General features: G+C 69.9%; 50 protein-coding genes (1 of these 50 cut by a window edge). 26 read left to right on the plus strand and 24 right to left on the minus strand.

Annotation, left to right across the window (positions count from 1 at the left end):
• On the minus strand, positions 1-458 hold a 458-nt coding region (locus tag VN378_RS15070; protein WP_325744378.1), incomplete at its 3' end, for an FGGY family carbohydrate kinase.
• 92 nt (positions 459-550) lie between these two features.
• Here VN378_RS15070 and VN378_RS15075 point away from each other — a divergent pair.
• Positions 551-1,531 (plus strand): threonine/serine dehydratase, encoded by a 981-nt coding sequence (locus VN378_RS15075; RefSeq protein ID WP_325744379.1) that lies wholly within the window; start codon positions 551-553, stop codon positions 1,529-1,531.
• A 20-nt stretch (positions 1,532-1,551) separates the two neighbouring features.
• Positions 1,552-2,031, plus strand: coding sequence for a MaoC family dehydratase (locus VN378_RS15080; RefSeq protein WP_325744380.1), 480 nt, complete (start codon positions 1,552-1,554; stop codon positions 2,029-2,031).
• Here VN378_RS15080 and VN378_RS15085 read toward each other — a convergent pair.
• The 3 genes from VN378_RS15085 to VN378_RS15095 are packed head-to-tail and all read right to left on the minus strand — an operon-like array spanning position 2,028 to position 4,712.
• On the minus strand, positions 2,028-2,615 hold the full coding sequence (locus VN378_RS15085; RefSeq protein WP_325744381.1) for a GNAT family protein: 588 nt from the start codon (positions 2,613-2,615) through the stop codon (positions 2,028-2,030). The genes VN378_RS15080 and VN378_RS15085 overlap by 4 nt on opposite strands.
• A complete protein-coding gene (locus tag VN378_RS15090) occupies positions 2,612-3,544 on the minus strand; it encodes a Gfo/Idh/MocA family oxidoreductase (protein WP_325744382.1) in 933 nt (310 codons plus the stop codon). The genes VN378_RS15085 and VN378_RS15090 overlap by 4 nt, the downstream gene beginning before the upstream one ends.
• A gap of 10 nt (positions 3,545-3,554) precedes the next feature.
• Positions 3,555-4,712 (minus strand): DegT/DnrJ/EryC1/StrS aminotransferase family protein, encoded by a 1,158-nt coding sequence (locus VN378_RS15095; protein WP_325744383.1) that lies wholly within the window; start codon positions 4,710-4,712, stop codon positions 3,555-3,557.
• Positions 4,713-4,888: 176 nt separating this feature from the next.
• On the opposite strand from VN378_RS15095, the gene VN378_RS15100 reads away from it, so the two are divergent.
• Both VN378_RS15100 and VN378_RS15105 read left to right on the plus strand, forming a co-directional pair.
• Positions 4,889-5,401 (plus strand): HAD family hydrolase, encoded by a 513-nt coding sequence (locus tag VN378_RS15100; RefSeq protein WP_325744384.1) that lies wholly within the window; start codon positions 4,889-4,891, stop codon positions 5,399-5,401.
• A gap of 70 nt (positions 5,402-5,471) precedes the next feature.
• A complete protein-coding gene (locus VN378_RS15105; protein ID WP_325744385.1) occupies positions 5,472-6,347 on the plus strand; it encodes an alpha/beta hydrolase in 876 nt (291 codons plus the stop codon).
• A 4-nt stretch (positions 6,348-6,351) separates the two neighbouring features.
• Here the strand turns inward: VN378_RS15105 and VN378_RS15110 are convergent, their stop codons facing one another.
• Together VN378_RS15110 and VN378_RS15115 are read right to left on the minus strand one after the other, a co-directional pair.
• Positions 6,352-7,791, minus strand: coding sequence for an amidohydrolase family protein (locus VN378_RS15110; RefSeq protein WP_325744386.1), 1,440 nt, complete (start codon positions 7,789-7,791; stop codon positions 6,352-6,354).
• A 52-nt stretch (positions 7,792-7,843) separates the two neighbouring features.
• Positions 7,844-9,883 carry an NAD(+) synthase gene (locus tag VN378_RS15115; RefSeq protein ID WP_325744387.1) on the minus strand — a complete coding sequence of 680 codons (2,040 nt, stop codon included), beginning with the start codon at positions 9,881-9,883 and terminating at the stop codon, positions 7,844-7,846.
• 98 nt (positions 9,884-9,981) lie between these two features.
• On the opposite strand from VN378_RS15115, the gene ftsY reads away from it, so the two are divergent.
• The 3 genes from ftsY to VN378_RS15130 all read left to right on the plus strand — a co-directional run bounded on the left by ftsY (position 9,982) and on the right by VN378_RS15130 (position 12,277).
• A complete protein-coding gene (ftsY, locus tag VN378_RS15120; RefSeq protein ID WP_325744388.1) occupies positions 9,982-10,917 on the plus strand; it encodes a signal recognition particle-docking protein FtsY in 936 nt (311 codons plus the stop codon).
• A gap of 1 nt (position 10,918) precedes the next feature.
• Entirely contained in the window at positions 10,919-11,566 is a 648-nt protein-coding gene (locus tag VN378_RS15125) for an inner membrane-spanning protein YciB (RefSeq protein WP_325744389.1), read from the plus strand.
• A 90-nt stretch (positions 11,567-11,656) separates the two neighbouring features.
• On the plus strand, positions 11,657-12,277 hold the full coding sequence (locus VN378_RS15130; RefSeq protein ID WP_325744390.1) for a MarR family transcriptional regulator: 621 nt from the start codon (positions 11,657-11,659) through the stop codon (positions 12,275-12,277).
• A gap of 60 nt (positions 12,278-12,337) precedes the next feature.
• Here VN378_RS15130 and VN378_RS15135 read toward each other — a convergent pair whose 3' ends face one another.
• From VN378_RS15135 to VN378_RS15145, 3 genes are all read right to left on the minus strand, one after another.
• Entirely contained in the window at positions 12,338-14,581 is a 2,244-nt protein-coding gene (locus tag VN378_RS15135) for a prolyl oligopeptidase family serine peptidase (RefSeq protein ID WP_325744391.1), read from the minus strand.
• Positions 14,582-14,779: 198 nt separating this feature from the next.
• Positions 14,780-16,957 (minus strand): prolyl oligopeptidase family serine peptidase, encoded by a 2,178-nt coding sequence (locus VN378_RS15140; protein ID WP_325744392.1) that lies wholly within the window; start codon positions 16,955-16,957, stop codon positions 14,780-14,782.
• Positions 16,958-17,164: 207 nt separating this feature from the next.
• Positions 17,165-17,980 (minus strand): potassium channel family protein, encoded by an 816-nt coding sequence (locus VN378_RS15145; RefSeq protein ID WP_325744393.1) that lies wholly within the window; start codon positions 17,978-17,980, stop codon positions 17,165-17,167.
• A 58-nt stretch (positions 17,981-18,038) separates the two neighbouring features.
• Between VN378_RS15145 and dapF the strand changes: the two genes are divergently transcribed.
• From dapF to VN378_RS15195, 10 genes are all read left to right on the plus strand, one after another.
• Complete coding sequence (gene dapF / locus VN378_RS15150) at positions 18,039-18,872, plus strand: diaminopimelate epimerase (RefSeq protein WP_325744394.1); 834 nt, start codon at positions 18,039-18,041, stop codon at positions 18,870-18,872.
• Between the two features lie 93 nt (positions 18,873-18,965).
• Entirely contained in the window at positions 18,966-19,865 is a 900-nt protein-coding gene (locus tag VN378_RS15155; RefSeq protein WP_325744395.1) for a class I SAM-dependent methyltransferase, read from the plus strand.
• Between the two features lie 74 nt (positions 19,866-19,939).
• A complete protein-coding gene (locus VN378_RS15160) occupies positions 19,940-20,629 on the plus strand; it encodes a pseudouridine synthase (RefSeq protein ID WP_325744426.1) in 690 nt (229 codons plus the stop codon).
• A 200-nt stretch (positions 20,630-20,829) separates the two neighbouring features.
• The gene (locus VN378_RS15165; RefSeq protein ID WP_325744396.1) at positions 20,830-22,044 is read left to right on the plus strand and encodes an FAD-binding oxidoreductase; all 1,215 of its coding nucleotides are present in this window, start codon (positions 20,830-20,832) and stop codon (positions 22,042-22,044) included.
• 31 nt (positions 22,045-22,075) lie between these two features.
• The gene (locus tag VN378_RS15170; RefSeq protein ID WP_325744397.1) at positions 22,076-22,717 is read left to right on the plus strand and encodes a phosphoribosylanthranilate isomerase; all 642 of its coding nucleotides are present in this window, start codon (positions 22,076-22,078) and stop codon (positions 22,715-22,717) included.
• Positions 22,718-22,750: 33 nt separating this feature from the next.
• Positions 22,751-23,965, plus strand: a complete 1,215-nt coding sequence (gene trpB / locus VN378_RS15175; protein WP_325744398.1) for a tryptophan synthase subunit beta — start codon at positions 22,751-22,753, stop codon at positions 23,963-23,965.
• A gap of 1 nt (position 23,966) precedes the next feature.
• Positions 23,967-24,422 (plus strand): hypothetical protein, encoded by a 456-nt coding sequence (locus VN378_RS15180; protein WP_325744399.1) that lies wholly within the window; start codon positions 23,967-23,969, stop codon positions 24,420-24,422.
• Entirely contained in the window at positions 24,419-25,249 is an 831-nt protein-coding gene (gene trpA, locus VN378_RS15185; RefSeq protein WP_325744400.1) for a tryptophan synthase subunit alpha, read from the plus strand. The genes VN378_RS15180 and trpA overlap by 4 nt, the downstream gene beginning before the upstream one ends.
• Positions 25,250-25,258: 9 nt before the next feature.
• Positions 25,259-26,152 (plus strand): acetyl-CoA carboxylase, carboxyltransferase subunit beta, encoded by an 894-nt coding sequence (gene accD / locus VN378_RS15190; protein WP_325744401.1) that lies wholly within the window; start codon positions 25,259-25,261, stop codon positions 26,150-26,152.
• Between the two features lie 4 nt (positions 26,153-26,156).
• Entirely contained in the window at positions 26,157-27,431 is a 1,275-nt protein-coding gene (locus VN378_RS15195; protein WP_325744402.1) for a folylpolyglutamate synthase/dihydrofolate synthase family protein, read from the plus strand.
• A gap of 23 nt (positions 27,432-27,454) precedes the next feature.
• Here VN378_RS15195 and trxA read toward each other — a convergent pair whose 3' ends face one another.
• The 7 genes from trxA to VN378_RS15230 form a co-directional block, all read right to left on the minus strand.
• A complete protein-coding gene (trxA, locus tag VN378_RS15200; protein WP_325744403.1) occupies positions 27,455-27,796 on the minus strand; it encodes a thioredoxin in 342 nt (113 codons plus the stop codon).
• A 147-nt stretch (positions 27,797-27,943) separates the two neighbouring features.
• Positions 27,944-31,435, minus strand: coding sequence for a double-strand break repair helicase AddA (gene addA / locus VN378_RS15205; RefSeq protein WP_325744404.1), 3,492 nt, complete (start codon positions 31,433-31,435; stop codon positions 27,944-27,946).
• Positions 31,432-34,518 (minus strand): double-strand break repair protein AddB, encoded by a 3,087-nt coding sequence (addB, locus tag VN378_RS15210; RefSeq protein WP_325744405.1) that lies wholly within the window; start codon positions 34,516-34,518, stop codon positions 31,432-31,434. Before addB ends, addA begins: the two co-directional genes overlap by 4 nt.
• A complete protein-coding gene (murU, locus tag VN378_RS15215; RefSeq protein WP_325744406.1) occupies positions 34,515-35,231 on the minus strand; it encodes an N-acetylmuramate alpha-1-phosphate uridylyltransferase MurU in 717 nt (238 codons plus the stop codon). Before murU ends, addB begins: the two co-directional genes overlap by 4 nt.
• A complete protein-coding gene (amgK, locus tag VN378_RS15220; RefSeq protein ID WP_325744407.1) occupies positions 35,228-36,316 on the minus strand; it encodes an N-acetylmuramate/N-acetylglucosamine kinase AmgK in 1,089 nt (362 codons plus the stop codon). Before amgK ends, murU begins: the two co-directional genes overlap by 4 nt.
• Positions 36,309-36,761 (minus strand): tRNA (adenosine(37)-N6)-threonylcarbamoyltransferase complex ATPase subunit type 1 TsaE, encoded by a 453-nt coding sequence (gene tsaE, locus VN378_RS15225; protein ID WP_325744408.1) that lies wholly within the window; start codon positions 36,759-36,761, stop codon positions 36,309-36,311. The genes amgK and tsaE overlap by 8 nt, the downstream gene beginning before the upstream one ends.
• 10 nt (positions 36,762-36,771) lie before the next feature.
• Positions 36,772-37,635 carry a GNAT family N-acetyltransferase gene (locus tag VN378_RS15230; protein ID WP_325744409.1) on the minus strand — a complete coding sequence of 288 codons (864 nt, stop codon included), beginning with the start codon at positions 37,633-37,635 and terminating at the stop codon, positions 36,772-36,774.
• 137 nt (positions 37,636-37,772) lie between these two features.
• Between VN378_RS15230 and VN378_RS15235 the strand changes: the two genes are divergently transcribed.
• The 4 genes from VN378_RS15235 (at position 37,773) to VN378_RS15250 (ending at position 44,518) form a co-directional block, all read left to right on the plus strand.
• Entirely contained in the window at positions 37,773-39,893 is a 2,121-nt protein-coding gene (locus VN378_RS15235) for a S9 family peptidase (RefSeq protein ID WP_325744410.1), read from the plus strand.
• A 70-nt stretch (positions 39,894-39,963) separates the two neighbouring features.
• Positions 39,964-42,006: an AsmA family protein gene (locus VN378_RS15240; protein WP_325744411.1), complete on the plus strand. Its 2,043-nt coding sequence runs from the start codon at positions 39,964-39,966 to the stop codon at positions 42,004-42,006.
• A 73-nt stretch (positions 42,007-42,079) separates the two neighbouring features.
• On the plus strand, positions 42,080-42,937 hold the full coding sequence (locus tag VN378_RS15245; RefSeq protein WP_325744412.1) for an alpha/beta hydrolase: 858 nt from the start codon (positions 42,080-42,082) through the stop codon (positions 42,935-42,937).
• A 135-nt stretch (positions 42,938-43,072) separates the two neighbouring features.
• A complete protein-coding gene (locus VN378_RS15250) occupies positions 43,073-44,518 on the plus strand; it encodes an AMP nucleosidase (protein WP_325744413.1) in 1,446 nt (481 codons plus the stop codon).
• A gap of 1 nt (position 44,519) precedes the next feature.
• On the opposite strand, the gene VN378_RS15255 is transcribed toward VN378_RS15250, so the two are convergent.
• The 6 genes from VN378_RS15255 to VN378_RS15280 form a co-directional block, all read right to left on the minus strand.
• Positions 44,520-44,672, minus strand: a complete 153-nt coding sequence (locus VN378_RS15255; protein WP_325744414.1) for a hypothetical protein — start codon at positions 44,670-44,672, stop codon at positions 44,520-44,522.
• A 55-nt stretch (positions 44,673-44,727) separates the two neighbouring features.
• Positions 44,728-45,231, minus strand: coding sequence for a phasin (locus VN378_RS15260; protein ID WP_325744415.1), 504 nt, complete (start codon positions 45,229-45,231; stop codon positions 44,728-44,730).
• Between the two features lie 21 nt (positions 45,232-45,252).
• Complete coding sequence (locus VN378_RS15265) at positions 45,253-46,008, minus strand: creatininase family protein (RefSeq protein WP_325744416.1); 756 nt, start codon at positions 46,006-46,008, stop codon at positions 45,253-45,255.
• Positions 46,009-46,069: 61 nt separating this feature from the next.
• Entirely contained in the window at positions 46,070-46,663 is a 594-nt protein-coding gene (locus VN378_RS15270) for a TetR/AcrR family transcriptional regulator (protein WP_325744417.1), read from the minus strand.
• Complete coding sequence (locus VN378_RS15275; RefSeq protein WP_325744418.1) at positions 46,663-48,249, minus strand: DHA2 family efflux MFS transporter permease subunit; 1,587 nt, start codon at positions 48,247-48,249, stop codon at positions 46,663-46,665. The genes VN378_RS15270 and VN378_RS15275 overlap by 1 nt, the downstream gene beginning before the upstream one ends.
• Complete coding sequence (locus VN378_RS15280) at positions 48,246-49,358, minus strand: HlyD family secretion protein (RefSeq protein WP_325744419.1); 1,113 nt, start codon at positions 49,356-49,358, stop codon at positions 48,246-48,248. Before VN378_RS15280 ends, VN378_RS15275 begins: the two co-directional genes overlap by 4 nt.
• A gap of 122 nt (positions 49,359-49,480) precedes the next feature.
• Between VN378_RS15280 and VN378_RS15285 the strand changes: the two genes are divergently transcribed.
• Genes VN378_RS15285 through VN378_RS15300 form a run of 4 tightly spaced genes read left to right on the plus strand, consistent with a single transcriptional unit; the run spans position 49,481 to position 54,942 of the window.
• Complete coding sequence (locus tag VN378_RS15285; protein WP_325744420.1) at positions 49,481-50,749, plus strand: flavin monoamine oxidase family protein; 1,269 nt, start codon at positions 49,481-49,483, stop codon at positions 50,747-50,749.
• 39 nt (positions 50,750-50,788) lie between these two features.
• A complete protein-coding gene (locus tag VN378_RS15290; RefSeq protein ID WP_325744421.1) occupies positions 50,789-53,665 on the plus strand; it encodes an insulinase family protein in 2,877 nt (958 codons plus the stop codon).
• Between the two features lie 37 nt (positions 53,666-53,702).
• The gene (gene nth / locus VN378_RS15295; protein WP_414642262.1) at positions 53,703-54,434 is read left to right on the plus strand and encodes an endonuclease III; all 732 of its coding nucleotides are present in this window, start codon (positions 53,703-53,705) and stop codon (positions 54,432-54,434) included.
• 28 nt (positions 54,435-54,462) lie between these two features.
• Positions 54,463-54,942: a hypothetical protein gene (locus VN378_RS15300; protein WP_325744422.1), complete on the plus strand. Its 480-nt coding sequence runs from the start codon at positions 54,463-54,465 to the stop codon at positions 54,940-54,942.
• A gap of 23 nt (positions 54,943-54,965) precedes the next feature.
• Here the strand turns inward: VN378_RS15300 and VN378_RS15305 are convergent, their stop codons facing one another.
• Entirely contained in the window at positions 54,966-55,835 is an 870-nt protein-coding gene (locus VN378_RS15305) for a transporter (RefSeq protein ID WP_325744423.1), read from the minus strand.
• A gap of 93 nt (positions 55,836-55,928) precedes the next feature.
• On the opposite strand from VN378_RS15305, the gene VN378_RS15310 reads away from it, so the two are divergent.
• Complete coding sequence (locus VN378_RS15310; RefSeq protein WP_325744424.1) at positions 55,929-56,957, plus strand: adenosine kinase; 1,029 nt, start codon at positions 55,929-55,931, stop codon at positions 56,955-56,957.
• On the opposite strand, the gene VN378_RS15315 is transcribed toward VN378_RS15310, so the two are convergent.
• The coding region annotated (locus VN378_RS15315) for a Smr/MutS family protein (RefSeq protein WP_325744425.1) crosses the window boundary (this coding region is incomplete at its 5' end): on the minus strand, positions 56,944-57,118 show 175 of its 345 nt. The annotated region continues 170 nt past the right edge of the window. The genes VN378_RS15310 and VN378_RS15315 overlap by 14 nt on opposite strands.

Here is a 57,118-nt window from a genome sequence, read left to right on the forward strand (position 1 = left end):
CCCGGAACCGCGTCCAGCAGCCAGGCGAATTTCGAGGCCGAGAAATAGGGATCGAGGATCAGCCCTGTCGCCGCCTGCACCATCGGCTCATGTCCGGCGGCGGCCAGTTCGCCCGTCGCCGCGGCGGTGCGCCTGTCCTGCCAGACGATAGCGCGATGCAGGGGCTCGCCCGTCGCCGCATCCCAAAGCACCGAAGTCTCGCGCTGGTTGGTGATGCCCACGGCGGCGAACCGGCCGACGCCTCCGGCCTTGCGGATGACCTCGCGGCAGGTCTGCAGGGTCGCCGTCCATATTTCGGCGGCGTCGTGCTCGACCCAGCCGGATCGGGGGAAATGCTGTTCCAGCTCGATCTGGCTGACGGCGACGGGCCGCAACCCGCCCTCGGGCGCCGTTTCGAAGGCGATGGCCCGGGTGGAGGTCGTGCCTTGGTCAATGGCGAGGATGAGTGACTTCATCATCGAAGGTTAGCCCGCCATCGCTCGTACCAAAACCCGCTCATCCCCGCGAAGGGAGTCTTACGCAAGCGCCAGCTATGCGGTTAAGTGGGCGAATGCACACCGCGTCCTTCGAAGGCGTCCGCGACGCCGCCCGACAGCTGCTCGGCCACGCCGTCCGCACCCCCCTGATCGAAAGCCCGGCGCTGAACGAGCGCGTCGGGGGCCGCGTGCTGATGAAGGCCGAGACCCTGCAGCGCGCCGGGGCCTTCAAATTCCGCGGGGCCTGGAACCGCATCAGCCGGCTGACGCCCGAGGAGCTGAAGCGCGGCGTCGTCGCCTATTCCTCCGGCAACCACGCCCAGGCCGTGGCCTGCGCCGCGCGGATGATGGGGACCAGCGCCGTCATCGTCATGCCCGCCGACAGTCCGAAGGTGAAGGTCGACGGGGTCATCGGCTTCGGCGGCGAGGTGCGGATGTACGACCGCTATACCGAAAGCCGCGAGGACATCGGCGAGGAGATCGCCCGCACCCGCGGCTCCATCCTGGTCCGCCCGTTCGACGATCCCTTCGTCATCGAGGGCCAGGGCACCATCGGGCTGGAGATCATGGAACAGGCCGACGCGCCCTTGGACCAGCTGGTCTGCGGCGCCTCGGGCGGCGGCATGATCGCCGGGATCAACCTGTCGATGGCCGCCCTGTCGCCCGACACGCCGGTGATCGCGGTCGAGCCGCGCGACTACAACGACATGCAGCTGTCGATCGCCGCCGGCGAACGGCTGACCCACGCCCCGGCCAAGGGCACCATCTGCGACGCCCTGATGACCGACCGGCCGGGCGAGCTGACCTTCCCCATCAACCGCCGCGTCGACCGGGTCGAGACCGTCTCCGACGCCGAGGTGGCCGAGGCCGTCCGCTATGCCTTCCACACGCTGAAACTGGTGGTCGAACCCGGCGGCGCCGTGTCGCTGGCGGCGGTCCTGGCCGGCAAGGTCGAGGCGAAGGACCGGACCACCGCCGTCATCCTGTCGGGCGGCAATGTCGACCCGGCCCTGTTCGCGGCCATCATCGAAGATCGTTTCACGCCCGCCGCCTGACCTTACGGAGCCCGACGCCCATGAGCCGCACCGAACGCAAGGGTACGCCGACCCCCGTCGCCGACCTGCCCGGCCTGATCGGCCAGGAGATCGGCGTCAGCCGCTGGATCACGGTCGATCAGGCCCGCATCGACGCCTTCGCCGAGATCACCGAGGACCGGCAGTTCATCCACATCGACCCCGAGGCGGCGAAGGCCACCCCGTTCGGCGGAACCATCGCCCACGGCTTCCTGACGCTCAGCCTGCTCTCCGCCATGACCTATGACTCCGTCCCGCCGCTGGAAGGGGTGGTGATGGGGGTCAACTACGGCTTCGACAAACTGCGCTTCCTCGCCCCCGTGCGGGCCGGTTCGAACGTCCGCGGGCGGTTCAAACTGCTGTCCGCCGAGGACAAGGGCGGCGGCCGATGGCTGCTCAAGCACGAGGTCACGGTCGAGATCGAAGGCGCGGAGAAGCCGGCGCTGATCGCGGAATGGCTGGGGATGCAGGTGGTGGGCTAGGCGGTCGCCACGGCCAGCCGCGCGTCCAGCCCCGCCCGCACCGCAGGCCATTCCTCCGTGAGAATGGAAAAGATCACCGAGCTGCGCACCCGCCCGGTCCAGGTGATCTTGTCGTTGCGCAGCGTGCCCTCCTCGACCGCGCCCAGCTTGCGCATGGCGGCGCGGCTGCGGGCGTTGATCGCATCGACCTGGAAGGAAACCCGGCCCGCGCCGCAGGCGAAGGCGTGTTCCAGCATCAGCCGCTTCGTCGCCGGATTGACCACGCCGCCCCGGGCTTCGGGCCGGTAGTAGGTCGTACCGATCTCGACCGCGGCGTTCTTCGCATCCGGCGCGATGAAGGTGCTCAGTCCCACGCATGCGCCGTCATGAATGATCGCGAACGGAATGCGCCAGCCCTTCGCCTGCTGTGCCCGCATGGCGTCCCAGCCGCCGTCGAATTCCTCACCCCCCAGCGAGTTGTAATAGAGGGCGGACCACAGATCGGGATCGGCGTCGCAGGCGAGGCGCAGCGGCTCCCTGTGACGATCCTCGAACGGCTCCAGCCGGACGAACCGGTTCTCCAGCACCGCAGGGACCAGCTTCATTCGCCGAGACACCTCAGCGCCACTTCCAGGTTCCGCAGGCCGTCCTCGCCCGTCACCGCCGGCGGCTCGCCCGTGCGGATGGCGTGCGCGAAGGCTTCCAGCTCCTTCTTCAGCGGCTCGGCCGGCCAGCTGTTGACGGCGCGGGTCTGGTAGGAGCCGTCGGCCTGCTGGCCGAAATACTCCGTGACCTGACGGGTGATCAGATCGGCGACCACGAAGCGGTTCATGGTGGCGACCTGAAGGGTGCGCACCTTGTAGGGCGTGACCCAGTTGGTCGTGATGTGGGCGATGGTCCCGTTGGCCAGCCGAAACTGGAGCAGGGCCGTGTCCTCGCGCTCGGCGCGGGTGCGGGCCAGCTGGGGCTGGACCTCGATGATCTCGGAGTCCGTCAGGTGACGGATGATGTCGATGTCGTGCACCGCCAGATCGATGACCACCCCGACCTCGCCCATGCGCGGCGGGAAGGGGCCGACGCGGGTGATCTGGATGGAGATGACGTCGTCGCCCTCGATGGCGCGCTTGACCGCCTCGACCGCCGGGTTGAAGCGCTCGACCTGGCCGACCATCAGCACCCGGTTGTTCGCCTTCGCGGCGTCGATCATCCTCCGGGCGTCGGCGACGGTGGCGGCGATCGGCTTTTCCACCAGGACGTGGACGCCTTTCTCCAGCAGGGCGACGCCCAGGTCTGCGTGATGGCGGTTGGGCGTGGCGACCACGGCGGCGTCGAGCCCGGCGGCGACGAAGTCCGCGGCCGTGGTGAAGGCCGTCGCGTCATACAGGCCCGCGACGCCGTCGGCGGTCGCGGCGTCGGGATCGAAGACGGCGGTCAGGTCGAAGTCGCGGATGTCCGACAGCACACGGGCGTGGTTGCGCCCCATGACGCCGACGCCGGCGACGCCGACCTTCAGGGGAGGGAGATGCTGGGTCATGCGACCAACCTTACCGGAAGCCGGCGACCGCCGCGATGATCCTGTCCTGCGTCGCCTCGTCGAGGTCGGCGTGCATGGGCAGGCTGATGACGCGGTCCTTGAGCCGCTCGGTCACCGGCAGACCCTGCGGCCCGCGCGGATACATGTCATAGGCCGGCTGCAGGTGCAGCGGGATCGGATAATAGACCGCCGTCGGCACGCCCTGTTCCTTCAGATGCACGGCCAGACCCTCCCGGTCCCCGTACTCGATGGTGTATTGCGCCCAGTTGGAGACATTGCCCGCCGGCACGTCCGGCACGGCGGCCACATGCGGACGCAGGCCCTCGTTGTAGCGGGCCGCGATGCGGTTGCGCCATTCGATCTCCTGACCGAACACCTTGAGCTTCTCGATCAGGACGGCGGCCTGGATGGTGTCCAGACGGCTGTTCAGGCCGATGCGCATGTTCAGATATTTGGGGTCGTGGTCGAAAGTCTTGCCTTCCAGATCGCGCGCAACCGCCTTGCCGTGCACGCGGATGGAGTCGATCAGCTGGGCCAGGTCGTCGTCATTGGTCAGCACCGCCCCCCCGTCGCCGTAGCAGCCCAGCGGCTTGGCCGGGAAGAAGCTGGTGGTGGTGATGTCTGCCCATTTCAGCGGATGTTCTCCGTCGATGGTGCAGCCGAAGCCCTGGGCCGAGTCGCTGATCAGCTTCAGGCCGTGCCTGTCGCAGATCGCCTTGATGGCCGGATAGTCGGCGGGCTGGCCGAACAGGTCGACGGCGATGACCACCCGCGGCTTCAGCCGGCCTTCCTTGATCGTCGCCTCGATGGCGGCCTCGAGGTGGCCGGGATCCATGTTGTAGGTCCTGGCGTCCACGTCGATGAAGACCGGCTCGGCGTCGAACCACGGCACGATCTCGGCCGTTGCCGCGAACGTGAACGAAGGCACGAAGACGGCGTCGCCGCGACCGACGCCCCAGGCCATCAGGGGCAGGGCCAAGGCGTCGGTGCCGTTGGCGCAACCTAGGGCATGCTTCGCCTGGCCGAAGGTGGCCAGATCGGCCTCGAACTGCCGCACCTGCGGTCCCATGACCCAGGCCCCGCCGACGACGGCGGCCTGCACGGCGGCCTCGATCTTGCCGTCCAGGCGAAGGCGCTGGGCCTGCAGGTCGATGAAGGGAATGGTCATGTCGGAACGGTCTCCGGTCGCGCGCGGCGCAAGCGGCGTCAGCCCCGAAGGGAGACGCGGTGTGGGCGCCTCCTACCAAATCGGACGCCGTCACGCCAAACCCCCGCCCGGGTTCCGCCCGTCACTTCGCGTGACGGGTTGCAACGAGGGTGTACGGCGGCGTATGCGCAACGGCCATGACCAACGGCGTTCCCGCCGTGTTTCTCGACCGCGACGGCGTGCTGATCGAGGACACTGGCTATCCCCACCTGGAAGCGCATCTGCGCCTGACGCCCGGCGCGGCCGAGGCCGTACGGCGGCTGAACCAGCTGGGCTATCTGTGCGTCATCGTCACCAACCAGTCCGGCGTGGCGCGCGGCCTGTTCACCGAAGACCAGATGAAGGCGTTCAACGCCCTGATCGTACGGCGGCTGGCGGCGAGGGGCGCGATCATCGGCGCCGTCTACGCCTGCCCCTTCCATTCCGACGGCCGGATCGAGGCCTACATCCACCCCGACCACCCCGACCGCAAACCCAATCCCGGCATGATCCTGCGCGCCATCGCTGATCATCGCATCGATCCGGCGAAGAGCTTCATGATCGGCGACCAGCCCTCCGACATGGAGGCGGCCCGTCGCGCCGGGGTGCCCGGCTTCCTGTTCGAGGGCGGCGATCTGGACGCCTTCGTCCGCGACCTGCTCGGGCATTAGGGCGCACCCTCGCCTGTGGGATTTCGCCGCCTGATGAAATAGGCTGGGTTTCGACCGCCCGGAGCCTTGCATGACCCAGACCTTCGCCGACCGCCGCTGGACCAGCGCCGACGGCCTCAGCCTCTACGCCCGCGACTATGCGGCGGCGTCGGGTCCAGCCCGGCTGCCGGTCGTCGCCATCCACGGCCTGACGCGCAATTCGGCCGATTTCGGCGCCATCGCCCCCCTGATCGCCCAGAGCGGCCGCCGGGTTCTGGCCGTCGATATCCGTGGCAGGGGGCGGTCCGACCGCGCGCCGGATCCCATGACCTACCAGCCGGCGACCTACGCCCGGGACGTGCTGGCCCTGCTGAACCAGTCGGGGATCGAGCGCGCCGTCTTCCTGGGCACCTCCATGGGTGGCCTGATCACCATGGCCGTGACCGCCATCCGTTCGAAAGTCGTCGCCGGAGCCATCCTCAACGACATCGGGCCCGAGGTGGCGAAGGAGGGGCTGATGCGAATAGCCGCCTACTCCGGCCAGCCCGTCGACACCCCCGGATGGCCCGAGGCCGCCGCCTATGTGAAGCTGCACAACGCCGTCGCCTTCCCCCACTATACGGACGCCGACTGGGACGCCTTCGCCCGCCGCGTCTTCAGGATCGGGACCGAGGGCGCGCCGGTGCTGGACTATGATCCCGACATCGCCGTGCCCATCCGCGCCGCAGGAGCCAAGGCGCTGGTCCCCAACCTGTGGCCCATGTTCACCCGCCTGACGAAGGGCCGGCCCGTCCTGCTGGTGCGCGGCGAGACGTCGGACCTTCTGAGCCCGAAGATCGCGGCGAAGATGCGAAAACGCGCTCCGAACATGGACTATATCGAAGCTCCGGGGATCGGCCACGCCCCCATGCTGGACGAGCCCGAGGTCAAGGCGGCGATCTTCCCGTTCCTGTCGGAACTGCCCTGACGGCTCAGTTCAGGCCCACCGTCGCCTGCAGGCTGTTGAAGATGACGTTGGTGTCGTAGCCGACGCCGTTCTTGAACACGATCGGCATGTCGTCCAGCGCCGCCGGGTCGACGTTCGGGTCACCGCGCACCAGGATCAGGTCGGCGCGCTTGCCGGCCTCGATCGAGCCGATCTCGGCCTCGCGTCCGAGAAAGCGCGCGCCTTCCAGGGTGGCGATGCGCAGAGCCTCGGGGAAGCTGAACCCCGCCTCGACCATCAGCTGCAGCTGACGCCTGGACGACCAGCCCGGGATGACCCCGCCGAAGCCGGTAGGATCGGTGCCCGCGACCAGCCGCCCCCCCATCCCGGCGTAGCGCCGCTCCATCCGCATCATCCGCGGGAACAGCTCGGTCTGGATCTGCATGGCCGGCGCGCTCTGCACGGCGGTCCAGCTGGCCTCGTATTGCTGACGGATCTGCGGGATGAGCAGGCGCAGGGCGGCCTCGGGCGCCTTGGGCCGGCCCGGCGTCTGGGTCTCGAACACCGTCAGCGTCGAGGTCAGGACCACATCGTGGTCGATCAGATATCGCATCAGCGCCCCGACCTCCGGCCCGTCGGGATCGAGGGCCGCCAACGAGGCGACCACATCCGCGCGCGAGGGACAGACGTCGGGCGCCTTGGTCGCCACGAAGTCCGAAGCGGTGAAAAAGCCGTGCTCCAGATTGTCGATGCCCGCGTCGGCGGCCTCGCGGTAGGTGACTGAGCACAGGTGGCCGGTGACCTTCTGGTCCCGGGCGTGGGCCAGTTCGGCGATACGGGCCAGCTCGGCCCGGGTGATGTGCATATAGGCCTTGTAGGAGGTCGCTCCCTCCTCGGCCCAGTAGGTCACCATCCGCTCGGCGTCGGCGACGTCGCCCAGGGCGTTGACCTTCAGGATCGGCAGGCCCGGCCCGTTCAGATAGGGGGCGGTCACGTCGATGTCGGGCCCCGGAATCCGTCCCGCGGCGATCTCGTCGCGCAGGTTCAGATCGGCATAGGGCGCCATCGTCCCGGCCGTGCGCAGGGTGGTGACCCCGCCGGCCAGATAGAGGCGCGGGAAGCTGAAGACCATCTCGGTGTAGTTGGCCCGGCCCGTCGGGTAGAACATGTGTTCGTGCATCAGCACCAGGCCGGGCAGCAGGGTCATGCCCGCCCCCTCGACCACCGTCGCGCCCTCGACCTCGCCCATCTCGTCGGCCGCCGCCACCCGGGCGATGCGGCCGTGTTCGATCAACAGGCTGACATGCTCGCGCGGCGGCGCGCCGGTGCCGTCCACCAGTCGGACGTCATGGATCAGGATGCGGTCCTGATCCCAGGCCACATACGGCGGTCGCGCCGGGGCCGGAGCGGGTGTCTGGGCCGCGGCGGGCAGGGCCGGCGACAGCAGGGCGAGGGCGGCGAGGAGGCGCAGGGCGATACGGGTCATGACCGCAGCCTGTACCGTTTTCGCCGTCCGTCCAACCCTGCCCCACTCGAGGTCAGGGAACGTTGGCGTCCAGCTCATCCAGCCACACCCGCGCCGTGGCGTCGGACGGCGCGCGCCAGTCGCCGCGCGGGGACAGCGAGCCGCCGGTGACCACCTTGGGTCCGTTGGGCAGGGCCGAGCGCTTGAACTGGCTGGTCTGGAAGAAACGGATCAGGAATTTCCGCAGCCATGCCTTGATGACCGGCAGGTCGTAGGCGACGCGCTCTTCCTCGGGCATGGCGCTCGGCCAGTGGCCGGTCGCCGCGTCCTTCCACGCCTGATGCGCCAGAAACGCCACCTTCGATGGCTTCAGCCCGAAGCGGGTCACGTAGAACAGGAAGAAGTCGTTCAGCGCATAGGGGCCGACCGTCCCCTCGGTGGACTGGATTTTCCCGTCGGCGCCGGCGGGGACCAGTTCGGGCGAAATCTCCGTGTCCAGAATCGCGTTCAGCACCGCCGCCGCCTCGCCCGCATGCTCCTTCGCCGCCACCCAGCGGATCAGGTGCCGGATCAGCGTCTTCGCTACCCCGCCGTTGACGTTGTAGTGGCTCATATGGTCGCCGACGCCATAGGTGGCCCAGCCCAGCGCCAGTTCCGAGAGATCGCCGGTGCCCAGCACGAAGGCCCTGTGCTGGTTGGCCAGCCGGAACAGATAGTCCGTCCTCAGACCGGCCTGGACGTTCTCGAAGGTGATGTCGTGCACCGGCTGGCCCATGGCGAAGGCATGGCCGATGTCGTTCAGCATCTGGGTCGCGGCCGGACGGATGTCGATCTCGGACCCCGTGATCCCCAGGACCTTCATCAGCGTCCAGGCGTTCGACTTCGTCCCTTCCGAGGTCGCGAACCCCGGCAGGGTGAAGCCGAGGATGTTCGAGCGCGGCAGCTTCAGCCGGTCGAAGGCCCGGCACGCGACCAGCAGGGCCTGGGTCGAATCCAGCCCGCCCGACACCCCGATGACGATGCGCTCGCCATTGGTCGCCTTCATTCGGCGCATCAGCCCCTGGACCTGGATGTTGAAGGCCTCGTAGCAGTCCTGGTCCAGCCGCGCCGGGTCATCGGGCACGAAGGGGAAACGGTCGAGAGGGCGGATCAGATCGCCCGGCGCGTCCGTCTCATAAGCCTCGAACGGCACGACGGTCGCGGGCTCCCCCTCGATCCGGGCGCAGTCGGCGAAGGTGCCGTTGCGCAGCCGGTCCAGACCGATCCGTTCGACGTCGATGTCGGCGATGGTCAGATGGCTCTCCAGGGAAAACCGCTCGCCTTCGGCCAGTTTCGCGCCCAGCTCGTGGATCGTCGCCTGACCGTCCCATGCCAGATCCGTGGTGCTTTCGCCCCAGCCCGAGGCGGTGAAGACATAGGCCGACAGGGTCCGCGTCGACTGGCTGGCGCATAACAGGGCGCGCTCTCCGGCCTTGCCGATGACGATATTCGAAGCCGACAGGTTCAGCAGGATGCGCGCCCCGGCCAGGGCCGCGCGCGTCGACGGCGGCTGAGGAGCCCAGAAGTCCTCGCAGATCTCGGCGGCGAAGACGAAGCCCGGACGATTGGCCGCCTCGAAAATGAGGCCCGGGGCGAAATCGACCGTCTCGCCGTTCAGGACCACCGAATCCTCGGACCGGCTGGCTGCTGGCGCGAACCAGCGCTTCTCATAGTATTCGCGATAGTTCGGCAGATAGGTCTTGGGCACGACGCCCAGCACCGCGCCTGAACCCAGCACCACCGCGCAGTTGAACAGGGCGTCGCCGCTGCGGACCGGCGCGCCGACAACGGCCACGACGCCAGCTTCGTCCGCCGCTTCAGCCAGTTCGGCGATGCGCCGCTCGACCTCGGCCAGCAGGGCGTCCTGCATCAGCAGATCGTCGATGGCGTAGCCGCTCAGAGACAGCTCGGGAAAGACGATCAGGTCCACGCCCTTTTCGCCGGCCTGACGGATCAGGGCGGCGTGCTCTTCCGCGTTCGCGGCCGGATCGGCGATGTGCACGACCGGCGTTGCGGCGGCCACGCGGACGAAGCCGTGGGTGCGGGACGAATGGAACGGGTGGGGCTGGGCCAAGCGACGGTTCCTGCGGTTCAATGCTCATTTAGAGGCAAAGGCCGGCTCGCGCCACGATTGCCCGTGACCTGTCTCAACGCGCCAGCTAAAGCCAAGGCATGAACGATACGCCGAAAAAGGGCTGGCTCTCGCGGCTGAGCGAGGGGCTTTCCCGCTCCTCGAAACAGATGACCGAGCAGGTCGTCGCCGCCTTCGTCAAGGAACCGCTCAGCGAAGCCGCGCTCGACCAGCTGGAAGAACACCTGCTGGAAAGCGATCTGGGCCCCGCCGCGACTGACCGCATCGTCGCCCGTTTCCGCGAGTTGCGTTTCGGCGCCGGATCGAACGAACGCGAGGTCAAGGAAGCCCTGGCCGAGGCCGTCGCCGCCGAACTGGTCAATCATGAGGCCCGCTACGAGCCCCTCAACGGCCCCCGCCCCTTCGTCACCCTGTTCGTCGGCGTCAACGGATCGGGCAAGACCACGACCCTGGGCAAGATCGCCGCCGAACTGACCGGACAGGGCGCCAAGGTCATGATCGTGGCCTGCGACACCTTCCGCGCAGCCGCCCGCGAACAGCTGAAAATCTGGTCCGAGCGCGCCGGCGCGACCTTCGAAAGCCGCCGCGACGGCGCCGACCCCGCCGGCCTGGCCTTTGACGCCTACACCCGGGCGAAGGCGGAAGGGTACGACGTCGTGCTGATCGACACCGCCGGCCGGTTGCAGAACAAGTCCGCCCTGATGGACGAACTGCTCAAGATCGTGCGCGTGCTGAAGAAGATCGATCCGGAGGCCCCGCATGAAACCCTGCTCGTGCTGGACGCCACCGTCGGGCGCAACGCCCTGGCCCAGGAGCAGATCTTCGGACGCACCGCCTATGTCTCGGGCCTGGTCATGACCAAGCTGGACGGCACGGCGCGCGGCGGCGTCCTTGTCCCCGTCGCCCAGGCCTCGGACGCCCCGATCAAGCTGATCGGCGTCGGCGAAGGCATAGACGACCTGCAACCCTTCGACGCGCGGGCCTTTTCAAGATCGCTGGTGGGGCTCGAGGACTGACATGACCGATACGCCGACCCCCGAAACGCCCCCCGGGACGCCCACGAAGAACCGGCAATGGATCCGCCAGGCCGTCGACTTCGGCGCCCTGGTCGCCTTCGCCGCCGCCTATGTCCTGCTGCGCGCCCGCGGCCTCGACGGGCGCGAAGCCATCGTTCAGGCGACCTGGGTGCTGGTGGTGGCCTCGGCCATCGCCCTGGCCGTCGGCTATGCGGTCGAGCGCCGCCTGGCGCCTCTGCCCCTGCTGGCCGGCGGTTTCGCCCTGATCTTCGGCGGCCTGACCCTGTTCTTCCACGACCCGGCCCTGCTGAAGATCAAGCTCAGCATACAGAACGGCCTGCTGGCCGCCGTGCTCCTGGGGTCGCTGCCGCTGGGCAAATATCCGTTCAAATATCTGCTCGGCGACTCCATCAAGGTGACCGATCACGCCTGGCGCGGGCTGACCCTGCGTTACGGTCTGTATTTCGCGACCGTCGCCGTCGCCAACGAGATCGTCTGGCGCACGCAGACGGACGACACATGGGTGGCCTTCCGCGGCTTCATCTGGATCGCCGCCAGCGTGTTCGGCCTGCTGCAGATTCCCTACATCCTCAAACACCTGATCAAGGACGAAGAGCCGGGCCCGGTGTCTCCCGATCCGGGTCTTTAGCCGCGGCCTTGCGGCGTTCACGTATCGTCCGTCGTCAAACCGTAAAATGCGCCTGCTAGCAGTGACGCTGCGTTCAAGGGGATACGGTCCATGGTCAAGTCCGGGAACAAGGCGAAACGCGGCGGCCTGGCCGCGTCGCCCAGCCACCTGATGCATCGCGTCTTGCAGCTGGCGCTGGACATCTATTCCGAAGAGACGGGCGCGGACGGTCTGACCCAGCGTCAGTTCGCCGTGCTGGAGGCGGTCAGCCAGAAGTCCGGCCTGACCCAGACCGATCTGGTCCGGGCCACCGGCATCGACCGCTCGACCCTGGCCGATCTGGTTTCGCGCATGACCACAAAGGGTCTGCTGGACCGCGAAAAGTCGGTCGTTGACGCGCGCGCCAAGGCCGTGCGCCTGTCAGCGGCAGGTCAGGCGGCCCTCGATGCGGCCCGCCCGAAGGTCGAGGCGGCCGACAAGCGAATCCTGGCCCTGCTGCCCAAGGGCAAGCGCGACGGCTTCCTCGACCTGCTGGCCGAACTGGCCGGCGAGGCCGACGCCGCCCCCGCCAAGGCCAAGGCCGAGGCCCGCGCCGCCAAGAAGGCCGCGCGCGAGGCGAAGAAGGCCGAAAAGCTGGCGAAGAAGGCGGAGAAGCCCGCCAAGGCTGCGAAGGTCGAAAAACCGGCCAAGGCGCCCAAGCCCAAGAAGGCCAAGGCCCTCGAACCGGCCTAGGCTTCTACCAGACCCATTGTCATCCCGGACGCCGCGAGGCGGCGATCCGGGATGACAAGCTCAATCCATCAGTTGCTGGCTCAGATAGACATAGTGCCGGGCCCAGCGGCGGGCGTTGGCGACCGGGTCGGCGTCGTTGGAATGGCCGCCTGACGTCTCCTCGTAATACAGATGGTCGTGGCCCTGCTCGCCCAGCCGCGCGGCGAATTTGCGCGCATGGCCCGGATGGACCCGGTCGTCCCGCGTGTTGGTGGTGATGTAGACGCGCGGATACTCCGTTTCCGGACGAAGCTGCTGATAGGCCGAATACCGCGCGATATACGCCGCCTCCTCCGGGATGCGTGGATCGCCGTATTCGCCGATCCACGACGCCCCGGCCGGCAGTTCGTGATAGCGCAGCATGTCGATCAGCGGGCTTTCGATCACCGCCGCATTGATCAGCTCCGGATGCTGGGTGACGGCCACCGAGGTCAGCACCCCCCCGTTCGACCGGCCATAGATGCCTGTCCGGCGCGGCGAGGTGATGCCGCGTTGATGCAGATCCCGCGCGACCGCCGCATAGTCGTCGAAGGCGAGCTGCCGGTGCTCCTTCAGCACGCTCTGGTGCCAGGCCGGTCCGAACTCGCCGCCGCCGCGGATGTTGGCGTTGACGTAGACGCCGCCGTTCTCGAGCCACAGCTTGCCCATCTCGGGGATGTAGATCGGCGGCTTGGACACCTGGAAGCCGCCGTAGCCGTAGATGATCGTCGGCGCATGGCCGTCCATGACCAGGTCCTTCGGCCTGACCACGAAATAGGGAATCTTCGTCCCGTCCGACGACGTCGCCTCGAACTGCTCGACCACATGGGTCGAGGCGTCGAACCGGGCCGGGGCCTGACGCAGTTCGGTGATCGTCGCGGCGGTCGTATCGGCAAGGCTCAACGTCTGTGGCGTCAGGAAGCCCTGGGTCGAGATGAACACCTCGCCCCGCGACTTGGAGGAATCGCCCAGGCCGACGTCGCTGTTGGTGGCGACGGGGATGTCAGTTGCCTGCCAGGCCCTATTGCGGCCCACCAGCTGTCGCTGGAAACGCGCAAGTCGGCCGACGACGTTGTCTGAAATGGCGACGAGCACGCCGTCGCTCATCACCCGGACGCCTTGAAGCGACTCGCGCGGACCCGGCGAGAATATCTCCGGACGGGAGCAATGCGGGCAAACCACCACCTCGCCGTCGTCCTCGCCGCTTCTCCTTTCAAGAAAACCCAGGGGCAGTGCGATCAGCGATCCGGGCTTGATATCCATGCCCCCCCAGCGCCAGCCCTCGTCATTTGAAAAGACCAGCTCTTCGCCCTGAGCGCCGTAGATCGACACCCGTTCCGGCAGGTGCAGTTTGATCGGTGCGCCATCGAGGAGCCGCCAGGTCTCCGAGCGGAAGGTGTCCAGCGGCCGGCTGATCAGCACGGCCAGGACCGCGCCATCCTTGTCCCGATACACACTCGGGCTCACCCCATACCCGCCGTCGCCGATGTCGCCGCGATAGACCTCGGTCGCCTGCGCCAGCGTCTGGCCGCGCTTCAGCGACTTGACGATGAAGGGATAGCCCGACTCCGTCAGCGTGTTCGGCCCGAAGTCCGTCGCCACCAGAAGCGTGTCGCGGTCCAGCCATTCCAGCCGGTGCTTGCCCTCGGGCAGGATGAAGCCGTCCTCGACCCACAGGCCGGTAGCGGTGTCGAACTCGCGCACCACCACCGCGTCCTTGCCGCCGTCCGACAGCGAAACCAGACAGCGCGTCTCGTCCGGCGCCAGGCAGTCCGCGCCCTTCCAGACCCAGTCCTTGCCCTCGGCCCGCGACAGGGCGTCGATGTCCAGCATCGTCTCCCAGACCGGCGCCCCCGAGCGATAGCTGTCCAGCGTCGTCCGCCGCCAGAGGCCCTTCGGATTGGCCGCGTCCTGCCAGAAATTGCCGATCCCCTCGCCCAGGAAGCTTGGGCTGGGGATGCGGTCCGTGGCCGACAGGATGTCGAACGCCTGCCGGCGGAAGGTCTCATAGCGCCGGTCCCCCTCCAGCGACGCCAGCGCCCTGGTGTTGGACCCGGCCACGAAGGCCATGGCCTCGGCGCCATTCACTTCTTCCAGCGCCAGGTGATCGTCGGCGGCGCGCACCCCGGCGGGGGTCAGGTCGGCCGGCAGGTGCGGCGGCGGGGTCTGCAGCGGGCGAGGGACGTCGGCCGCGTCCAGGGTACGAACCGGGATCGGCGCCGGGCCGCCCGCGCAGGCTGCGAGCAGAAGCGCCGGGATGGCGGCGGACAGGATCAGTCTGTTCATCTCATTCCTCAAGCCGCGGCGCCGGACCGGCGGGCGGCGATCTGGCAGGGTTTTGCGAAAATCGGGGCGCCAACCCTGCCAAACCCTGCCAAGTTGCGAACTGGTCGCACACGCTGCCCTTCCCCCTCCGCCGCCGAATGCAGGCTCAACAGCATGGACTCCGTGTGCGTCAGAATCGGTCGTAGCGACCGGGCGGCCCTATTCCTGCGCCGGCTGATCCATCAGCCGGCGGCTCAGATAGGTGTACTCCAGCGCCAGACGCCGGGCCGTCTCCCGCAGGTTCGCGCCCGCCGCATGGCCCCCGTCGGTGTTCTCGTAGAACAGCACCGGATAGCCCAGCTCTTCAAGCCGCGCCGCCGCCTTGCGGGCGTGGCCCGGATGGACGCGGTCGTCCTTGGTCGAGGTGTGGATGAAGACCTCGGGATAGGGCTGGCCGGTGCGCAGGTTCTGATAGGGCGAATAGCGCTGGATCCAGGCCCGTTCCGCCGGCACGTCGGGGTTGCCGTATTCGGCCATCCACGAGGCCCCGGCCAGCAGCTTGTGGAATCGCAGCATGTCGAACAGCGGCACCTGGATGACGGCGGCGTTGATCAGGTCCGGGCGCTGGGTCAGCATCGCCCCCATGAACAGCCCGCCCTGGGAGCCGCCCATGACGCCCAGTCGCGGCTGCGAGGTGATGTCGCGCGCGATCAGGTCCAGGGCCACGGCCTGATAGTCCTCGTGCGCCCGCTGGCGGTTCTCCTGCAACGCCGCCTGGTGCCAGCGCGGCCCGAACTCGCCGCCGCCGCGCGTATTGGCGATGACATAGACCCCGCCCCGCTCGAGCCACAGCTTGCCGACCGTGGCCGAATAGCCGGGCAGCAGCGAGTTCTGGAAGCCGCCATAGCCATACAGCAGCGTCGGATTCGACCCGTCCATGGCCATGTCGCCCCTGTGGACGACGAAATAGGGGATCATCGTCCCGTCGGCCGAGCGGGCCTCGAACTGGTCGACCGTCATCCCCGTAGCGTCGAACTTGGCCGGGAGGGATTTGGTCACAGCGGCCGCGCCCGTCGCGGCGTCGGCCAGATACAGGCTGGACGGGTTCAGATAGCCGCTGACGCTGACGAAGACCTGATCGTCGCGCTCGCTGGCCGAACCCACCCCGACCGACACATTCTGCGGCAGGTTCAGCCGCGTCCGCGCCCACTCGCCCGACGGGTTCGGCTCATAAACATAGACCCCGCCGCGCACGTTCTCGTACAGGGCCACGACCAGCTTGTTGCGGGTCGCGGTGATGCCCTCGATGGCCTCGCGCTCGGTCGGACGGATGACCAGCTGCGCCGGCGTCGCCGGATCGGCCAGCCAGCGGTTCAGGTCCCAGGCGATGACGTCCCCGGTTTTGAACGCCTGGCCCGACGGGGCGGTCCAGTCCTGATCGGTCGTCACCACCAGCTGGCCGCGCACCAGGGCGTTGATGTTGGACTTGGCCGGCAGCTCCAGCTTCGTGGTCGTGCCGTCGGCGTTCAGCCGGTGCGTTTCGCCCTCGTAGAAGTTGACGCCCCGGTTGATCAGCGTCGCCTGCACCACGCCGTCGGCGTCGCGCAGCGTATAGCCCGAGACAGAAACGTCGGTCGGCTGGCCGGTGAAGACCGTGCGCGCCTGATCGATCGTCTGGCCGCGCGTCAGCACCTTGACGATCATCGGATAGCCCGAGCTGGTCAGGGTGCCCGGGCCGAAATCGCGCGAGATCAGCAGGGTGTTCTCGTCCACCCACGACGCCCCGCCCTTGGACTCGGGCAGGACGAAGCCGTTCTCGACGAAGGTCTTCGTGGCGCGGTCGAACTCGCGCACCGTCACGGCGTCCTTGCCGCCGTCCGACAGGGAGATCAGGCAGCGCGTCTCCTCGGGCGGCAGGCAGGTCGCCCCCTTGTAGACCCAGTTCTTGCCCTCGGCCGCCGCCAAGGCGTCGAAGTCCAGGATCGTCTCCCACTGCGGCGCCCCGCTGCGATAGCTGTCCAGCGTCGTGGTGCGCCAGACGCCGCGCACATGCTCCGCGTCCTGCCAGAAATTGTCGATCGTGCCGTCGTGGTTGAAGCCGGGCGACGGGATGCGGTCGCGCGACTGGACGATCTCCAGCGCCTGCTGGTGCAGGGTCTCGAAGCGCGGATCGCCGCGCAGCACGCCCAGCGAGCGCTCGTTGTGTTCCTCGACCCAGGCCATGGCGCGCTCGCCCTCGACCTCTTCCAGCCACAGATACGGATCGGTCGCGTCCGTGGTCGCGAAGCCCCCCGAGCTCTCGGCGGCGGCCGGGGCGGGAACGGAGGTCTGGGCCATGGCGGCGCTCGAAAGGGCGGTGGAAGCGAGAAGCGCGGCGAGCGCGGCGGTGCGGATCATGTTGGTTGTCCCCGACTGAAGTCGGGCGGCACCTTACCGGGCGGCGGGTCAGCCACAAGCCGGGCCGGATAGAGGTTACGGCTTTGTCATCTTCGGGGGAGCAGGCAGCAGGCAGCAGGCAGCAGGGATTAGCGAGATCACGGACATCAGACGCCAGCGCCCTGGCCTGCTGCCTGCTCCCCAAGCCCTACTCCCTGAACCCTCCCCTCACGCCCCCTCATCCGGAATGCACAACACCACCCCGCACGCCTTGCAGTGCACCGCATCGGGATCGTGCTTCTGCAGGCCGCAGGTGGGACAGGGAAACCTGATCTTGTGCGGCCTGAAGATGGTCTGGGCCAGCCGCAGGAACAGGGTGATGCCCGTCAGCATGACCACGATCGACAGCACCCGCCCCCAGTTGCCCGGCAGGGTGATGTCTCCGAACCCGGTCGTCGTCAGGGTCGCGACGGTGAAATACAGGGCGTCCAGATAGCCGCTGATGCCGGGATGGCTGCCGCGGAAGGTGGCGTAGACGAACCCGGTCACCACGAAGATGAAGGTCACCAGCGAGGCCAGGGCCTTGGTGACCTCCTCGACCCGGGTGTCGTCGTACTTGTGGCCCACGGTGCGCCAGAAGAAGTCCGAGTGCAGCAGGGTCCATAGCCGCAGCAAGCGCAGGAAGCCGAAGTTGAACAGCCAGGCCGGGAACAGCAGGGTGGCCAGCACGAACAGATCGACCCAGGTCGCCGGCTTTTTCAGCCAGTCTTTCCAGTCGGTGTGGGCGTAGGCCCGGGCGGCCAGATCGGCCGCCAGAACGGCGGCGATGACATAGTCCACGACATAGAAGACGAGCCCGGCCTCGTGCAGGATCGGCGCGGCGAGAAAGAAGCCGATGATGGCGAAGTCGATGACGATGACCGCCAGCCGGAACCGCACCGCCAGCGGCGAGGAGCCGTGGTAGAGGTAGCGCAGCCGGGCCCGCAGACGCAGGCCCTCGGCCTTGTCGGGAACGGACTTCGGCGCGGCTTTGGCTCGACTCATGGCCCAGCTTAACGCGGTTCCCTCGCCTAAGGTCCAGTGCGTCTCTATATCGGGTCCAATGACCCGTCCCTTCGTCAAGATGAACGGCGCCGGCAACGACTTCGTCGTCGTCAATGCGCTGGAGACGCCGTTCGCGCCGACGGCCGATCAGGCGCGGGCCATCGCCGACCGCGAAACCGGCGAGGGCTGCGACCAGCTGATCGCCATCGAACCGTCCGCGACCGGCGACGCCTTCATGCGGGTGTGGAACGCCGACGGCGGCCAGGTCGAAACCTGCGGCAACGCCCTGCGGTGCGTCGGCTGGATGCTGATGGAATCGACCGGCAGGGACAGCGTCGTCATCGACACCCTGGGGGGAGCCGCAACGGCGCGGCGCGCCGCCGACGGCCGGATCACCGTCGACATGGGCGCGCCGCGGCTGGACTGGGAGCAGATACCGCTGGACGAGGCCATGGACACGCGCGGCATCGAGCTTCAGGTCGGGCCGATCGATGATCCGGTGCTGCATACGCCCGGCGCCGTCTCCATGGGCAATCCCCACGTCGTCTTCTTCATGGACCATACGCCGAACGACGCCTTCGTACGCGGCACGGGTTCGCTGATCGAACATCACCCGCGCTTCCCCGAGGGGGTCAATGTCGGCTTCGCCCATGTCACCGCGCCCGACCACATCCGCCTGCGTGTCTGGGAGCGCGGGGCCGGCCTGACGAAGGCCTGCGGCACCGGCGCCTGCGCCGCCCTCGTCGCGGCGGCGCGGCGCGGCCTGACCGGCCGGTCTGCGACAGTGGACGTCGACGGCGGCGAACTGTCCATCGCCTGGGACGAGGCAACGGACCACGTGCTGATGACGGGTCCGGTGGTGGTCGAGCGGACCGGGACGCTGTCGGTCTAGCGCCCGACAACCCGGCGGGTTGGCGCGGCAGGATTGCGCCTCGTACGCCCGGCCGGGTTCGCGCCGCGTCCCAATCCCGCTATAGGCCGCGCCATGACCACCCTCCTGTATGGCCGCCCACCGGCGGTATTCGACCCCCCCGGCGCGGCGACGCAGGTTTCGCCGCTGATTCCCGGCTCGACTCCGCTCGAGGACGCAGCCGAAGGCTCGGTCGACGAGATCATGATCTACGCCCCGCCCGGCGTGCTGGAGCGGCGCCATACGCTGGCGCTGGCGCTGAAGGCGTTGAAGCCGGGCGGTCGACTGGACGTCATGGCGGCCAAGGACAAGGGCGGGTCGCGGCTGAAGAAGGAGCTGGAAGGCTTCGGCGTCGAGGTCGGGGAGAGCGCCAGGGCGCACCACCGCCGCTGCGTCGTCATACGGCCGGAGACCCTGACCGGGATCGACGAGGCCATCGCCGAAGGGGCGCCGCGTCTGGTCGAGGGACTGGAAGCCTGGTCGCAGCCGGGGATCTTCGCCTGGGACCGGATCGACGCCGGTTCGCTTCTGCTGGCGCAGACCGCGCCGGCGCTGAAGGGGGCGGGAGCCGATCTCGGCTGCGGCTACGGCGCCCTGGCGACGGTGGTGCTGCGCTCGCCCGCGGTGACCTCGTTGCGGCTGGTCGATCTGGACCGGCGCGCCATCGCGGCGGCGCGGAAGAACGTCGTGGATCCGCGCGCCCGCTTCGAATGGGCGGATGTCCGCACCCTAGAAACGCCCGGCGATCTCGACTTTGTGGTCACCAATCCGCCTTTCCACGACGGCGGAGCCGAGGACAAGCGGCTGGGTCAGGCCTTCATCCGTCAGGCCGCGGCCATGCTGGGCAAGGGCGGGGTGCTTTGGCTCGTGGCCAACCGGCACCTGCCCTATGAGGCCGAACTGAACGCCGCCTTCAAGCGCGTGCGGATGGCCGCCGACGCGGGCGGGTACAAGGTGTTCGAGGCGGTGAAGTGAAGACGGCGACGGGCTCAAGCAGCGCGAAGCGCGGTAGCCCGCCAACAAGCCGCATCGACAAGCTGCTGGGGTCGATGGGCTATGGCTCGCGGACCGAGATGGCGCGGCTGGGCAAGGCGGGCGGGATCGTGCTGGACGGAGTCGACCTGACCGACGTGTCGAAACGGATCGCGGTGACGCCGGACCTGCCGGCGCGGATGGAGATCGACGGCGAGCCGCTGGATCCGCCGCCGGGTCTGGTGATGATGCTGAACAAGCCGCTGGGCATGACCTGTTCGCGCAAGGAGGACGGGGCCTTGGTCTATGACGTCCTGCCGCCGCGCTGGCGGCGACGCGATCCGGCCATCTCGACCATCGGCCGGCTGGACAAGCAGACCACGGGCCTGCTGCTGCTGACCGACGATGGCGACCTGCTGCACCGGGTGATTTCGCCCAAGCGCCATGTGGCCAAGGTTTACCGCGCGACGCTGGCGCGGCCGCTGGACGGGACCGAGGGTGGAGTTTTCGCCGCCGGGGGTCTGGTGCTGGAGGGGGAGGACAAGCCGCTGTCGCCGGCGGTGCTGGAGGTGCTGTCGCCCACCGAGGCCCGGCTGACCGTGACCGAGGGCCGCTATCACATGGTGCGGCGGATGTTCGCGGCGGTGGGCAATCACGTCGAGGGGCTGCACCGCGAACGCGTCGGCGGGCTGACCCTGCCGGACGATCTGGCGACGGGGGAGTGGCGGCTGCTGGACGCGGCGGAGATTGATCTGATCTTCCAGTGATCCCCTGATCCGATCATCCCGGCGAAAGCCGGGACCCAGTTCTTTGGGAGCTTCGGCGGGGCCGGTTCGCGCGTCCGCCAATCCCGCGCAGCCTGCCTCGCGAAAGCACTGGATCCCGGCTTTCGCCGGGATGCACGGATGAAGGCGCGGGAACCCGGGTCCATCTCGGGCTCTAAAGCTCCGCTTCCAGCGGAGACGGCATGACCGGGGCGACGATCAAGAGGGACCTGCGCACCGGGCGATCGCTGTGGGCGGACAGCCATGGTCTGGGCGTGCCCGTGCGGCCGCTGAAAGCGGCGATATCGGTCGATGTGGCCATCGTCGGGGCGGGGATCAGCGGCGCCTTCATGGCCCATGAATTGAGCCGCGACCACACGGTGGCGGTGCTGGACCGGCGACCGCCGCTGATGGGGTCGACGATCGCCTCCACGGCCCTGCTGCAGTGGGAGATCGACCTGCCGCTGACGGCGCTGGCCGACCGCATCGGCATGGCGAGGGCGAAGCGGGCCTGGCTGCGATCGCGCCAGGCGGTGGACGATCTGAAACGGATCATCGCCGACGAGGGGATCGTCTGCGGCTGTCACGGCAAGGACACCCTCTATCTGGCTGGCGACGCATACGGCCATCGCGCGCTGGAGGCCGAGGCTGTGGCGCGGGCGGCGATCGGGCTGGAGAGCCGGTACGTCGGACCGGAGGTGCTGCGCGAGCGGTTCGGCATCGAGCGGACCGGCGCCATCGTCAGCGGGGGCTCGGCCAGCGGCGATCCGGCGCGGCTGGCGGCGGGGTTGCTGCGACGGGCGCAGAAGGCGGGAGCGAAGGTGTATTCCCGCGTCGAGGTGATGCAGGCCGTCAGCGATCCGGACGGGGTCACCCTGCTGACCGACGCGGGCCATGCGGTGCGGGCCAGGGCGGTGGTGTTCTGCTGCGGCTATGAGTTCCCCCGCGGCGTGCCGACGCCGGGGGCGAAGGTGATCTCGACCTGGGCCCTGGCCTCGAAGCCGCGCCAGCGCTGTCCGGCGTGGTTGAGGGAGACACTGGTCTGGGAGGCGTCGGATCCGTACCTGTATCTCCGCATGGGCGGGGACGGGCGGCTGATCGTCGGCGGGGAGGACGAGGCGTCACCGGACGCCCATGCCGACCCGGCGAAGCGGACACGCAAATGCGAGACCATCGCCGCCAGGCTGAAGACCCTGTTGCCCCAGGTCGAATTCGAGATCGACTACAGCTGGGCCGGGGCGTTCGGCGAGAGCTCGACCGGCCTGCCGTCGATCGTCCCCGTTCCGGACATGGACCACGCCTGGGCCGTGATGGGGTTCGGCGGCAACGGCATCACCTATTCGGTCATCGCCTCGCAGGTGGTTTCGGCGGCGCTGCGCGGCGGGGCGGACCCGGACGCGGACCTGTACCGGCCTTGACCCCGCCGGGCGCCGGGAGCACCTGCGAGCGATGAGCGCCCACGCCAAGATCTGCGGACTGACCACGCCGGATGCGCTGGACGCGGCGCTCGCGGGCGGCGCGGCCTTCGTCGGCGCGGTGATGTTTCCGAAGAGCCCGCGCCACATCGAGCCGCTGCATGCCGCGACCCTGTTCGAGCGGGCCCGGGGCCGGGCCCGGATCGTGGCGGTGACGGTGGACGCCGACGACGCCCTGCTGACCGAGATCGCCCTGATCCTGAAGCCGGACCTGATCCAGCTGCACGGGTCGGAGACGCGTGAGCGGGCGGAGCGGGTCCGGTTGCTGACCGGGGCGGGCATCATCAAGGTGCTGCCTGTCCGCACGCATGAGGATTTCGCCGAGGCGGAGGCCTGGGAGCCGTTCGCCGATCATCTGATGTTCGACGCTAAGCCGCCCGAGGGCGCGGCCCTGCCGGGCGGGGTGGGCGCGCGGTTCGACTGGGTGCTGCTGGCCGACCGGGCCTTCCGTCATCCGTGGTTCGTCGCCGGGGGGCTGACGCCGGACAATGTCGGCGAGGCGATCCGGATTTCCGGCGCCCCGCTGGTGGACGTGTCCTCTGGCGTGGAAAGCGCGCCAGGTGTTAAGGACCCCGCGCTGGTCACGGCGTTCCTGGAGGCGGTGCGGTCGGCCTGAATTCCGCCGTCCCCTCGCGTGAAAGCTCCTTCCGTGAACGCCATCATCCCCAACAGCTACGCCCTGCCCGACGCCGAGGGCCGTTTCGGCCCCTATGGCGGGCGGTTCGTGGCCGAGACCCTGATGCCGCTGGTTCACGAGCTGAACGCGGCTTATGAGGCGGCCAAGGCGGATTCGACGTTCCAGGCCGAGCTGGACGGCTTCCTGACCGACTATGTCGGCCGGCCCAGCCCGCTGTATCTGGCCGAGCGGCTGACGGCCCACTACGGGGCCGCCGACATCTGGTTCAAGCGCGACGAGCTGAACCACACGGGCGCGCACAAGATCAACAACTGCATGGGCCAGATCCTGCTGGCCATGCGGATGGGCAAGACGCGGATCATCGCCGAGACCGGCGCCGGCCAGCACGGGGTGGCGACGGCGACCGTCTGCGCCCGCTTCGGCCTGAAATGCGTGGTCTACATGGGCGCCACCGACGTCGAGCGGCAGTCGCCCAACGTCTTCCGCATGAAGCTGCTCGGTGCGGAAGTCGTACCGGTCACCACGGGCCGGGCGACCCTCAAGGACGCCATGAACGAGGCGATGCGGGACTGGGTGACCAATGTCGAGGACACCTATTATCTGATCGGCACCGCCGCCGGGCCGCATCCCTATCCGGCCATGGTGCGCGACTTCCAGTCGGTGATCGGCAAGGAGACGCGGATCCAGATGCTGGCGCGCAAGGAGAAGCTGCCTGACGCCTGCGTGGCGGCCATCGGCGGCGGCTCCAACGCCATCGGCCTGTTCCATCCCTTCATCGAGGACGCCGGCGTGCGCCTGATCGGGGTCGAGGCGGCCGGGCGCGGGCTGGACGGGCCGGACCACGCAGCGAGCCTGCAGGGTGGACGGCCGGGCGTGCTGCACGGCAACCGGACCTATCTGCTGCAGGACGACGACGGTCAGATTCTGGAGGGCCATTCGATCTCGGCCGGCCTGGACTATCCCGGCATCGGGCCCGAGCACGCCTGGCTGAAAGACATCGGCCGCGCCGAATACCGCGCTGCGACCGACGCCGAGGCGCTGGAAGCCTTCCAGCTGTGCTCGAAGCTGGAAGGGATCATCCCGGCGCTGGAGCCCAGCCATGCGCTCGCCCGGGTCGGCGAGATCGCGAAGGAAGTGGGCAAGGGCGGCGACGTGGTGCTGAACATGTGCGGCCGGGGCGACAAGGACATTTTCGCCGTGGCGAAACATCTGGGCGTGGAGTTGTAGGATGAAGATCGCAGTGATGGCCGCCGCGGCGGCCCTTCTGGCCGCGCCGTCGTGGGCGCAGGAGCCGGCGCCCCCGGCGGCGGCGGCGGCGACGCCGGAGGCCCTGGTGCTGCCGGGCGCGACCCTGGCGCCGGATTGCGGCAATCTGTACGGCCTGGCCGGCCGGGCCTTCTGCGTCAGCGCGCCGCTGGCGGGGATCAGCGCCCTGGCCGACGCCTATGTCGCCGACTTCCGGGCCAAGGGCTGGATTCCGGCGGGCGGAGACGACAACCGCGTGGTGTTCGTGCGCCGGCGCGACGCCGGGGGCTGCGACGGGCTGCAGATGCAGGCCTTCTACGACACCTCGCGGCCCGCCGGTCCCGAAGCCATCGGCTATCTCGGCTTCGGCCCGATCCCGGGCGATGTCTGCGCGGCCCAACCCGCGGCCCCGGCCCCGACGGTCCCGCCCGCGCAATGACTACGGCCCGCATAGACGCCCGCTTCGAGGCGCTCAAGGCCGAGGGCCGGGCCGGGTTCGTGGCCTATGTCATGGCCGGGGATCCGACGCGGGAGCAGGCGCTGGAGATCCTGCGCGGCCTGCCGGGCGCGGGGGCCGACATCATCGAACTGGGTTTCCCCTTCTCGGACCCGATGGCCGAGGGACCGCCGATCCAGCGCGCCGCCCTGCGCGGACTGAAGGCGGGGCTGACGCTGAAGGGCACGCTGGCGCTGGCGGCGGCGTTCCGCGCCGGCGACGCCGACACGCCGGTCATTCTGATGGGCTATCTCAATCCGATCGAGACCTATGGCCATGCGGCCTTCGCACGCGATGCAGCGGCCAGCGGCGTGGACGGCCTCATCGTCGTCGACTGCCCGCCGGAAGAGGCCGGGCCGCTGTCGGACGCCCTGGACGCGGCCCAGGTGTCGCTGATCCGGCTGGCCACGCCGACCTCGGACGACGCGCGGCTGAAGATCATCGCCGAGCGGACCTCGGGCTTCGTCTACTATGTCTCGGTCGCGGGCGTGACCGGGGTCAAGGAGGCCCAGGCCCTGTCGGTGGCTCCGGCGGTCGAGCGGGTCCGCAAGGCCTCGGGCCTGCCGGTCGCGGTCGGCTTCGGGGTCAGGACGCCGGAACGGGCGGCCGAGATCGCCCGCGTGGCCGATGCGGTGGTGGCCGGCTCGGTTCTGGTCGATGAAGTCGCCGCCGCACTGGAAGCGAACGAACCCGCCGCGCCGCGCGTTCTGGCGAAGGTGCGGTCCCTCGCCGATGCGGTCCGGGGTGCGCGCGTGACAGAAAGCGTCTAAAGCGCCGCCATGGTCGACAAGAACAAACCTCCCCAGGAAAAACGCGGCGGCTGGCTCAGCCGCTTCGCTCCCGGCGTCCGCAAGATCGTCAGCCGGCGCGATACGCCGGACAATCTGTGGGTCAAGGACCCCGATACGGGCGAGATGCTGTACCGGCCGGATCTGGAGAATGCGCTCTGGGTGACCCCGTCGGGCCGCCATATGCGTATCAACGCCGATCAGCGGCTGCGCTACACCTTCGACGACGGCGCGTTCGAGGCCATCGACTCGCCTGACGTGCCCGAGGACCCGCTGAAATTCTCGGACGGCAAGCCCTACAAGGACCGCCTGATCGCAGCCCGCAAGGCCGCGGGCCGCAAGGATACGATGGCGATCGGCTTCGGCGAGCTGGACGGCACGCCGGCGGTGGTGATCGTCCAGGACTTCAGCTTCATGGGCGGATCGCTGGGCATGGCGGCGGGCGAGGCCTTCATCGCCGCAGCCAGGGCCGCAGTGGAGCGGGGCGTTCCGCTGGTCTGCTACACCGCCGCCGGCGGGGCCCGGATGCAGGAGGGCGCGCTCAGCCTGATGCAGATGGCGCGCACCACCCTGGCCATCCAGGAGCTGAAGGCGGCGCAGCTGCCCTTCGTCGTGGTGCTGACCGACCCGACCACCGGCGGGGTCACCGCCAGCTACGCCATGCTGGGCGACGTGCATCTGGCCGAGCCGGGCGCCCTGATCGGCTTCGCCGGTCCGCGCGTCATCGAGGCGACCATCCGCGAGAAACTGCCCCCGGGCTTCCAGCGCGCCGAATATCTGCAGGAAAAGGGCATGGTCGACCGCGTGGTCGCCCGCGAGGACCTGCCGAAGGTGCTGGGCCAGATCCTGTCGATGCTGATGGGCGGGCGGCGTCGGGCGGCCTGAGCCCTTGGACCCGATCTCCGAACGCCTGAGAGCGCGCCACCCGCAACGGATCGACCTGTCGCTGGACCGCATGCGGGTGCTGTGCGCCGCCCTGGGCGATCCCCAGCACCGGTTGCCGCCCGTGGTCCATGTGGCGGGGACCAACGGCAAGGGCTCGACCGTCGCCTTCATCCGCGCCATCGCCGAGGCGGCGGGCCTGCGGGTCCACGCCTACACCTCGCCGCATCTGGTGCGGTTCAATGAGCGCATCCGGCTGACGGGCCGGTTGATCGGGGATGAAGCGCTGAACGACATTCTCGATCGCATTGAGGCGGTCGGAAGCGAGGCGACGGTGTTTGAAAGCGCCACCGCCGCCGCCTTCGTCGCCATGAGCGAGACGCCCGCCGATCTGGCCGTGGTCGAGGTCGGTCTGGGCGGGGTGCTGGACGCCACAAACGTGATCGAACGGCCGCTGCTGAGCGTCATCGCCCCGGTCGATCTGGATCATGCGGAGTTCCTGGGAACCTCCCTGCCCGGGGTGGCGGCGGAGAAGGCGGGCATACTGAAGCCGGGCGCGCGCGGCCTGATCGCGCGCCAGTCGGAAGAGGCGATGGCGGCGATCGAGGCGGCGGCCCGGGCCGTGCACGCGCCCCTGACCGTCATGGGCGTGGATTTCGACGCCTGGGCCGAGCGGGGCGGCATGGCCTTCCAGGATCAGGAACGATTCCTCGACCTGCCCGCGCCGGCGCTGGTCGGGCCGCACCAGATCGCCAACGCCGGCCTGGCCGTCGCGGTGGCGCTGGAACTGGATCTTCCCGAGGCGGCGATCGCTGAAGGCCTGCGCGCCGTGCGCTGGCCCGCCCGCCTGCAGCGGCTGGCGGCGGGCCCCTTTGGCGAGACGGCGCGGGCGGCGGACGCGGAGCTGTGGCTGGACGGAGGGCATAATCCGCATGCGGCCCGGGCCCTCGCAGAGGCGCTGGCCGAGCGTCAGGCGAAGGCGCCCCGGCCGCTGGCCCTGATCGTCGGCATGCTGGCCAACAAGGACGCGGGCGGCTTCTTCGAGGCCCTGAAGGATTCAGGCGCGGCCGTCTTCACCGTACCGTTCGCGGGGCCGGCCGCGGACCCCGAAGCCCTGGCCGCCGTGGCGCGCGGACATGGCCTGGGCGCTACCTCCTGCGGCTCGGTCGAGGAGGCGCTGGAACGGGCGCTGCGCCTGGGCGCAGGCCGGGTGGCCATCTGCGGCTCGCTGTATCTGGCCGGAGAGGTGCTGGCCGCCGCCCGGGAAACCTGGCCGGACTGAACCCGCGAAGGCGGCTCGGCCGATCAGGCGGCGGAGGCCGTCCCGATTCCCGACTCGGCCAACCATTCGAGAATCTTGCCCTTGGGCATGGCGCCGACCTTCATCGAGGCCATCTGGCCGTCCTTGAACAGCATCAACGTCGGAATCCCTTTCACGCCCAGTCTGGACGGGACCATGGGGCTGTCGTCGATATTGACCTTTGCGATCACGACCTGACCCGCCAGATCGTCGGCGATCTGTTCGAGGGCCGGGCCGATCTGTTTGCACGGGCCGCACCATTCGGCCCAGAAGTCGACCAGCACGGGCCGGGACGCCTTCAGAACGTCGGCGTCGAAGCTGTCGTCGGTGACCTTGAGGGTGGCCATGGGAGAATCCTGTCTGTGGCCGCCGTCGCCGTACGGCGCGGAAGCGCGAAATGATCGGCCGGTCAGACTAGGCTGATTCCGGCCCGTTGCCGACGATGTGGGATGTCCGGGACCTCAAATCAACGCGGGCCCCGGCGACGACGCCGCTCAGGCGGCCAGCGCCGCCTCCATCAGGGCCGCGGGGACCGGCATGAGACGCGGTCCGTCGGTCCACACCAGCGCCGCCTCCACGGTCCGGTCCGGATAGAGCCGCGCCAGCACCGAGGCGTACACCGCCATCTGCAGCACATAGGCCGGGTCTGCGTCCTCGATGCGGTCGGGGGCCGGGCGGTTGGTCTTGTAGTCGACGACCAGCACCCGGTCGGGCGTGACCACGAGACGATCCATGCGTCCCGAGATCGGGACATCCCTGACGGATCCCGTCAGGGCGACCTCCGCACGCGAGCCGGGGCCAAACACGGGGGCGAAGCGTGCGTCGTCGAGGACGGCGAAGGCGGCGGCGATCATCTCTCCCCTCAGGGCGTCGTCGAGGTCCCGTTCACGGGACAGAATGCGCCGCGCGGCCTCCGGCCGTCCGGCCGGGGCGATGTCGGGCAGCCGCTCAAGCAGGCGATGGATCAGATCGCCGCGCCTGAACCGGCCCAATGAGACGCCGGGCCCGGCTGTCGCCAGCGGCGAGGGGGCGGGCGTGCGAATCAGTTCGTCCATTTTCGACGGGGAGGCGAAGCGGGCCGCCTTGTCCGGAGCAGGCGAGGACCGCGCCCAGGAGGGAACGGTTACCGTCGCCGGACGGGCGACGGCCCCGGCGGAGAGAGTTTCCGGGTCGGTCCCGAACCGCAGCACGCCGTCGCCGATGTCGCGCACGTTCAACGGGTCGTCGTCGCCGAGCCGCTGGAAGGTTTCGGCGACGACGTTCCACCAGCTGCCGGTCTCGAACCCCTCCTCGGGCCGCCGAAGCGCCCGCCCCATGACGACCAGCCGGTCGCGGGCGCGGGTCAGGGCGACGTAGAGCAGACGCAGGGATTCGGCGTCGGTGCGGGCGGCGCGGGCCTCGCGCGCGGCTTTCGAGGCGGGGCAGTCGTCCCTGGCCGAGCCGGGGCACATCAGCCAGCCCTCGCCCTCCTCGCCGTCCCCGTTCGTCGCGGGCATCAGGGTCGGGCCCTGCGGTTTGGCGCGCGAGGTCGTGTCGGGCAGGATGACGATCGGCGCCTCCAGCCCCTTGGCCCCGTGCACGGTCATGACGCGGACCTCGTTGCGGGCGCCCTCCATCTCGCGCTTGACCTCGACGTCGGCGGCTTCCAGCAGGGCGACGCAGGTTTCCAGATCGACGCCGCCCCGGTCCTCGGCGGACAGGACCTGGGCGAGGGTTTCGTCGATCGCCTCCTCGGCCTCGCGGCCCAGCCGGGCGAGGATGCGGGCGCGGCCCGAGACGCCGGTCTCGTCGACCCGGTTCAGCAGGCTGGAGAAGAAGGCGAAAGGGTCGCGGTCGCGGGCGTCGAGCGCGGCCTGGACGAAGTCGCGGGCGCGACGCCATTGCGGCTGCTCCTCGGCCCGGAGGCGCAGTTCGCGCCACAGGGAGCGACCCGCGCGGCCCTCCTTGTCGGCCAGCGGATAAAGGCTGTGCGGATCGCCGAAATCGGTCACGTCGCAGAACGGGCTGCGCAGGACCTCGGCCAGGCTGAGGTCGTCGTCGGGATAGAGGGCGAAGCGGGCGACGGCGATCAGGTCGTCGAAGACGATGTGCTCCTTCAGCTTGAGCCGGTCGGCCCCGGCGACGGGCACGGCCTCGGCCTTGAGGGCGCGGATGATCTCCTCGAACAGGGCGTCGCGCCGGCGGACCAGGACGAGGAAGTCGCCCCAGCGCGCCGGGCGTATCCCGTCGAGCGCGCGATGGTCGTGGACGGCGGTCCCGGTTTCGACCTGTTTGCGGATGTCTCGGGCAAGGGCCTGGGCCAGCTGTTTGCGGCCGCTGCGGGCGTCTTCCTTGTCGACCGGAGCGTTCCAGGCCTCGCGGTCCGGCGTTACGGGATCGCGGAAAAGGGGCCAGAGGTCGATCGAGCCGTGCTGGTCGACCCGAGCGGGATGGTGGGTCGGGATGTCGCCCGAGACGCCGACCAGGGCGCGGGTCCGCTCCGGTCCCTCGAAGGCGGCGTCGACGAAGGCCAGCACCTCTTCCGTGGACCGGAACGAGGTGTCCAGAGGCACCTCCTCGAACGGGCGTCCGGCGCCGCGGACCAGCGCCTCATAGGCCTGGGCCTCCTGCCGCAACCTTTCGGGCCGCGCGCCCTGGAAGGAGTAGATGGACTGTTTCTCGTCGCCGACGGCGAAGACGGTGCGGGGTATGCGGGCTCCGTCGGCGCGGCGCGCGGCGCCCTCGCCGGAGAAGAACTCCTCGGTCAGAGCCTTGAAGATGGCCCATTGGTCGGGCGCTGTGTCCTGGGCCTCGTCGATCAGGACATGCTCTATCCCGCCGTCCAGCTTGAACAGGACCCAGGCGGCGGTGGCGCGCGCGGTCAGAAGATCGACCGTGCGGACGACGAGGTCGGAGAAGTCGAGCGCGCCCTGCCGCGCCTTGGCGGCCTCGTAGAAGGCGGCATGGGCGGCGGCGAGGGTCAGGGCCTTGACCGTGTCGTCGGCCACCTTCGCCGCCCGCATGCGGTCGAGCACGGCGCAGTATTTGAGCGAGACGGAGTCGAGATACGCAGCCGCCGCGGGCGGGGCGCTCTTCGTGCCGAATTTCGTGCGCGCCTCGCCCCTGGAGTCGATGAACAGGGCCTTCATGGCGGCGAGGCTGGAGTGCGGCGGCGCGGCCTCGCGCATCAGCGCCGCGATCTTCTGGTCGTTGGCCGAGCCCATGGCGAAGCCGTCGGCAGCGGCGCGCCAGGCGGCCGGGTCGAGCCAGTTGAGAAAGCCGGTTTCGATCGCGGCGGGGGCGTCCTCCGCGCTGACCCCGGCCAGAACATGAGGCCCCGGTGCGGCGCCCGAGGCGATCCGTTCGACCCAGACGATCAGCTTGCTTCGCTCGGACTCGATCATGGCCAGCAGGGCGTGGAAGGATTTCCAGTCCAGCTCGACGGCGAAATGGGAATAGGCGGCCCCCACGGGCCCGTCGGGGTCCTTCAGCGCCTCGCGGGCCAGGTCCTCGCGGGCCTGATGCGACAGGGCGACGGCGGCCTCGTTCTCCAGCACCCTGAAGGCGGGCGAGACCCCGGCCTCGATCGGGAAGCGGCGCAGCAGCTTTTCGCAGAAGGCGTGGATCGTCTGGATCTTCAGCCCGCCCGGCGTCTCCAGGGCGCGGGCGAACAGGCGGCGGGCGTCGGACAGGTCGGCGGCGGTCAGGCTGGACGGGTCGCGCCCGTCCAGTTTGGCGAGATCGACGCTCAGCCTCCCGTCGTTCATCACCGCCCATTCGCCCAGCTTGTCGAACAGCCGGGCCTGCATCTCGGCGGCGGCGGCCCTGGTGTAGGTGACGCACAGGATCTCGCCGGGCGGAACCTTCCGCAGCAACAGCCGGGCGACGCGGTCGACGAGGGTGGTGGTCTTGCCCGAGCCGGCGTTGGCGGTGACGAAGACCGACCGGCCCGGATCGGCGGCGGCGGCCTGATGGGCGCGGGCCTGTTCGAGGAAGGACAGGGTCATTCTGGGGCCTCGTCCTCGCCGCCGACGACGTGCCACTCCCAGACCCGGGCGAGATGGTCGTAGTTGCCGCCGAAATTGCCCATGAACTGGGGCGCGGCCCAGGACACATAGGGCCGGGCCTCATCGTCGAAGGCGGCGACGCCGTCGACCAGCCGGGCCAGTTCGCGCTCGGCCAGTTCGGCGGCGGTCAGGGGCTGGCTGCGGGTGACCTTGCCGACGTCGACGGCCTCGCCCGGCGTCTTGCGGCCCGTGACCTTGACGTAGAGCAGCTCGGTCGCCGGCGTCGGCGGGGCGTCGGCGAAGCCGCCGGCCGCCAGGATGGCGGCGGTCAGGGTCAGCTGGGGGGCGAAGCCCTGGGCGACCTGTCTGGCGCTGGGGGTGGAGCCGGTCTTGAAGTCGATGACGGCCGCGCCGTCGGCGTCCAGTTCGATACGGTCCGCCTTCGCCGTCAGCGTGAAGGGGCCGAAGGGCGCGCCGAAGGTCATCTGGCCGGTCTGTTCGATCAGCAGGGTCGCGCCGCGCGCCCGGCGCTCGCGCTCCCATCCCGCGAGCCAGACGGCGCAGTTGCGGGCCAGGGGGGTCTCGCGGGCCATGGCGTGGTCCTCGAAGCCGGCGTCGTCGAGGGCCTCGCGCAGGAAACCCTCGATCTGGTCGGCGCAATCCTCGGGCAGGGCGTCGGGCCAGGTGACGACGACGCGTTCGATGGCCCGGTGCACGGCGTTGCCGCGCGCCATGGCCTCGGCCGAGGCGCCGGGGCGTTCGAGCTTCTGCAGGCCGAGGATGCGCTGGGCATAGACGGCGTAGGGGTCGCGCACCCAGCGCTCGATCCCGGTGACCGGCAGTTTCCGGGGCCGTCTGGAAACCGGGGGGGTCGTGGCCGGGCGGCGCTCGTACCGGGGCGGTCCCGGCAGCGGGACATCCAGCGCGCGAGCGGCATCCACGGCCGCGGAGGGGCGTTCGAGGACGACAGGGGTGGAAGGGGCGTCGGCCCCGCGGGTCAGCATCTCCAGCCGCCACAGCCAGCGCGACTTGACCGCGGGCTGACCGCCCCGGCGCTCGGAATGGACCAGTATGGCCTCTTCGGCGCAGGCCGCCTGGACGAAGTCCTGGGCGGTCTGGCCGAGGCGGCGCTCGGGCGGCGGCAGGCCGAGGGTCTGTCGCATGGGCCGCGACAGGAAGGGATCGGTCGGGGCGGCGTTGGGCCAGACCCCCTCCTCCAGCCCGGCCAGGATCATGCGGTCGGCCCGCACCAGCCGGGCCTCGATGGCGCCGAGGATGCGCAGGCGCGGCTGGGTGGCGCCGCCGGTGCGCACCGTCTCCTCGGCCAGCAGGCCGCGGATCAGGTCGGAGAACTCGGCGCGCGAGACGGCGCCCAGGGACGCCCCGCCCTCGATCAGACCGGACAGCAGGGCGGCGGCGGCCTCGCCGTCGGGACCGGCCCAGGCGTCCTGACCGGCGAGGGCCTCGATCAGTCCGGTCAGGGCGCGGGCGGCGGCGTCCAGCGGGGCGTCGGGCGTGAAGGGGGCGAGGGCGGCGGCGGACAGGGCCTCCAGCCGGTCGACCAGGGCCGTGGCGGCGGTCAGGCGGGCGCGGGTTCCCTCGGACGGGGCCTTGCCGTCGTCGCGGGGTTCGCCGGCCTTGAGCAGGGCGCGGCGCAGGCGGGCCCAATCGCGATGGCGGGGACCGCGCAGGGCGTGGTGTTCGAGGGCGCGCAGGGCGACGACGGCGTCGGTCTCGCCGAGATCGACCCGGGTCAGCGGGTGTTTCAGCAGACCCAGCAGGGCGTGGGGGTCGAGCGGCTTGTCGACGAAGCGGACGGCCAGGTCGATCAGCCGGCCGGCGCTCATGCGCGACAGGGGCTGGCCGGAGGAGACGTCGGCGGCGACGCCCCAGCGCTCCAGCCGCGCGGCGACGCGGCGGCCGAGGGCGAGGTCGGGGGTGACGAGGGCGCAGGTCTTTCCCGGGGTCTCCAGCGTCTCGCGCATCATCAGGGCGAGGGCGGCGGCGGCGTCCTCCTCGGCCCGGACGGTGACGACCGACAGGCCTTCGAGGCCCCGGGCGATGGGGTCGGCGGACTGTTCGCGGAAGGCGTCGGCGCGCAGGGCGGCGATGACGGCGCGCCAGTCGTCGGTGGCGTCGGCGGGGCGCAGGGCTTCGTTGATCAGCCTCTGGCGGGCGCGGCCGCGGGCCTCGGCGACGAGGTCTTCGGGGGGCTGGAACCAGGGACGGACGGCGTCGCGTTCGGCGCGGCCGTCCAGCAGCCGCCAAAGCGCGTTCTGCGGGTGCTGTTCGTTGTCGCCCAGGGTGGCCCAGACGGCCGGATCCAGCTCGCGGTCGAGGCCGGGCAGGACGACGCAGCCGCGCGGGGCTGCGGCGACGGCGGCCAGCACATCGGCGGCGGCGGGGGCGGTGCCGGTCGAGCCGGCGGCGATGACGGTCTGGCTCGGCGGCCGCTCGGTCCAGGCGGTGGCCAGCAGGCGCAGCAGCCGGGCGCGGCGCCAGGCGGGGTCGACCAGCCCCATGGTCTCAAGGCGCTTCGGCCAGGCCTCGACGGCGAGGGCGAGGAATTCGGCGGATTCGCGCCAGTGCTCGGCCAGATCGCCCTCGACCAGGGTCGCGACGCGGTGCAGGTCCCCGATCTCCTCCAGCTGGCAGGAATCGAGGAAGCCGCCCAGCGCATCGGCCATTTCCAGCGCGCGGGGGGGCGACAGGCCGGGACGGAAGTCCTCGACGATCATCCGCGCCATTTCGAAGCGGCGCGTCAGGGGGGCGATGGCCGGGGGCAGGTCGAGGCCCAGTTCGCCGGGCGCGAAGGGCGGCTCGTCCTCCTCCAGATCGCCGAGCGGGCGAACCTGCGGCAGCAGCAGGGGGCGGCCGCCGGCCTGTTTCGACAGGGCGGCGGTGAAGGCCCGGGCGGCGCGCCGGTTGGGCAGCAGGATGACGGCGTCGGACAGGGCCTCGGGCGGATGATCGCCCAGCCAGTCCAGCACCCCGGCGGCGAGGTCCTCGAGGAAGGGCCGGCGCGCCTCGATGGCGTACCAACGGGGGCCCGCGGGCAGGAATGGATCGAAGCGCGTGGTCATTCCCGCGCCAGTTTCGCCTCGGCCTCGTCGCGGGCCTGCGGATCGCCGACGTGCATCCAGTCGCCGTCCAGCACGCAGCCGTACAGGCGGCCCGCGGCGGCGGACCGGCGCCAGAAGCCGCTCAACGAGAAGGGACCCTCGGGGCCGTCGGCGACATAGTCGGGGCGGCAGATGTGGACGCCCATATAGGCGAAGGGCGCGGAGGGCGCGTCGCCGCGGAAGGTCAGCCTTCCATCCCCGGCGAGGAAGAAATCGCCGTCGCCTTCGAAGCCGATCGATCCTTCGCGTGTCGCGAGAAGAAGAGCGGCGTCCATGATTGATGGATTCCACAACCGGGCGAGTTGATTCAGCGCGTCGCCGTTCGGGTCGGTCCAGACGCTGTCGATGTTGGCGACGAAGACGGGATCGGGACCCAGCAGGCCGGCGGCCTTCCTCAGTCCGCCGCCGGTTTCCAGCAGTTCGGCGCGTTCGTCGGAGATGACGATCTCCGGCCCGCGGCTCCGGGCGGCCAGATGGCTTTCAAGGCGGTCGGCGAACCAGTGGACGTTCACCACGGCGCGCTCGACGCCCGCGTCGGCCAGCCGGTCCAGCACATGGTCGATCAGGGCGCGCCCGCCGACCTCGACCAGGGCCTTGGGCCGGTCGTCGGTGAGGGGGCGCATGCGCGTGCCGAGGCCCGCGGCCAGCACCATGGCGGATCCGGGCGCAGTCATAGTCGTCTCGTCTCCGGGACATGGGCGTCGAACCAGCGGGCGACGGGCTCGAGCCCGGGCGTCTTCAGATTGGTGTTCAGATGGGCCCACACACGCGGCATGAAGGCGCGGTAGCGGGGCTTGCCGTCGCGCACGATCAGCCGGGCGAATACGCCGAGGATGCGCGCCTCGTTCAAGGCCGCCAGACCGGCGTAGTCGCGCAGGAAGGCCTCGCGGTCCGTCGCCGGCCGCAGGGCGAAATAATGATCCAGCGCCCGCGCCTCCAGCGCCGCCGGAACGTCGCGGCGGGCGTCCTGCAGCAGGGAATGCAGGTCCCAGCACGGGTGGGCGCGCACGGCGTCCTGAAAGTCGATCAGGCCGACGCCGGCGGCGCCAGCCCGGCCCGGAAGGCGGATCAGATTCTCGGCGTGATAGTCGCGGTGCGCCATGACCGTAGCCCCGGCCGCGCCGCGCGCGATCACCGGCGCCCAGGCCGCGCGCCATTCGTCGATCGCGGCGGCGTCGAAAACGAGGCCGGGGTCCAGTCTCGGCATCCACTCCACGAACAGGTCGGCTCCGCCCTGCAGCGCGGTCTCGTCATAGGTCAGCAACGGCCAGTCGCCGGCGGCTCCGGTCAGGACGGCGGGCGCGGGGGCGTCGTGCAGGGTCGCCAAGGCCTCGACGGCGGCGAGATAGAGCGGCTCCTCCGGCGCGCCGGCTTCGATGACGCGGGCGAACAGGTCATCGCCGAAATCCTCCAGCACGGCCAGGCCCGAGGCGGCGTCGACGGCGACAATCTCCGGGGCGGACAGGCCGAGGCCTTTCAGATGGGCGGCGACCGCGGCGAAGGCTTCGATGCGGCCGGCTGACAGGCGGGCGACGGCGTTCCAGCCCTCCGCCTTGCGGCGCCCGGGCGACCAGGACGGATCGGCGGGCGAGCTCTCGGCGGCGGGCGGCTGGTCCATCAGGATCAGCGAGGCGCCCGAGGCGGTGGTCAGCCGCTCGTAGCGGCGCGTCGAGGCGTCGCCGGTCAAGGGCGCGCGCGCCGCCCCGGCCAGGCCGACGGCGTTCAGGAAATCGAGACGCTGCTGCTCGCGGTCAGACATGAAGGTCCTTCAGTTTCGTCTCCCATGCGCCTGCGCCGGAAACGGTCGCAACCCGGCCTTCTCCCATTTCCGCAAGGGTGATGGTCAGGATGTCGGGGCCCAGCCAGCGCACCGGGTCCTCGCCCAGCCGCTCGGGCCATTCGATGACGACGCAGCCGTCGTCCAGCGCCTCGTCCAGACCGATCTCGGACGCCTCTTCGGGCCGCGTCAGGCGGTAGAGGTCGAAATGGGCGACGGGCGGATCGCTGTCGTAGAATTGCACCAGGGTGAAGGTGGGAGACGGCACGTCCTCGTCGGGCCGCGTCAGGGCGCGGATGAGGCCGCGCGCCAGGGTCGACTTGCCCATGCCCAGCGGGCCGTACAGCAACACCGCCTCGCCCGGCGCGAGGCGGAGCGCGATGGAGGCTCCGAGACGGGCGGTGGCGTCGGCGTCGGGCAGCGTCAAGGCGTCCGTCTCAGGCAAAGTCGGCGTCCGGCTGGCTCGGAAGGACGCGCTCGGTGAAGGCCTTGAGCCCGTAGGTCGCCTTGACGGCGTCGATGTCGAGGCGCGTCGGCGGGATCGTCTTGCCCACCTTGAGCTGGAAGGCCTTGCGGCGTTTGTTCAGCAGCTCGTGGAAGAGGGTGATGTCTCGCAGTTCGGGCGAGATGCGGTCGAAGAAATGGAACAGGCGCGAAGTCGGGCCGGCGACATGGATCGGCACGATGGGGGCGCTGTATTTGCGCGCCAGCGAGGCGGCGGTCGGAGCCCATTCCGGATCGGTGACCGAGCCGTCGCGGGCCACCCGGGCCAGCCGTCCGGCCGGGAACATGACGACGCAGCGTTCGGCCTCAAAGGCCTGTTTCGCGGCGTACAGGGTGGCGCGGGTCTTTTCGCGGGTGCGTTTCTCGACCACCCACTCGACCGGAATGACAATCTCGCCCAGCCGGGGCGAAACGCGCAGGGCGTCGGCGTTGGCGAAAAAGACGGCGTCGGAGCGACGGGCGCGGATGGCGTCGAATACCGCGATGCCGTCGGCGATGCCGGTCGGGTGATTGGCCACAACAATGCAGCGGCCCATGGCCGGAATCCGCTCGGGGTTCATGACCGCGACCTTCAGGTCCAGCAGGTCGCTCATATGGTCCAGCGCCCCGGCGCCCGGGAGCGGCCCGACGGCGTCGGCCATGCGCACGGCGGCGCGGTAGTTGAGCAGCCTGTAGAGAAAGGGCCGGACCAGCGGCCAGGCGACGGAACCGGTCAGTCGCGGCGCGCGCTCGGCGATCAGCACGTCGCAGACGTGCGGTTCCCGGCGGGTCGGCGTGAGGGCGGCGATCTCGGTCATTCCACGCCGGTTGTCGCCGCTCGTGGCGCGCACGGCAAGCGGCTTGGCGGCCTGGGCGGGCGCGGGCGCTTCCGCCCTTTGCCGCGCGGTGCTACGCCAGCGCCGAGACTGACGACAAAGTCACGAGGAAACCGCTCATGCGTCACCGTTCCATGCTCGCGGGGGCCAGCGCCGCGCTCGCCCTGTTCGCCGCCGTTCCCGCCCTGGCCGAAACGCCCGCCGACGTCGCGGCCGCCCCGCCCGCGGCGGCGGTCCAGGCGTCCGACGCCTTCGACTATCGCGACATGATCTCGGCAAACCGGTTGGCCGACCCGCAGGTGTCGCCGGACGGGCGCCGGGTCGTCTACGCCGTGACCGCCACGGACGTCGCGACCAACAAGCGCGCCGGCGCGCTCTACATCATGGATCTGCGCGACGGCGGCGAAGGCCGCAAACTGGCGATCAGCGAGGGCGGAGCCAACACCGCGCGCTGGGGGTCGGACGGAAGGCTGTATTTCCTCTCGGGCCGCTCGGGCTCCAGCCAGGTGTGGCGCGCCGACGCCGATGGGACCAATCCCGTGCAGGTCACGGACCTGGCGCTGGACGTCAACGCCTACCGGCTGAGCCCCGGCGCGGACCGGGTGGCGGTGTCGCTGGCCGTCTTCCCCGAATGCGGCGACATCGCCTGCACGGTGGACCGGACCAGGGCCGTGGCCGACGATCCCTCGACCGGCCAGGTCTATGACCGCATGTTCGTCCGCCACTGGGACACCTGGAACGACGGGACCCAGAACCACCTCTTCGTCCAGTCGATCGGCGCCGACGGCCGCGCCACGGGTCAGCCCGTCCATGTGACCAGGGGCTTCGACGGCGACACCCCCTCCAAGCCGTTCGGCGACGAGAGCGAATTCACCTTCGCCCCGGACGGCCGGTCGATCGTCTTCTCGGCCCGCCTTGCCGGCCCGAGCGAGCCGTGGAGCACCAATTTCGACCTCTGGCGCACCAACGGCCTGACCGGAGACGGCGCGTTCGAGAACCTGACCGACGACAACGACGCCTGGGACACGGGTCCGGTCTTCTCGCCCGACGGCCGGACGATGGCCTATCGCGCCATGGCCCGCCCGGGCTTCGAGGCCGACAAATACGCCATCTTCCTGCGCGACGTGGCGACGGGCCGGACGCGCCAGATCGCGGCGGACTGGGACCGTTCAGCGGACAGCCTGCAATGGTCGGCTGACGGAAACACCGTCTATGTGACCGCCGGCGACGTCGGCCAGACCCGCATCTTCGCCATCGACACGCGCAACGGCGCGGTCGTTCCGGTCACGGGGCCAGGACATGTCTCGGCCTTCGCCCAGACCCCGTCGGGCTTCGTCTTCGCCCAGGACTCCCTGACGCGCCCGAGCGAGCTCTATGTGAAGACCTTCCGCGGCCGCGAAATGCCGCGCCGGATCACCAATGTGAATCCGCAGCTGGACGGCCAGGTGTTCGGCGAGCCCGAGCAATTCAGCTTCGCCGGCTGGAACGGCGAGACCGTCCACGGTTACGTCATCAAGCCTGCCGGCTATGTCGAAGGTCGGAAATATCCGGTCGCCTTCCTCATCCACGGCGGACCGCAGGGATCGTTCGGGAACAGCTGGTCGTACCGCTGGAATCCCGAGACCTACGCCGGCGCCGGCTATGCGGTGGTGATGATCGATTTCCACGGCTCGACCGGCTACGGCCAGGCCTTCACGGATTCGATCAGCCAGCACTGGGGCGACCGCCCGTTCGAGGATCTGCAGAAGGGCTGGGCCGCGGCGCAGGAACGCTACGGCTTCCTCGATGGCGACAACGCCTGCGCCCTGGGCGCCTCGTATGGCGGCTATATGGTCAACTGGATCGCCGGCGCCTGGCCGGGCGAGTTCAAATGCCTGGTCAATCACGACGGCGTCTTCGACACCTTCGGCATGGGCTATTCGACCGAGGAGCTGTGGTTCACCGAATGGGAGAACGGCGGCACGCCCTGGGACAATCCGCGCGCCTACCAGGAATTCAACCCGGCCAACCATGTTCGAAACTGGCGCGACCCGATGCTGGTGATCCAGGGCGACCTGGACTACCGCATCCCCACGGCTCAGGGCCTGTCGACCTTCACGGCCCTGCAGCGCCGGGGCGTCGACAGCCGCCTGGTCTTCTTCCCCAACGAGAACCACTGGGTGCTGAAGCCGGCCAACAGCCTGCAATGGCACACTGAGGTGTTCGGCTGGCTGGACAAGTATCTGAAGCCCGCGCCGTAGCATCCAGCGGAACCCCGTCTGAGCCTTCCGCCGCTTCGCGCGTTGTGGAGGGTTCGACGGAGTTCCGCATTTGCCCAACCCCTTGAAAGACCATCCGAACTGGCTGGCCGTGCGCGACCGCGCCCTGGTCCCGGCGGGGGCGTGGGCGCGGGACCGGCGCGACTGGGTCAGGGCCAACGACCCTGTCTACACCAGCTTCCGGCGGCCCGGCCGGCCCGAACAGATCGCCGCCGGCGCCACCCTGGCGCTGATCGCCCTGGTGATCGTCTTCCTGATGCTGTTCGACTGGAACTGGCTCAGGGGCCCGATCGGCGGATGGGCTTCGGCCCGCTACGACCGCGAGATCGAGCTGCGGGGCGATCTGGACGTGAAGCTGTTCAGCTGGACTCCCTCCGCCCACATCCGCGACGTCCGCGTCGGCGGGCCGGACTGGGCGAAGGAGAAGGACACCCTGGTCGTCGAGGACGCCCTGGCCTCGGTGCGGTTCCTGCCACTGCTGTCGGGGCGGGTGGAGATGCCTCTGGTCCAGATCACCCGGCCCGAGGTCGTGCTGATCGCCACGGAAGACGGCCGCAAGAGCTGGGTGCTCAACCCCGACAGGCCGGATACGGGGCCCACAAGGTTGCCGCCCATCAACCGGCTGACCATCCGCGACGGCCGCGTCTCGCTCGACGAGCAGGGGCGCAAAATCCGTCTGAACGCAACGGTCAATGCGCGCGAGGGATCGGACGGAAACGCGGGCTTCCATCTGGACGGCCGCGGAACGATCAACGGCACGCCCCTGACGCTGATGGTGCGCGGCGGGCCCTTCATCAACATCAAACGCGACCGGCCCTATGGCTTCAAGGCCGAGCTGTCCGGCGTGGGAACGACCCTGACAGCCGACGGTTCGATCACCCGTCCGTTCGATCTCGGCCAGTTCAGGGCGACCCTGAGTCTGCGCGGACGCGACCTGGCCGACATCTATCTGCTGACAGGCATCACCGCACCCAATACGCCGCCCTACCGGCTCAGCGGCACGTTGACCCGCGACGACACCGTCTTCACCTTCAACGATTTCAGCGGCCGCGTCGGCTCGTCCGACCTGTCCGGCGACCTGAAGGTCTACAAGGCCGGCGACCGGCGCCGGGTCGAAGCGGACCTGTATTCGCGCCTGCTGGATATCGACGACCTGGCGGCGGTTCTGGGGGGCACGCCGAGGGTCACCGCCTCGGGTGATACGGTGATGACCTCAGGCGCGCCGGGCAAGCTGTTGCCCGTCGCGCCGCTGAACGTGGAGCGCCTGCGGGTCATGGACGGGACGCTGCGCTATCGCGCGACCCAGGTGAAGCGCAATGAACTGGACGTGCGTCGTGTCAATCTGGGGGCCGAACTGAAGGCCGGCATCCTGAATCTCGATCCGGTCGCCTTCGATTTCAATCGGGGCGAACTGGACGGAACGGCGCGCATCGACGCCAACCGCAAGGTCCCGTATTCGACGGCTGATTTCCGCCTGCGCGGTTATCCGCTGGAGTCGATCATCCCGGCCCGGAACGGCGCGCCCACGGTGACCGGCCGCGCCATCGGCCGGGCGAAGCTGGAGGGGCCGGGCGCCTCGGTGCATGACTTCGCGGCGAATTCGAAGGGCACGCTGAGTCTGGTGGTGCCGCAGGGCCAGATGCGCGCCGCCTTCGCCGAACTGCTGGGCATCAATGTCACCGCCGGCCTCGGCAAGCTTCTGTCCGGCGATACCGGCGTCTCCGAGATTCGCTGCGCCGTGGCCGACTTCACCGTCAGTGGCGGAACGGCCACCGCCCGCACCTTCGTCATCGACACCACGCCGGTGCTGGCCAGGGGCAGCGGCACGATCAATCTCGGCGCCGAGACGATGAACCTGCGCATCGACGGTGAAACCAAGAAGGCGCGGCTGGTCCGGCTGTGGTCGCCGATCACCATCCGTGGTCCGCTGACGGCGCCGAAGATCGGCGTCGACCAGGCCTCGGTCGCGGGTCAGGTGGGCCTGGGGGCCGCACTGGGGGCCCTGATCAATCCGCTGGCGGCTCTGCTGCCGTTCGTCGACCCGGGCCTGGCCAAGGACGCCAACTGCGGCGCGCTGATCTCCGGCGCGCGATAAGGCCGCGTCCGGTTGAGCTTTTGCGGACTTCCGTGTGTATCCTGGTCCGGCTCCGTCTGGATCCAGGGAAAGCATGACCCGCAGAGGCCTCTTCGCCCCCGCACTCGGCCTGATCGCCTCGGCCTGTTCGCCCCTGGCCGTGCTGAACGGCCTGGGTCCGCGCGACCGGGGCGTACGGCGCGCAGCCCGCGACCTCGCCTATGGAGACGATCCCCGCCAGAAGATGGACATCCACGCCCCTGTCGAGGCGGGTCCCCGGCCATGGCCGATGCTGGTCTTCTTCTATGGCGGCGGCTGGGACAGCGGCGAGCGGCGACTGTACGCCTGGGCGGCGCAGGCTCTGGCGGCGCGTGGTTTCGTGGTTGCAACGCCCGACTACAGGCTGGCGCCGCAGGCCCATTTTCCGGCCTTCATCGACGATGCGGCCGCGGCTGCGGCAAGGGCGGGCCAGATCGCCAGCCGCTATGGAGCCGATCCGGCCCGGCTGGGCGTCATCGGCCATTCGGCCGGGGCCCATCTGGCGATGATGATCGCACTGGACCGCCGCTACATGACGGCCGCCGGCGCGCCCGGACTGATCAGGGCCGCCGCCGGTCTGGCGGGCCCCTATGATTTCCTGCCCTTCGACGTGGCGGCCTCGATCAACGCCTTCGGGCGGGTTCCGGACCCGACCCTGACCCAGCCGGTGACCTTCGCCCGCGCCGACGCGCCGCCCCTGTGGCTGGGCCACGGGACCGGGGACGTGGTGGTCCACGCCGAGGACACCACCATCCTGTGCGACCGGATGAAGGCCGTCGGCGGTCGCTGCGAGGCAAAACTGTATCCGGGCCTGAATCACGCCGACCTGATCGCGACCTTCTCGCCCCTGTTCCGCAGGAAGGCGCCGGTGCTGGACGATGTGACCGCCTTCCTTCGTCGCGAACTGGGGTAGCCTTCAAGCGCGGGGGCGCCCCGCGCTCAAGCCGCGAGCGACCGCGTCGCGAGCATAGCGCCCAAGAGAGCAGCCCACGGCCAAGCATGGCCGTGGGCGTCTCGCCAAGGTCATGATCTTCCGCTAGAGGAGGCCATGACAGAATCGATGAGCCCACAGGCGGCGCTGGACCGTCTCGAAACCCTCTACAACCAGTCCGTCTCCAGCCTGCGCACCGCGGTGGGGACCTTCCTGCGGACCGGCGAACGCGCCGATCCCGAGGCCCGGGCCAAAGGCCTGTTCTCCTATCCCGAACTCAGGGTCAGCTGGTACGGCGAACGGCCGGCCAATCTGGAGGCCCGCGCCTTCGCCCGTCTTTCGCGGCCGGGGGCCTATGCGACCACCATCACCCGGCCGGACCTGTACCGCCCCTATCTGCTGGAACAGCTGACCCTGCTGGAGGCCGACTATGGCGCGGCCTTCGACGTGCGCCCCTCGGATCAGGAGATCCCCTTCCCCTATGTGATGGACGGTTCGGACGTCGCCCTCGACCGCAGCCAGACCGCCGCCGTCGCCCGCTATTTCCCGACCACGGACCTGGCCCATATCGGCGACGAGATCTCCGACGGGATGTTCGACCTGACGAAGGACTTCCCCTTGGCCCAGTTCGACGGCCTGCGGACGGACTTCTCGCTGGCCCGCCTGCGCCACTACACCGGCACGCCGGTGGAGGACGTGCAGAGCTACATCCTGTTCACCAACTACAACCGCTATGTCGACGAGTTCGTACGCTGGGGCTGCGCGCAGCTGACGGATCCGGACAGCGCCTATGAAAAGCTGGTCTGCGCCGGGGGGATCGAGATCACGCGCGACACGCCGAACCCCGAGGCGGCGGTCATGGACGCGGCCTGGAAGAAGCACCAGATGCCCGCCTATCACCTGACGGCGCCGGGGCATCGGGGCATCACCCTGGTCAACATCGGCGTGGGCCCGTCCAACGCCAAGACCATCTGCGACCACCTGGCCGTCACCCGCCCGCACGCCTGGATGATGATCGGCCACTGCGGCGGGCTGCGCCCCAGCCAGAGCATCGGCGACTATGTGCTGGCCCACGCCTATCTGCGGGACGACCATGTGCTGGACGCGGTGCTGCCGCCGGACATCCCCATCCCCTCGATCGCCGAGGTCCAGCGGGCGCTTTACGACGCCGCCAAGATCGTCTCGGGCGCGCCGGGCGAAGAGGTCAAGCGGCGCCTGCGCACGGGCACGGTGGTGACCACGGACGATCGGAACTGGGAGCTGCGCTATTCCAAGTCGGCGCTGCGCTTCAACCAGAGCCGGGCCGTGGCCATCGACATGGAATCCGCGACCATCGCGGCCCAAGGCTATCGCTTCCGGGTGCCCTACGGGACGCTGCTGTGCGTCTCGGACAAGCCGCTGCACGGCGAGATCAAGCTGCCGGGACAGGCCAACCGCTTCTACGAGGGCTCGATCTCGGAGCACCTGCAGATCGGCATCCACGCCATCGACCTGCTGCGCGCCGAGGGCAATCGTCTGCATTCGCGCAAGCTGCGCGCCTTCGACGAGCCGCCGTTCCGGTAAGTCAGGCCGGCTTGTCGGCCTTCTTGCCGAACGCGTCCTCGACCTCGTCCGCGGTGATCCGTTTCGACGGATCGCCGGGCTGGTTGAGGTTCTGCTCTTCAGTGCCGTCGCCCATCATGCCGGGGTGAGGGTCTTTCTTCGGGTCGTCGACCATGGCGATCACTCCTTCCACGCCCTGATGTAAATCCCCGGCGGGCCGGCCGTTCCCGCTACTTCTTCAGCCGTTTCGCATTGGCGACGGCGGTCTTGTGGATCGGACGCATGGCGTCGGCCTGGGCCTTCAGCAGTTCGCTGTTGAGGGTCAGCATCTGACCGGCCGCGCGGCTCCACCAGCCGACAGCGTAGCTGTATTGCGCCTGCAGCGCGGCCGCCGGCGTCGTGGCCGAGGCGATCGAGGCGGCGGCCTTCGAGGCCAGCCCGGCTTCGGTCAGGGCGCTGGAGCCGACCCGGCCGCCGATGTCGCCGAACGTCTTCGCCATGGCCGAGGCCGAGGCGGACAGGGCCTCGACCTTTTCCGTGCTCATCAGCGACAGTTCCGTCAGATCAACCTTTCGCGGATCGGCCATGCCGGCGGCCATGATGCCGAGGCGGGCGTTGATCACGTCGCCGGCCGCCTGCAGCATCTCGCCGCCGGACAGGGCGGCGTTGGCGGCCGAGGTCGCCTGGCGCGTCAGGCGGCGGCCGGTCTTGATGGCTTTGTCGAACTGGGTCATGCGCCGAGCCTTGGGCCGCAATCAGGTCGCGGGCAAGACCTCCGACGAGAAGTCGGCCACATCCTTGAGCAGGGCGGGGATGGCCGCGTCGATGATGGTCTGTCCCTTTTCCGGGCTGGCCTGGGCCGGGTCCGAGCCGATCCGGCCGTCGGGGAAGCGCGCGCGATAGTCGAGGGCGTCGCGGATCGGCCCGGTCGGCGCGATCTGCGGGCTGTAGTCGGCGATCTTGATGCGATCGGGATAGGCGGCCTGGGTGACGGCGATTTCGGACGGGGTGGCGTGCATGCCGTGGCCGGTCGGGAACATCCGGTTGCACAGGCCGTGGACGCCCGGCAGGTCCCACCAGTTCTTCAGCCTGAGCACGAAGGGCGGCTGCTCCTCGACGAAGCTCCATTCGGCGTAGATCTCGGCGAAGGTCGCCTCGATGGTGGCGACGTTGCCGCCGTGGCCGTTGAGGAAATAGATCCGCTCGAAGCCGTGCCGGCTCAGCGACGACACCCAGTCGGTGATCGCCGCCATGAAGGTCGAGGGCCGCAGGGAGATGGTGCCGGCGAAGGCCAGGTGGTGCTGGGCCATGCCGATGTTGAAGGTCGGGGCCACGATCAGGCTCTCGTCCTGCGCCTCGGCGGCGTGGGCGATGATCTCGGGGCACAGCCAGTCGGTGCCCAGCAGGCCGGTCGGGCCGTGCTGTTCATTGGAGCCGATGGGCACGACGACGGTCCTCGTCGTCTTCAGCCGCGCATCGATCTCGGGCCATGAGGAGAGGTGGATCAGCATGGGTACGCTCCGGAACAGTATGGGCGCGGTCTAGTCCGATTGGCGGACGGGGCCAACCGCCTCAGCGGGCGAAGGCGCGCAGGAAGCGGTGGGCCGCCTCGGCGGCGCGGGCCTGCAGATCGAAGTCCGGATGGGCCACGCCCAGCACGCCGCGCAGATGCCCATGCCCCAGCACCATGCCCGAGAACATCTCGGCCGCCGCGTCGGGATCGGGAATGCGCAGCAGTCCAAGGCGGTCCTGCTCGGCCAGCCAGGCGGACAGGCGGCGCAGGCCTTCGGCGGGGCCGGCCTGGTAAATGGCGTGGGCCAGTTCCGGATCGCTGGGCGACATGAGGGCGACGCCGCGCATCGAGGCGGCGGCCTGTTTGCCGCACAGCTTTTCCAGCATGCCCGCGGCCATGGCGGTCAGCACCGTTTCCGGATCGCCGCCGGTCCGCAGGGGGGTGCTGATGGCGTCGGAGCGACGGGCGGCGAGGGCGCGGCCGATCTCCACCTTGGACGGGAAGCGGTTGTACAGGGTCTGGCGCGAGACCCCGGCCCGACGGGCGATGGCCTCCATCGAGGCGAGGGCGCCCTTCTCCGAAAACAGGGCGAGGGCCGCGTCCAGAATGGCCTCGGTCTTGGTCTCGTCGATCTGTCCGGCGACCCGGGCCATCAGTGGGCGTCCACCGGCGGGCCGCCCGCCGCGGCCTTCACCGGACGGGACAGCAGGGTGACGAAGGCGGCGAAGACGCAGCCGACGGCCAGTATGGCGAAGGCGTCACCGAAGGCCAAGGTCGTCGCCTGAAGGTTCAACATGCCCTGGACCGCCTTCATCGCCGCGCCCGCCGGATCGATCGAGCCCGCGAACCGCTCCTGCATTCCGGCCAGCATGGCCTGCATGCCGCCGTTGGTCACCGGGATGTTCTGGGTCAGCTCGCTCATGTGCGACGCCGTATTCTGCGTCAGGGAGGTGTTCAACAGGGCCAGGCCGAAGGCGCCGCCGACATTGCGCGACAGGTTCACCAGGCCCGAGGCGTTCTTGACCATATGCGGCGGCAGGGTCGACATGGTCACCTGCTGGGCGGCGATCATGGCCATCATGACGCCGGCTCCCCGCAGGGCCTGAACGCCGGCGAACTGCCAGAAGCCCCATTCGCTGGTCACGGCGTGGGCGTCCCACATGCCCCAGGCGCAAAACATGAAGCCGCCGAACATCAGGATGCGGGCGTCGACCTTGCGCACCAGCCGGCCCGCGAAGGGCGCGGTGGCGAACATGGCCAGACCCGACACCACCATGGTGGTGCCGACCTCGGCCGCCGAATAGTCGCGCACCCGCGACAGGAACAGGGGCAGCAGGAAGGTGCCCCCGAACAGGGCCGCGCCCACCGTGAAGGTCATCACCACCCCGACAAGGAAGTTGCGGTTGGTGAAGGCGCGCAGCTCCACCACCGGATTATGGTAGGTCAGCGACCGCCAGATGAAGGCGGGCCCCGTGATGGCGGCCAGCACGGCCAGCCACAGGATGTTGTCGTCCGAGAACCAGTCGTTCTTGGACCCCTCCTCCAGCACGAATTGCAGGCTCATCAGGAAGACGGCCATCAGGGCCAGACCCCACCAGTCGAAGCCCTTGGTCAGGGATGGATCGCCCTTGTCGAAATTGGCGTAGCGGCCGACGAGGAACAGCACCAGCAGTCCGGGCGGGACGTTGATGAAGAACAGCCAGCGCCAGCTGAGCCACTCGGTCAGGTGGCCGCCGAGGGTCGGACCGACGGTCGGCGCCAGGGTCACGATCAGACCCATGACCACGCTGGCGGTGATGCGCTTGTCGGGCGGAAAGGCGGTGAAGGCGACGGCGAAGACGGTCGGGATCATGGCCCCGCCGACGAAGCCCTGAAGCGCCCGGAAGAAGATCATGGCGTCGATCGAGGACGACAGCCCGGTGGCCACGCTCATCAGCATGAAGCCCGTGCAGGAGACGAGGAAGACCTTCTGCGTCCCCCACAGGCGCGAGAGGTATCCCGACAGGGGGATCATCACGACCTCGGGGATCAGATAGGCGGTCTGGATCCAGCTGATCTCGTCGGCCGAGGCGCCGACCCCGGCCTGGATCTGCGGCAGGGACGAGGCCACGATCTGGATGTCGAGAATGGCCATGAACTGGCCGATCACCATGCCGGCGAAGCCCAGCAGCAGGATGGTCCAGTTGATCTTCGGCTCGGCCGGAGGAGCCCCGGCGACCGCGGGGGCGGCGGCGGTCACTGGACCGCGGCGCCCGTGTTCGCCACGGACGCGACGGCGGTTCCGGTCGCGGCCTGGGCGAAGCTGAGGCCGCCCCGGCTTTTCAGATCGACCTTGACCTCGACCGACAGGCCGGGCCGCAGGGCGGCGCCCGAGGCGGGATCGACGCGGATGCGCACGGGCAGGCGCTGGGTGATCTTGGTGAAATTGCCGGTCGCGTTCTCGATCGGGATCAGGGCGAACTCCGAGCCGGTGGCGGGCGAGAAGCTGTCGATATGGCCGGTCAGGCGCTGGCCGGGAAAGGCGTCGGCGGTGATTTCCACCGCCTGGCCGAGGCGCAGGCGGTCGACCTGGGTCTCCTTGAAATTGGCGACCACATAGGCGTCGCCCAGCGGCACGATCGACAGGATCTGGCCGCCCGGGCGGACATACTGGCCGACGCGCACGCCGCGGGCGCCGATCACGCCGCCGACCGGGGCGCGGATGACGGTGCGGTCCAGGGCGATGCGGGCCTGTTCGACCTGGGCGCGGGCCACCTCGACGGCGGCGACGCTCTGGTTCCGGGTCGAGCCCAGCACGCCGGCGGTGCGCTGCTCGGCGACCAGGGCGGCCCGGGCCTCGGCGACGCTGGCCTGGGCCGTGCGCGCGCCGGCCTGTTCGGTCTGGATGCGCTGCTGCGAGACCCAGCCCTGCTCGGCCAGCTTGCCGTAGCGGTCGACCTGCTGGCGGGCCAGGTCGGCCTGGGCCTGGGCCTGGGCGACGCCCGCGGCGCGCGAGGCGATCAGGGCCTGTTCCTGGGCTGCGCGGGCGTCGACATTGCCGACCGCGGCGATCACCGAGGCCAGATTGGCCTCGGCCTGGGCCAGGGCGGCGCGGGCGTTGGCGTCGTCGAGGCGGATCAGGATCTGGCCCGGCTCGACGCGCTGGTTGTCGGCGACCAGCACCTCGACCACATAGCCGTCGATCTGCGGGCTGACCTCGGTGGTGTCGGCGGCGACGAAGGCGTTGTCGGTGGCCTCCCAGCGCTGTTTGCCCTGCCACCAGACCACGCCGCCGATGACAACGGCCAGGGCGACGACGGCGCCCACGATCAGGGGCAGACGTTTCTTGAGGGCGGGCGACAGGGCCATAGACGAGCTCGAGAAAGACGTGTCGGGGAGGACAGGCGTAAAATGGACGATACTGTCCATAATTCAATCCCGCTTGTTTCGCCGCCCCAACACGTCTTGTTTCGCCTTGTCCGGAGTTCGTGATGCCTGCTGACCGCCCGCCCTCTTTCGTCGATGTCGCCGTGGTCGGGGCCGGCGCTGCGGGCATCGCCGCCGCGCGGGCGCTGGCGCAGGCGCCGCTGGATGTGGTGGTGCTGGAGGCGCGGGACCGGATCGGCGGCCGGGCTCACACAATCGACATAAACGGGGCCGGGCTCGACATGGGCTGCGGCTGGCTGCATTCGGCCGATGAGAACGTGCTGGCGGATCTGGCCGAAACCGAGGGGTTCGCGATCGACCGCACCCCGCCGCCGTGGCGCAGCCAGGCCTTCAACCACGAGACGTCGCCCGGGGATCAGGCCGCGTTCGGCGCGGCCTTCGCGGCGTTTGACGCGCGGGTGGCGGAGGCCGCGCGCCGGGGCGAGGACGGGCCTGCGGCGACCCTGTTCGATCCCGCGGAGCCCTGGAACGGCCGCATCGACGCCATCTCGGGCGCCCTGAACGGCGCGCGCTTCGCCGAGGTCTCGATCCAGGACTATGACGCGTATCGCGACACCGGGGTGAACTGGCGCGTCCCCGTCGGATACGGGCGGTTGGTCGAACATCTGGGAGCGGGCGCGCCGGTGGTGTTTCAGTGTCCGGTCAGCCGCATCGACCGGTCCGGCCCGGTCCTTCGGCTGGAGACCGCCCGGGGGGTCGTCGAGGCGCGCGCCGTGATCCTGACCGTCCCGACGGGGCTGCTGTCGACGGAGGCGGTCCGCATCGATCCGCCCGTTCCGGACTGGCTCGAGGCGGCGGCCGGCGCGCCGCTGGGGCTGGCTTCCAAGCTGCACATGACGGTGACGGGCGCGGAAGACTTTCCGCCGGACAGCCAGCTGTGGGGCCGGCGCGACACAGCCGACACCGCGGGCTACCACCTGCGGCCCTTCGGCCGGCCGATGATCGAGGCCTATTTCGGCGCGGGGCTGGCGTGGGGGCTGGAGGCCGAAGGCCAAGCCGCCTTCTTCGCCTTCGCGGCCGATGAATTCGCATCGTTGCTGGGGTCCGGCTTCCGGCGCCGGATCGAACCGGTCGCCGCCTCCATGTGGGGCGCGGATCCCTGGTCGCGGGGCGCCTATTCCCATGTCCTGCCGGGGCAGGCGGGCGCCCGGTCCCGGCTGAAGGCGCCGATCGAGAACCGCATCTTCACCGCCGGCGAGGGCACGTCGGAAGACTTCTACGGCACGGCGCACGGGGCGTGGATGGAAGGCGAACGGGCCGCGCGGCAGGCGCTGCGGCGTTTGGGTCTTGGGCCGCCGCCGGAAGCGCGTTAGGCTTCCCGCCAGCGTTGTGGCGGGGCGGGGTGTCTTGTGGTGAACCGTGTGTGGAGCGCGCTGATCGTCGCGCTTGTCGTGGTCGTCGGCGGCCCCGTCCCGGCTAGCGCACAGGTTGTCGAACCGGTTCCGGCGTCCGCCGTCGCGGCGGCGGACGGTCTGATCCCGATGGACCCGGCGGTCCGGCAGGGGGTGCTCGCCAACGGCCTGCGGTATGCGATCCTCGCCAATCCGCGACCCGACGGCGCCGCCTCGCTGCGTCTGCTGATCAAGGCGGGAAGTTTCGAGGAGGCGGACGACGAACGCGGACTCGCCCACTTCCTCGAACACATGGCCTTCAACGGCACGCGAAACTTCGCCGAGGGCACGCTGCAGGCGCGCTTCGCGGACGCAGGCATCGCCTTCGGGCGGGACCAGAACGCCACGACCAGCGCCTTCGCCACGATCTACACCCTGGACATCAACGTCGCGGACGACGCCCGCCTCGATCTCGCGTTCGACTGGCTGTCGGACGTCGCGGACGGTCTGGTCTTCGAACCGGAGGCGATCGAACGTGAAAAGGGCGTCGTCCTGGCGGAACGGGACCGGCGTCTGGGCCCGGCCTGGGACTATCAACGCCGGTACCAGGCGTTCGTCGCGCCGAACCTGCGCGGCCCGTCCAGGCTGGCGATCGGCGAGGTCGAGGACATCCGCGGGATCGACACCGTGCGTCTGACGCGGTTTCGCGACCGCTGGTACCGGCCCGATAACGCCTTCCTCGTCGTGGTCGGCGATCTTGACGAAACGGACGTCGAGGCGCGGATCCAGGCGGCGTTCGCCGACTGGCGCGCCGAGGGCGATCCCGGCGTCCGCGCCGCCGCCCAGGCGCCGGATCTGCGCCGGCCGTTCGAGATCATGGTCTCCACCGAGCGGCAGCAGGGCTCGGGCGTCAACATCTGCCGGGTGCGGCCCCATGTTCGATACGGCCCCGACAGTCTGGCCCGCCGCGAGTTCAACATCGCCCGGAGCCTGTGGCTCAGCATCGCCAACCGCCGTCTCGCGCGACTGACGCAAGGCGATGACCCGCCCTTCGTGAGCGCCAGCTTCAGCACCTCGGGCTGGCTGCGCGAGGCCGGCTACACCTGTCTGCGCGTGACGCCGCGAAACGACAGGCGCTGGCGCGAGGCGTTCGACGCCGCCGTGGTTGAACTGCAGCGGCTGGAGACGCACGGCGTGCGCAACGACGAGATCGATCGCAATGTGACGGCCCAGAAGAGAGCGGGCGCCGAGGCGGTCGCGAACGCCGGGGCACGATACTCGGCCGCCCTCGCGGGCGCGCTGCTGAGTTCGGAACCCGGCTACGAGCTGGACGGGGCGGGGTTCGTCGCCCCGGCGGACGCGGCGCGCCTGTTCGATCTGGCGGCGGCGAACATGACGCCCGAGCGGATCAACGCCGCCTTCCGGGCGGACTGGTCCGGGTCGGAGCCGCTGATCGCGGTGACCATGGCCGCCCCTCCATCCGAACGGGCGGTTCGGGCGGCGTGGCGGGCGGCGAGCCGCCGGCGCGCGCCGGCGCCCTCGACGGCTCCGGTCAACGACGCCTGGGCCTATGGCGATTTCGGCCCCGCAGCCTCCCCGGTGTCGCGCGAGGAAATCGCGGAGCCCGGCTTCGTCCGTCTCGGGTTCGCCAACGGGGTGGTGGTGAATTTCAAATCCGTCGACTTCACCCGGGACAGCATCCAGATCTCGGTGCGGTTCGGGGACGGCTTGCGCGAACTGGACCCGGCGGACCAGAACCCCGCCCGGTTCGCGACCCAATTCTTCACGCTCGGCGGCCTGGGCCGTCACGGCATGATGGAGATGACCGACCTGTTCCCCGCCCGGCGGTATCAGACAACGCTCGGCATGGGGAACGACTCCTTCGTCATGCGCGGCTCCACCCGGCCGGCCGATCTCGAACTGCAACTGCAGATGCTGGCGGCGGCCTTCTCGGATCCCGGCTTCCGCACTGACTTCGACAGCGCGCGCGCGACCGCCGTCTCCACCATCTTCCGCCAGCTGCGCACCGAGCCCCGGGCCGTCGCCAGCGAGGCGTTGCTGACCGTCGTCCAGCCCGGCAATCCCCGCTCCCTGCCGTCCCGCGAGACGGTGCTGGCCTGGAACCAGGAGACATTCCGGCGAATCCTGTCTCCCGCCCTGGCCGAGGCGCCGCTCGAGGTCACCCTGGTCGGCGACATCGAAGAGGCGGATGCGGTCCGGCTGCTCGGCGCCACGTTCGGGGCCCTTCCGCCCCGCGCGCCCCGCGACGCCCGCAGGCCGGACGCCTGGTTCCTGCGCTACCCGGAGCAGGTCGAGCCGGTGCTGGCCGGGCACGAGGGGTCGCCGGAAAGGGGTTTCGTCAGCCTGACCTGGCCGCTGTTCGTCGGATCGCCGGAGAGGCGGCGCGAGCAGCGCGCTCTCTCCCTGCTTCGCTCGGTGCTCAACGACCGGATCCGCGACGAAATCCGCGAGAGACTCGGCGCCAGCTATGCGCCCTCGGTTTCGATGACGCTCCCCGACGACGCCGATCAGGGCGCGCTGCAGATCGCCGTCGAAACCCGGCCGGAGCATATCGAGGCGGTGCGCGCGGCCATCCTGGAGGTGGTCGCCCGGCTGGCGGCGGGCGATATCGACGCCGTCGCCGTAGAGGCCGCGCGCCGTCCGGCCCTGGACGCCGCCCTGACCGAGCGCGAAACCAACACCTGGTGGCTGCAGGCCCTCGATGGCTCCAGCCGTAATCCCCGGCCGCTTCAGGACGCCATGGAGTGGCGCGACGAATACCGGTCGCTGACCGTCGACGAGGTCCGCGCCGCCGCCTCGCGCTGGATGTCGACGCCGCCGGTCGTCGTCGAGGTGCGGCCGAAAACGGTTCCGGTCATCACACGGACTGCCCGCTGATCTGGCGCGGCGTGGCCGGCCGCGCTTTAAGTCGGGCATGAGCGAGAAGCGGTCCAGAACGACGCCCGGGCGCCCCGCCGTCATGACCGGCGCGGCGATCCCCGTGCTCGGCTGGCCGCCGGACGAGGATCGGGTCGAGGCCATTTTCGGGCGGCTGTCGGCGGTGATGCCCGAGCCGAAGACGGAGCTGAACTTTTCCAGCCCCTTCACCCTCGTCGTGGCGGTCGCCCTGTCGGCCCAGGCCACGGACGTCTCGGTCAACAAGGCCACCGAGCGGTTGTTCAGGGTCGCCGACACCCCCGCGAAGATGCTGGCGCTGGGCGAGGCGGGGCTGGTTCCCCTCATCGCCTCCATCGGCCTGTATCGCGGCAAGGCGCGGAACGTCATCGCCCTGAGCCGCATCCTGCTGGAGAAACACGGGGGCGAGGTGCCGCTGAACCGCGCCGACCTTCAGGCCCTGCCCGGCGTCGGCCGCAAGACCGCCAGCGTGGTGCTGAACGAGCTGGGAATCGAGGCGGCCATCGCCGTCGACACCCATGTGTTCCGCGTCTCGCACCGGCTGGGTCTGGCCAACGCCGCCACCCCCGACAAGGTCGAGGCCCAGCTGTTCCGCGTCGTGCCCGAGCAATGGCTGCCCAGGGCCCACCATTGGCTGATCCTGCACGGCCGCTACACCTGCACGGCGCGCCGACCGAAATGCAGCGCCTGCCTGATCAGCGATCTGTGCCCGTCGCGGGCGGGGCTGGCGGCGATGGGGGAGGCGGCGTAGCCTGACGCCAGACTAATGGAGGTCTTGATTGGATCGTTCCTTTCGCCCGTGGGCCTGGTCCACCGGAGGCTTGGTCGTCGGTCTGGCGGCGATGGCCGGTACGGCCTGGCTTGTCGCACGCCTGGGTCACAACATCGGCGAGATCAGCCGGTCCATCATCGTGAGCACCTATCCGGACGAGGTCATTCCCCGCCTGTTGATCGCAGTGGTTTTCGTTTGGGGCTCATGCCTGCTCTGGCGATCCGGGACGCACCGGCAGGTTCTGGCGGCGGCGGCGGCCTGTGCGGGCATCGGGATACTTGTGGCCATATACGTCATTGTGCGCGCCGAAATCGGGTTCGCCCAGACGTTTCCGAATGACGGCGCCGCTGGGGGCTGGGCCCCCGGAGCGGCGCGCGCGCAGGTCCTGCCCCTCTCCTATCTCGTCGCCTCCGTGCAGGCTGTTTTCGGCTTGCTTGCCAGCACGGCGTTGCTGGGGATCCACGCGCTCAGGCGCTCCCCAACCTGACAGCCCGGGACGGGCCGTTCTGCTCAGAGCCGCGCCCGAACCGCGTCCGCGAAATTCCGCCCGCCCTCCGGCGCGGAGCCGAGGTAGAAGTCGGGCTCGATCAGTTCGGCCTCCATCAGCAGCCAGCGGCCGTCGGCGGCGGGGGCCATGTCGATGCGGGCGTAGAGCAGGTCTTCGTCGATGGCGGCCAGGGTCCGCTGCGCCAGGGCCAGGGCTCCCGCCGGCGGTTCGGCCAGGGCCGTGTAGCCGCCGCCGTACTGGACCTGGACCCGGAACTCGCCGGGAACCGGGCGTTTGTTGACGACGTGGCTGAGCTTGCCGCCGAAGAACAGCAGCGAGGTCTCGCCCTCGGTCTCGATGGTCGGCAGATAGGGCTGGATCATCGCCGGACCCGCGGGCGCGTCGGTCAGCGGCTCGCCGCGCGACAGCCGCAGGGTCTTCCACGCCCCGCCCGAGACGCGCGGCTTGACCACCAGCCGGTCTGTCCCGAAGCGATCGAAGGCGGCGTCGACGTCGGCCTGTCCGGGGCTGTCGATCCAGACCGTGTCGGGGATGGCGATCCCCTGATCGCCCAGCCGCCCCAGATAGCTCTTGTCCGAATTCCAGCCGAGAACGGACGGCGGATTCAGCATCGTCAGTCCGGCTTCGGCCCAGGTCGCGCAGGCCTGCATCCAGCGCTCATGGTCCCGGTGATAGCCCCAGACGATCAGCGGCAGGACCAGCGGGAACCGCTTCAGGCCCGAGGCGTCGGCGATATGCTCCGTCCACGGCGTCGGCGCCACCGTCACATCGGCGAGCGACAGGGCTTCGGCCAGCCGTTCCAGCACGCCGGGCCACTGGCCGGCGTAGGAGGGGTCGGCGGGGTCGGGCGTCAGGACGGCGATCTCGGTCATGGCCCGAAACCTAGCGAACCGCGGGCAAAAGCATAAGGCTTTCCTTATGGGTTTTTGGATGACGCGGGGCCGGTCGTCGGCTATGGGCCGCCCATGACCCAGAATCCCACCTATGATGTCTGCGCCGTCGGCAATGCGATCGTCGACGTTCTCGCCCCTTGCGAGCCCACCTTCCTGACGGCCCAGGGCCTGACCGCCGGCTCGATGCAGCTGGTCGACGCCAACCAGAGCGCCGCCCTGTACGCCGCCATGGCTGCGGGGGTCGAGGCCTCGGGCGGCTCGGCCGGCAACACCGTCGCGGGCGTCGGCTCCTTCGGCGGCCGCGCCGCCTATATCGGCAAGGTGGCGGACGATACCCTGGGCGGGGTCTTCACCCACGATATCCGCGCCGCCGGCGTCGCGTTCGACACCGCCCCGCTGAAGGACGGCGCCGAACAGGGCCTCGCCACCGGCGTCTGCATGATCAATGTCACCTCCGACGGCCAGCGCACCATGTGCACCTTCCTGGGCGCGGCCAACCAGCTGGCGGCCGCCGACATCGACGCGGCCCTGATCGGCGCCTCGGCCATCGTCTATCTGGAAGGCTATCTGTTCGACCCCGCCCCCGCCCGCGTCGCCTTCGAGGCCGCCGCCGCCGCCGCCCACGCGGCCGGACGCAAGGTCGCCATCACCCTGTCGGACTCCTTCGTCGTCCACCGCTGGCGCACCGAACTGCTGGCCTTCATCGAGGCCTCGGCCGACATCGTCCTGGCCAACGAGGCCGAACTCGCCGCCCTGTTCGAGACGGAGGACTTCGACCACGCCGCCGCCCACCTCGGCCGCATCGTCGACATCGCCGCCGTCACCCGCGGCGCGGCCGGCTCGGTGGTGTTCGGAGGGGGTGGGGCCGAGCGGGTCGAGGTCGCCGCTTGCCCGGTCGACAAGGTGGTCGACACCACCGGCGCCGGCGACCAGTACGCGGCCGGCTTCCTGCTGGGCCTCGCCCGCGGCCTGTCGCTCGAAGACGCAGGCAAACTGGGCTCGCTGGCCGCCGCGGAGGTCATCGCCCACTGGGGTCCGCGGCCGATGACGTCGCTGGAAGTACTGGCGATCGAAGCCGGACTGGGGCTCAGACCCGCCTGATCGTCACGTACAGCGCCCCGTCGCCGCCGTGATGCCGCGCGGCGGGAGCGAATCCTGACACCACGCCCCGCAGCGCCGGGGCCTGCAGCCATTCGTGCACCGAGGCGCGGATGACGCCGGTTCCGCCGCGCCGGCCCTGTCCTGTGACGACCAGCACCGAG

It is taken from the genome of Brevundimonas sp. (assembly GCF_035561115.1).
GTDB lineage: Bacteria > Pseudomonadota > Alphaproteobacteria > Caulobacterales > Caulobacteraceae > Brevundimonas.

What these genes read in the sequence shown, in the direction of transcription:
- VN378_RS15075 (WP_325744379.1), top strand. Translation starts at nt 551, where the DNA reads ATGCACACCGCGTCCTTCGAAGGCGTCCGCGACGCCGCCCGACAGCTG.
- VN378_RS15080 (WP_325744380.1), top strand. Translation starts at nt 1,552, where the DNA reads ATGAGCCGCACCGAACGCAAGGGTACGCCGACCCCCGTCGCCGACCTG.
- VN378_RS15085 (WP_325744381.1), bottom strand. Translation starts at nt 2,615, where the DNA reads ATGAAGCTGGTCCCTGCGGTGCTGGAGAACCGGTTCGTCCGGCTGGAG.
- VN378_RS15090 (WP_325744382.1), bottom strand. Translation starts at nt 3,544, where the DNA reads ATGACCCAGCATCTCCCTCCCCTGAAGGTCGGCGTCGCCGGCGTCGGC.
- VN378_RS15095 (WP_325744383.1), bottom strand. Translation starts at nt 4,712, where the DNA reads ATGACCATTCCCTTCATCGACCTGCAGGCCCAGCGCCTTCGCCTGGAC.
- VN378_RS15100 (WP_325744384.1), top strand. Translation starts at nt 4,889, where the DNA reads ATGACCAACGGCGTTCCCGCCGTGTTTCTCGACCGCGACGGCGTGCTG.
- VN378_RS15105 (WP_325744385.1), top strand. Translation starts at nt 5,472, where the DNA reads ATGACCCAGACCTTCGCCGACCGCCGCTGGACCAGCGCCGACGGCCTC.
- VN378_RS15110 (WP_325744386.1), bottom strand. Translation starts at nt 7,791, where the DNA reads ATGACCCGTATCGCCCTGCGCCTCCTCGCCGCCCTCGCCCTGCTGTCG.
- ftsY (WP_325744388.1), top strand. Translation starts at nt 9,982, where the DNA reads ATGAACGATACGCCGAAAAAGGGCTGGCTCTCGCGGCTGAGCGAGGGG.
- VN378_RS15125 (WP_325744389.1), top strand. Translation starts at nt 10,919, where the DNA reads ATGACCGATACGCCGACCCCCGAAACGCCCCCCGGGACGCCCACGAAG.
- VN378_RS15130 (WP_325744390.1), top strand. Translation starts at nt 11,657, where the DNA reads ATGGTCAAGTCCGGGAACAAGGCGAAACGCGGCGGCCTGGCCGCGTCG.
- VN378_RS15135 (WP_325744391.1), bottom strand. Translation starts at nt 14,581, where the DNA reads ATGAACAGACTGATCCTGTCCGCCGCCATCCCGGCGCTTCTGCTCGCA.
- VN378_RS15140 (WP_325744392.1), bottom strand. Translation starts at nt 16,957, where the DNA reads ATGATCCGCACCGCCGCGCTCGCCGCGCTTCTCGCTTCCACCGCCCTT.
- VN378_RS15145 (WP_325744393.1), bottom strand. Translation starts at nt 17,980, where the DNA reads ATGAGTCGAGCCAAAGCCGCGCCGAAGTCCGTTCCCGACAAGGCCGAG.
- dapF (WP_325744394.1), top strand. Translation starts at nt 18,039, where the DNA reads ATGACCCGTCCCTTCGTCAAGATGAACGGCGCCGGCAACGACTTCGTC.
- VN378_RS15155 (WP_325744395.1), top strand. Translation starts at nt 18,966, where the DNA reads ATGACCACCCTCCTGTATGGCCGCCCACCGGCGGTATTCGACCCCCCC.
- VN378_RS15160 (WP_325744426.1), top strand. Translation starts at nt 19,940, where the DNA reads ATGGGCTATGGCTCGCGGACCGAGATGGCGCGGCTGGGCAAGGCGGGC.
- VN378_RS15165 (WP_325744396.1), top strand. Translation starts at nt 20,830, where the DNA reads ATGACCGGGGCGACGATCAAGAGGGACCTGCGCACCGGGCGATCGCTG.
- VN378_RS15170 (WP_325744397.1), top strand. Translation starts at nt 22,076, where the DNA reads ATGAGCGCCCACGCCAAGATCTGCGGACTGACCACGCCGGATGCGCTG.
- VN378_RS15180 (WP_325744399.1), top strand. Translation starts at nt 23,967, where the DNA reads ATGAAGATCGCAGTGATGGCCGCCGCGGCGGCCCTTCTGGCCGCGCCG.
- trpA (WP_325744400.1), top strand. Translation starts at nt 24,419, where the DNA reads ATGACTACGGCCCGCATAGACGCCCGCTTCGAGGCGCTCAAGGCCGAG.
- accD (WP_325744401.1), top strand. Translation starts at nt 25,259, where the DNA reads ATGGTCGACAAGAACAAACCTCCCCAGGAAAAACGCGGCGGCTGGCTC.
- trxA (WP_325744403.1), bottom strand. Translation starts at nt 27,796, where the DNA reads ATGGCCACCCTCAAGGTCACCGACGACAGCTTCGACGCCGACGTTCTG.
- addA (WP_325744404.1), bottom strand. Translation starts at nt 31,435, where the DNA reads ATGACCCTGTCCTTCCTCGAACAGGCCCGCGCCCATCAGGCCGCCGCC.
- addB (WP_325744405.1), bottom strand. Translation starts at nt 34,518, where the DNA reads ATGACCACGCGCTTCGATCCATTCCTGCCCGCGGGCCCCCGTTGGTAC.
- murU (WP_325744406.1), bottom strand. Translation starts at nt 35,231, where the DNA reads ATGACTGCGCCCGGATCCGCCATGGTGCTGGCCGCGGGCCTCGGCACG.
- amgK (WP_325744407.1), bottom strand. Translation starts at nt 36,316, where the DNA reads ATGTCTGACCGCGAGCAGCAGCGTCTCGATTTCCTGAACGCCGTCGGC.
- VN378_RS15230 (WP_325744409.1), bottom strand. Translation starts at nt 37,635, where the DNA reads ATGACCGAGATCGCCGCCCTCACGCCGACCCGCCGGGAACCGCACGTC.
- VN378_RS15235 (WP_325744410.1), top strand. Translation starts at nt 37,773, where the DNA reads ATGCGTCACCGTTCCATGCTCGCGGGGGCCAGCGCCGCGCTCGCCCTG.
- VN378_RS15245 (WP_325744412.1), top strand. Translation starts at nt 42,080, where the DNA reads ATGACCCGCAGAGGCCTCTTCGCCCCCGCACTCGGCCTGATCGCCTCG.
- VN378_RS15250 (WP_325744413.1), top strand. Translation starts at nt 43,073, where the DNA reads ATGACAGAATCGATGAGCCCACAGGCGGCGCTGGACCGTCTCGAAACC.
- VN378_RS15255 (WP_325744414.1), bottom strand. Translation starts at nt 44,672, where the DNA reads ATGGTCGACGACCCGAAGAAAGACCCTCACCCCGGCATGATGGGCGAC.
- VN378_RS15260 (WP_325744415.1), bottom strand. Translation starts at nt 45,231, where the DNA reads ATGACCCAGTTCGACAAAGCCATCAAGACCGGCCGCCGCCTGACGCGC.
- VN378_RS15265 (WP_325744416.1), bottom strand. Translation starts at nt 46,008, where the DNA reads ATGCTGATCCACCTCTCCTCATGGCCCGAGATCGATGCGCGGCTGAAG.
- VN378_RS15270 (WP_325744417.1), bottom strand. Translation starts at nt 46,663, where the DNA reads ATGGCCCGGGTCGCCGGACAGATCGACGAGACCAAGACCGAGGCCATT.
- VN378_RS15280 (WP_325744419.1), bottom strand. Translation starts at nt 49,358, where the DNA reads ATGGCCCTGTCGCCCGCCCTCAAGAAACGTCTGCCCCTGATCGTGGGC.
- VN378_RS15285 (WP_325744420.1), top strand. Translation starts at nt 49,481, where the DNA reads ATGCCTGCTGACCGCCCGCCCTCTTTCGTCGATGTCGCCGTGGTCGGG.
- nth (WP_414642262.1), top strand. Translation starts at nt 53,703, where the DNA reads ATGAGCGAGAAGCGGTCCAGAACGACGCCCGGGCGCCCCGCCGTCATG.
- VN378_RS15305 (WP_325744423.1), bottom strand. Translation starts at nt 55,835, where the DNA reads ATGACCGAGATCGCCGTCCTGACGCCCGACCCCGCCGACCCCTCCTAC.
- VN378_RS15310 (WP_325744424.1), top strand. Translation starts at nt 55,929, where the DNA reads ATGACCCAGAATCCCACCTATGATGTCTGCGCCGTCGGCAATGCGATC.